Below are 54,135 nucleotides of genomic sequence, written 5' to 3'. Positions count from 1 at the left end.
GGGCGCCCGCGAGTGCCGGCAGAGCCTCGATGGCGGCGTTGCGCACCAGCGGGTCGGCTTCCTTCAGGCCCAGGGCCACCAACTCGAGCGAGCGCTGGCTGGGGTAGCTGGGTAGTTCGGCAAGCAGGGTCGCCCGGCGGATCGCCGGCAGGTCGGTCGTCGCCAGCAGTAGGTGCAGCGCGCGGGAGGCGCCGGGCTTGCCGTTGCGCGCCTTCCACAGGGTGTCGTCATAGCGCGGCGCGGGGTTGCTGGAGGCGTTAGGTTTGGCCGGCAGCTCGCTGGAGAACCACTCGCGGAATTTCGCGCCGAGCTGCTTGCCTGGCATGTCGCGGTGGCAGGCCTGGCAGGCGTCCGGTGCACCGATGCGACGGGCATGGGCGGGGTTCGGCAGGGTGAATCCATGGTCGTGGCGGTAGTCGTTGACCATGTAGTAACGCCCCGGCATGTGGCAGGCGGTGCATTGCGCGCCCGGTGTACCGGGTTGGTGATGTGTGTGCTCGGGCGAGTCGTAGTTCTTCGCCTGCAGGCCCTTGCCGTCGATCTGCGGGCGCACCGGCCTGGCTGCCGTGTTGTGGCATTGCAGGCAGACGCCATTGCCCGGCGCCTTCAGCTCGCCGCTGTGGGGGTTGTGGCAATCGGTGCACTGGACCCCTTTGGCGAACATCTTGCTCTGGGTGAAGGAACCCCATTCGAAGACTTCGTCCTTGATCTTGCCGTCGATCTCGTACAGCTCGCGGGTCAGCGTGCTGGGCAGGTAGTCGTCCATGAAACGATGCTTGTTCTGGAAGCCGTCGGCCAGCGGTGCGCGGCGCGCGTGGCAGCGTGCGCAGGTCTCGACGATGGTCGCCTGGCTGGCGTTCTGCAGCGGCACTTCGAACCCCTTGTCCGCGCTGCGGTCGGGCTTCTGCGCCCATTCCAGGTGCCGGGATGCAGGGCCATGGCAGGCCTGGCAGCCGACGCCGAGGCTGTTCCAGTGGCTGGCGAAGCTGTCGGTCGTGGCGTCGTAATTGCGCTTGAAGCCGGTGGTGTGGCATTCGATGCACATGAAGTTGGCGTTCTGCGCCGGGCGGGTCCAGTGCAGCTCGTCCTTGTGGTCGATACCCTGGCCGGGCATCAGCTGGAACCACTGGTGCTTGCGACTATCCCAGGCCACGCCGAGGGCTTGCAGGCGACCGCCGGGATAGTCGATCAGGTATTGCTGCAGCGGTTCGAAACCAAAGGTGTAGGCAACCTTGAAGTCCGCCGGCTTGCCGTCGGCGCCGGCGGTATTGACCCAGTACTCGCCGTCCTTGCGGAAGAAACGGGTGGTCTCGGTCTCGCCCTTGAAGGTGACGTTGTCGAAGTTGCCCAGCACATTGCCTTCGGCAGCCGGCTTCATCGCCTGCTGGTGGTGCGAGCCCTGCCAGCTCTTGAACTGGTCGGCGTGACAGCCCTGGCATTGCTGTTCGTCGACCATCGTCGTGGTGGGTGCCGCCGGTACTGCCGGCGGAACAGGAGTCGATGCCGGGGCTTTGGCTGGTGCGCTGGCAGACACCGGCAGCGCAGGGGTGCTGCTCTGCACCGACCACCACAGGCCGATGGTGGCCATCAGCAACAGGCCGGCGCAGGCGGCCAGCAGCCATCCGCGATAGGGCTTGCGCGGCGCGCTCGCGGGGCGTGGAGCAGGCTTCTTCGGCTTGGTCATTCGACTTCCATTGTTCTTCTGGACAACTCCACGAATCGGCGCAGCTTCGACGAGGGGGCGCCGGCCTGTCAACGCGAATCAGGCCGGCCCGTGATCCCTTCGGTGAGGGGCGCCAGCCCTGCTCAAGGCTGGCGGATTTCGGCGACCCGCGCGCTGTCGACCTTTACCTCCGGATTGCCGAACTGTGCCGTGAGATAGTTCACCAGCGTGGCGATCTGCTCGTCATTCAGCGTGCCGGCGAAGCCGGGCATGAACATCTCCTCGTCGCCGACCTTGCGGTGCACGCCGCCCAGTACCACCTGCACCAGGTTGTCCGGCTGCAGGGCGCCCACGGCGCTGTTCTTCAGCAGCATCGGGTAGTAGCCGTCCTTCACCCCTTCGCCGCTCCAGGAGTGGCAGCTGGCGCAATTGCCCAGGTACAGGCGCGCACCATCGTCATGCTTTTGTGCGGCGAAGTCCTGGCCGCGCAAGGTGACCACGTCGTCTGCCGGCTCGCCCCAGGCAAAGCGTGCCTTGCGTTCGCCATCGCTGACCACCGGCACGCTGCGCAGGTAGCTGGCGATGGCCAGCAGGTCGGCGTCGGTCATGTACTGGAAACTGTGCTGCACCGCCTCGGCCATGGGCCCGGCCGCCTGCGCCTTACCCGGCACGCGGCCGGTCTTCAGGTACTGAGCGATCTCCGCGTCACTCCAGCCGCCGATGCCGCTATGGGTGTCGGGGGTGATGTTGAAGGCGTACCAGCCGCCCAGCGCGGCGCCGGAGAGGAATCCGGTAGTGCGTTCGTCCACGGCCTTCTCCTGGAAGGCCATGCCGCGCGGCGTGTGGCAGGTGCCGCAATGCGCCAGACCCTGGACCAGGTAGGCGCCGCGGTTCCAGGCCGGGCTCTGCTTCGGGTTGGGCTGGTAGACCGAATCCTGGTGAAACAGCAGGTTCCAGATCGCCAGCGGCCAGCGCATGTTCAGCGGCCAGGCGATGTCGGAGTCCTGGTTGGGCTGCGCGACGGCCTGCACGCCGCCTTCGAGGAACCAGGCGTAGAGCGCCTTCATGTCCTCGTCGGTGATCTTCGCGTAGGCGGTGTAGGGCATTGCCGGGTAGAGGCGGGTGCCGCCCTTGGCCACGCCGTCGCGCAGGGCGCGGGCGAAGTCGTCGTAGCTGTAGCTGCCGATGCCGGTCTTCGGGTCGGGGGTGATGTTGCTGGAATACACCGCGCCCAGCGGCGTGGCCAGTGGCAGGCCGCCAGCGAAGGGCTTGCCGCCCGGCGCGGTGTGGCAGGCGGCGCAGTCGCCGGCGCGGGCCAGGTATTCGCCGCGCTGCAGCAGCTCCTGCGGGGCGGGATCGAGAGCCTTGGCGGCGTGCGAGGCCAGGGGAGCGGCCAGTAGGGCGAGCAGGACCAGACGCTTCATGCCTTGGCCTCCCGCTTCAGCTGTTCGGCCAGGCGCAGGGCCAGGGCGGCGATGGTCAGGGTGCAATTCACCGAGCCGACGGTGGGCATCACGCCACTGCTGGCGATGAACAGGTTGGGATGGTCGTGGCAGCGGCACTGCGCATCCACCACCGAATCCTTCGGGTCGGCGCCCATCAGCACAGTGCCGGTGATGTGGTTGTTGTTGGCGAAGCTGTCGTCGAACTTCACCTCCTCGCCACCCAGCAGTTTCGCCGCATGGGCGTAGACCTCGCGGGTATGTGCCGCGCTCTTGCGCACGTAGTCGTCCATCGCATAGGTGAACTCGGGCTTGGGAATGCCCGCCGCGTCGCGCTCGCTAGCGCTGGGCACGATGCGGTTCTCCGGATGCGGGAGGATTTCGTGGAAGCTGTCGAAGCGCACGAAGCGCGCGGCGCGGTCGCGGATCTTCGCTTCCAGGTCGTGGCCCAGCAGCAGTGGTCCGTGGCGGATCAGTTCGGCGGCCACCTGATCGGTGCGCGAGAGGTTGGACAGGTGAATCTTCTTCGACGCGTATTCGCTGCGGAAGGCGCCGTCGCGGAAGCCCACCATGGAGGTCATCTCCTGCGGGCCGCGGCCCGGCCAGAGCTTCTCGTCGGCATAGAACTGCACGGCGGTGCCGGGGTGGTCCATGAGGTTGCGGCCGACCATGTCGGAGCTGTTGCCGACGTCGGACATCAGCATCAGCTTGGGCGTCTCGATGCCATTGGCAGCGAGGATGAAGGTGTCGCCCTCGACGCGCACCTCGTTGCCCTGCGGGTCCTTGTACAGCGCCGCGACTATCTTGCCGCCGTCGCCCTTTTCCAGCTTGAACACCACGGCGTTCTCGATCAGCCGCGCGCCGGCGGCCTCGGCCTTCTCGACGTGGACGATGCCGTTATACATCGCGCCGATGGGACAGATGGGCATGCAGTTGTTGTTGCCGCAGCAGGTCGGCCGGCCATCGTAGGGGCGGCTGTTGCGCGCCACCGGTTCGGTGACCACGCGGTAGCCGTTGGCGTTGAGCAGGGTCTTGATGCGCTGCTCGTTCCACGACAACGGCAACGGCGGCATCGGGTAGGGCTGGCTGCGCGGCGAATCGAGCTCTTCGTCACCCGGTCCCCAGACGCCCAGTTCCTCTTCGGCGCGCTGGTACCAGGGCTCCAGTTCGGCGTACTCGATGGGCCAGTCGCGGCCCACGCCGTAGAGGCTGAGCAACTTGAAATCATTGGGCAGGAAGCGCCAGGCCGACGCCGCCCAGTGCCAGGTGGTGCCGCCCACGGCGCGGATGTACTGCACATCGTAAGGGTGTTCGCCTTTCTGGATCAGGTAATGGTTGTCCGGCTTGAACTGCGGATGCGGCGCGTACGGGCTGGACGGGTAGGGCGCCTGGTTGTCGGACTTGTCCGCCTGGTTGCGGAAGCGCTCGACGATCTCCCAGCGCCCCATGCGGGGGCCGGCTTCGAGGATCAGCACATCCTTGCCGGCCAGCGCCAACTGATGGGCGACCAGCGCGCCAGCGACGCCGGAGCCGACCACCACGAAATCGGCGCGTTGCGTATCGGCCATGCTCAGGCCCCCCGCTCGGTCGGTTGCGCCGCCCAGAAGCCGGGCTTGTTCGGGCAATAGCTGCGGATCACCAGCACGTCGTCCACGGCGCGGAACATCAGCGCCTGTTCGTAGGTGACCACCGTGGCGCTGGTGTCATCGCCGATCTGGCCCAGGTACCAGCCGCCGAGAATCTGCCGGGCCAGCCACTGTTGGCGCTCGTTCCAGGTAGCCGGCGCGTCGCCCAGGCGATCCAGCAGTTCCGCGAGACTCTGCCGAAGTGCCGTGTCGCGCTGGGCCAGGACGCCGAACAGGCGTTCGCCGATGCGCGGGTCGAGGTTGCTGCGGCCGGTCAGGCGCTGGGACAGGGTCATGAACTCGTCCAGCTCCGTCGCCGCCTGGGGCGTCATCGCGGCCCAGGTACGTGCGGCCGGGCTGAGCAGTACACCGCCCAGAGCGGCACTGGCGCACGCCACTGCCAGCAGGCGACGGCGCGAAAAAGGAAAGGCGGGCAGCTGTGCCTCGGACATGTCGACCTCTCTTGCAACAGACGAACGGTTGGGGAGCGCGGTCTGGCGCCGCTTGAATCGGGTGTTGGTCGGCCAGGGTGGCGAGACCGGGCCCAGGCCCTTAGTATTGCCGCTTGTTCAGATTCTGCCGGGCGAATCGTTCTGCCGGCGGCCCACCCCGGAGCCGCGCCGCAGAGCCTCACCGACCGGCTTTTGGGTGAAACCTTCGCGATGAAACAGTACCTCGACCTCATGCGCCACGTGCGCGAACACGGCACCTTCAAGAGCGACCGCACCGGCACCGGCACCTACAGTGTGTTCGGCCACCAGATGCGCTTCGACCTCGCCGAAGGCTTCCCGCTGGTGACCACCAAGAAGTGCCACCTCAAATCGATCGTCCATGAGCTGCTGTGGTTCCTCAAAGGTTCGACCAACATCGCCTACCTGAAGGAAAACGGCGTCTCGATCTGGGACGAATGGGCCGACGAGAACGGCGACCTGGGCCCGGTCTACGGGTACCAGTGGCGCTCCTGGCCGGCGCCGGACGGCCGCCATATCGACCAGATCGCCAACCTGATGGAGATGCTGAAGAAGAACCCGGACTCGCGCCGGCTGATCGTCTCCGCGTGGAACCCCGCGCTGATCGACCAAATGGCCCTGCCGCCGTGCCACGCGCTGTTCCAGTTCTATGTCGCCGACGGCAAGCTCAGCTGCCAGCTGTACCAGCGTTCGGCCGACATCTTCCTCGGCGTGCCCTTCAACATCGCCAGCTACGCGCTGCTGACCCTGATGGTTGCGCAGGTCGCGGGCTTCGAGCCGGGCGAGTTCATCTGGACTGGCGGCGACTGCCACCTGTACGCCAACCACCTGGAGCAGACCGACCTGCAGTTGACCCGCCAGCCGCTGCCGCTGCCCACCATGAAGATCAACCCCGAGGTGAAGGACCTGTTCGACTTCCGCTTCGAGGACTTCGAGCTGGTCGGCTACGAAGCCCACCCGCACATCAAGGCGCCGGTCGCTGTCTGACCTGCCCTCGATGAAGAAGCGGCCGGCGCAATGCCGGCCTTTTTCGTTTCTGCGTGGCTGATTCGCAGGGGCAGGCTCCGTCCGCGATGGGCAATCGGCCTGCTCGGCGCCGCCGGAAACCGATCGCGGATGAATCCGCTCCGGCGCGCCCTTGCGCGCCGCGCCGTGCCTTGCCATTCATTTGGTGAATAACTGTTTCGCCTGGCGGTACAGGGTTTCATGGGGATGCTCGCCGTTGCTATGCTCCTTCGGCTGGCCGCCAAGCAGTGGCCTACGGATTTTCCGCACTACAACGACAAGACCGGGGACCGTCATGCAGCCTTTCAGCTTCGCCACCACCGCGCAGATCCTCTGCGAGAGTGGCTCCGCCGCCCGCCTGGGTGAACTCTGCCGCGAGCGCGGCGCCCAGCGCGTGCTCATCGTCACCGACCCAGGTATCACCCGCCTGAACATGCTCGACGGCGTGCTGCCCGGCTTCGCCCAGGCCGGCGTGGCGGTGGAAGTCTTCGATCAGGTGGTGGCCGACCCGCCGGAAAGCGTCGTGCTGGAAGCTGCCGAGCAGGCTCGCAAGATGGCTGCGCAACTGGTGATCGGCTATGGCGGCGGCAGCTCGATGGACGTTGCCAAGCTGGTGGCGCTGCTGGCGCATCCGTCGGCATCCCAGGGACTGAAGGACCTCTTCGGCGTCGGCAACGCCTGCGGCCCGCGCCTGCCGCTGATCCAGGTGCCGACCACTGCGGGTACCGGTTCGGAAGTAACGCCCATCGCCATCGTCACCACCGGCGAGACCACCAAGATGGGCGTGGTCAGCCCGCACCTGCTGCCGGACCTAGCCGTACTCGACGCCGACCTCACCCTCGGCCTGCCGCCGGCGGTCACCGCCGCCACCGGCATCGACGCCATGGTCCACGCCATCGAGGCCTACACCAGCAAGCTGAAGAAGAACCCGCTGTCTGACCTGCTGGCTCGCGAAGGGCTGCGCCTGCTGGCGCTGAACCTCGACGAAGCCGTGCACAACGGCAGCAACCGCGAGGCGCGCCAGGCCATGCTGCTGGGCGCCTGCCTGGCCGGCCAGGCCTTCGCCAACGCTCCGGTGGCCGCCGTGCACGCGCTGGCCTATCCGCTGGGTGGGCACTTCCATATCCCCCACGGCCTGAGCAATGCGCTGGTGCTGCCGGAGGTGATCCGCTTCAATGCGCCCAACGCCGCGCCGCTCTACGCCGAACTCGCGCCGTTGCTGCTGGGCGAGCGCCTGCGCAGCGATGCCGACCGCACCGAGCAGTTCATCGCCGAGCTGGCCGACCTCAGCCCGCGCAGCGGCCTGCCGTCGCGCCTGCGCGATGCTGGTGTACCGGAAGCCAGCCTGCCGCGCCTGGCCGCTGATGCGATGTTGCAGCAGCGCCTGCTGGTGAATAATCCCCGCGAAGTCAGCGAGAGTGACGCGCTGGCCATCTACCGAGCCGCCTTCTGAGAACCCGATGAGCGAACAGCACCCCAGCCGCACCGACTACGCGCACTTCCAGCCGATCACCACCCGCTGGCACGACAACGATATCTACGGCCACGTGAACAACGTGACCTACTACGGCTTCTTCGACACGGCAGTGAACACCTACCTGATCGAGCGCGGTGGCCTGGATATCCACGGCGGCGAGGTGGTGGGCTTCGTGGTCAGCTCCAGCTGTGATTATTTCGCGCCGGTGGCCTTCCCCGAGCGCATCGAGGTCGGCCTGCGGGTCGGCAAGCTGGGCAACAGTTCGGTGCAGTACGAGCTGGCGATCTTCCGCGAGGGCGAGAACCTGGCCTGCGCGGCGGGCAAGTTCGTGCATGTATTCGTAGATCGGGCCAGCAACCGGCCGGTGTCGATTCCGGGGCCGTTGCGGGAGGCGATGGACGTACTGGTGCGAGTCTGACCTGCTCTTCGTAGGAGCGAGCAAGCTCGCTCCTACAGCGGTTGCGTCACCAGCCCATTGGATAATGCTCGATCCGGCACGGCCGGCTGTTGCCGTCGCCCTTGCAGATGCCATCGAGGTACTGGTAGCGCATCCACACCCGCTGCCCTGGCGCTGGCCAATGCTTACGCGGGATCATGCTCTGCCAGTCGGCGCTTTCCGGCTCGAAGGCGATCAGCGCGCCCCGATTCGGGCAATCCGCGCCGGCGGCCCGTGGCTTGACCGACTCCACGCGGCCTTCCAGGCCCCGCACGGGCAGTTTGAGCGCCCCGATGATCTCCACTTCCATCTGGCAGACCTGCCAGTCCCCGGCGTGCGCGGTCTGCACGGCGCCAAGCGACAGCAGCAGACCGGCGGCAGCAAGCGCTTTCACGAATGACTCCTTGTGGCCAGTGATCCCTTCCCGACAAGCCTATACGAGGCTGGCCGGATGACATGGGGCTTGTCCCGGGTGGTCCGCCAAGCCTATGCTGGCCGCCGGTCGGCAGTTCACCCAGGCGTCGCCGCCTCCGTATGGAGAGCGCTAAACCTGCCGCGCGGTTCCCCGCATCTTTGACGATCCGACACACTTTCCCAGTGCCGCATCGGAAGTCGGCGACCCCCGATTACCTCCTCCGCGAGGTCTTGGCACGCAACGAGGATTGCACTGTGTCCAGGCAACGCTTGCCCTATCACGCTCCCGACATCTCCGCCCTGGCGAAATCGCTGGCCCGCCAGCTGGACGAAACGTCCGAACGGCCCAGCCACGTCGAGATGCTCAACCTGCTGGCCCGCGCGGTTGGCTTCCGTAACTACCAGGCCTTGCGCGCGAGCCAGCAGGCCGAAGCGCGCCTGTCGCGCGTAGCCGAGCCCGAGGCGGTAGTGGATTTCCGCCGCGTCGAACAATGGCGACGCTATTTCGACGAGTCCGGCTGCCTGCAGCGCTGGCCGAAGAAACACAGCCACCGCGAGGCCTGCCTGTGGGTGCTGTGGTCAAGGCTGCCGCCACGCCAGCGTTGGAGCGAGAAGGAAATCAACGAACGGCTGCGGGCCCAGGAGTGCCTGGGCGACCACCTGTTGCTGCGACGGTCGCTGGTGGATGGCGGTTGGCTCGCACGTACCGATGACGGTAGCGAGTACCGGCGCATCGAGCGACGCCCGCCGGCGGAGCTGAGTGCGTTGTTGTCGTGTTTGCCGGCCTGCGCTTGATATCGAAGCCCTGAACGAAAAAGCCCGCCAATTGGCGGGCTTTTTCATACAGGCATCTGTCAGTCGTCGTGATGCTTGTGTTTGTGCTTGTAGTGGCCTTTGCCCTTGTGGTGGCTCTTGTTGCCGCTGTGGTGATCGTCGTCGTTGTCACCGGCCAGGTGGTTGCCCAGTGCACCGCCAGCCGCGCCGCCCAGGCCTGCGCCAATGGCGCCGCCGGTCGAGCCGCCAACCTTGTTGCCGATGACCGAGCCACCCGCTGCGCCCAGGCCGCCGCCGATGGCCGCCTCGGTCTTGTTGCCGTTCTTCGCGCCCATTGCGCCGCCAGCTGCACCGCCTACGCCGGCACCGATGGCTGCACCGGTGGAGCCGCCCAGGGCGCCGCCCACCACGTTGCCCAGTGCGCCACCGACACCGCCGCCAATGGCGGATTTGGTGTCGTCGGCCACGGCGTGGCTGGCCAGCAGGGCCAGTGCCAGAACAGAAAGAGTCTTACGCATGTTGCGAACCTGAAAGTAGGAAAGGAATGATGAAATTGTCCCGCACAGAAAACAGCCGGGCAATCTGGCCCGGCTGTCAGTCGTCGCTTACGTGGACTGATCGAGGTTTGCAATGCCCTGGATCAGTCCCAGTGGCGGCGGTGGTGCTTGTGCTTGTACCAGCCGCGGTGGCGACCGTTATCGTGCCAGTGGCGGTCGTAGCGACGATCGTCATAGCGCGCATGGCGGTAGCCGCGGCGACCATCGTAGTCGTCGTCATCGTCGCGGTTGCTGTCGGCGTAGTGGTTACCCAGTGCCCCACCGGCGCCGCCACCCAGGGCCGCGCCGATCAGGCCGCCCGTGGTGCCGCCCATCTTGTTGCCCAGCACCTGGCCGCCCGCGGCGCCCAGGCCACCGCCGATGGCGGCTTCTGTCTTGTTGCCGTGGCGTGCGCCCATGGCGCCGCCTGCTGCACCGCCAAGGCCACCACCAATGGCGGCGCCGGTGCTGCCGCCGACCGCCTGGCCGACCGCAGTGCCCAATACCCCGCCCAGGGCGCCACCGACGCCGGCACGGGTGTCGCCGTCCGCGAAGGCGGTGCCACCGACCAGCGCAAGAGACAACAGGAGCATCGAGGAGTACTTCATAGAGAGGATCTCTCTGTGGGGATGTTGGGGGCGATCCTCGGTTCGTGCGAAGGCTCTGACAAGGGGGTTCCGACGAGTAACACGACTTTCATCAAATAATGCAAGTATTTGATTTTAGGTCAGAACTTTTTCGATTTTGGGCGGTCTGAGTGTTATTCCAGGGTTCCGCTTTTGATGTGTTTTTCTCACAAGATGCCATTGAAATGATGGCTTTTCACGGAAAGCGCCCTTTTCCTTCCGAGTTTACCTTTCAGCCTCTTCCTACTCGATGCGCGTCTAGCGGATTTTTCGCAAGACGAGGCAAGGGTGCGTCCGAGAAAAGCTTCGCGAGCACGCTCGCTCCTACAAAAGAGCAGCGGCTTTTCTGTAGGAGCTGGCCCGTTCGCGAACGGGGGTTGGACGGCGGTCCGGTGGGAGCGCCGTGAAGGGCATCACGCGATGCGCTGGCTCGGTCGCGCTTTCTCGAAGCGGATGGCGACGAACTTGGAGGTTGGCGTGTGGCTGCCGACACCGTGGCTGTCCAGCGGCACCAGCGGGTTGGTCTCCGGGTAGTACGCCGCAGCCTGGCCGGCGGGAATGTCGTAGGCCAGCAGGGTGAAGCCGTTGACGCGGCGGTCCACGCCATCGGACCAGAGCGACACCATGTCTACTTTCTCGCCCGGCTCGAAGCCCAGGCGGCGGATGTCTGCCTCGTTGGCAAACACCACTTCGCGGTGGCCGCGTACGCCGCGGTAGCGGTCGTCCAGGCCGTAGATGGTGGTGTTGTACTGGTCGTGGGAGCGCAGCGTCTGCAGGATCAGGTGCGGCTCCTGGCCGGTCTCGCGGATCTTCGCGTGGACCAGGTCCGCTGGCAGCGGGTGGTGGTGGAAGTTGGCCTTGCCGCTGGCGGTGTTCCAGCGCCGCGAGCCCGCCGAGTTGCCCAGGTGGAAGCCGCCGGGGTTGGCCACACGGCGATTGAAGTCGCTGAAGCCGGGGATGGTGTCGGCGATCAGGTCGCGGATGCGGTCGTAGTTGGCGATCATCGCGTCCCAGTCCACCGGGTGGTTGCCCAGGGTGGCCTTGGCGATGCCGGCGATGATGGCCGGCTCCGAGCGCATCTGTTTTGACGACGGTTCCAACTGTCCGAAGGATGCGTGGATCATGCTGAAGGAGTCTTCCACGGTCACTGCCTGCGGGCCTTCAGCCTGACGGTCGATGTCGGTGCGCCCCAGGCACGGCAGGATCAGCGCGTCGCCGCCCACGGTGAGGTGGCTGCGGTTGAGCTTGGTGCTGATCTGCACGGTCAGCGCGCAATTGCGCAAGGATTGATGAGTGCGCGGGCTGTCCGGGGTCGCCTGGGCGAAGTTGCCGCCCAGACCGATGAAGACCCTGGCCTGGCCGTCGAGCATGGCGTTGATCGCCTCGACGGTGTTGTGGCCATTCGCGCGCGGCACCTTGAACTGGAAGCGCCGTTCGATGGCATCGAGCAGGGCGGCCGGCGGGCGGTCGTTGATGCCCATGGTGCGGTCGCCCTGCACATTACTGTGGCCGCGTACCGGGCACAGGCCGGCGCCGGGGCGGCCGACATTGCCGCGCAACAGTTGCAGGCTGACCAGTTCCTGGATGGTCGGTACCGAGTGATGGTGCTGGGTGATGCCCATGGCCCAGCAGACGATCACCCGCTCGGCGCGGCGGTACATGATCGCCGCCTGCTCGATTTCCGCGAGGCTCAGGCCCGACTGCTGGACGATGTGGTCCCAGCTGGTGTCGTCCAGCACCGCCAGGTAGGCGTCGACGCCCTGGGTATGCTCGGCGATGAAGGCGTGGTCGAACACGGCCGGCTCGCCCTTGGCCTGGGCTTCGCGCTCCCACTGCAGGAGGAACTTGGCCATGCCGCGCACGGCAGCCATGTCGCCACCCAGTGCCGGGCGGAAGAAGGCAGTGTTCAGCGGCTCGGAGCCATTGGTGAGCATTTCCAGAGCGTGCTGCGGGTGCTGGAAGCGCTCCAGGCCGCGCTCCTTGAGCGGGTTGAAGGCGACCACCTGGGCGCCGCGCTTCACCGCTTCGCGCAGCGGTTCGAGCATGCGCGGGTGGTTGGTGCCGGGGTTCTGGCCGAAGACGAAGATTGCATCGGCGTGCTCGAAGTCATCGAAGGTCACGGTGCCCTTGCCGATGCCGACGCTCTGGCCCAGAGCCACGCCGCTGGCCTCGTGGCACATGTTCGAGCAGTCGGGGAAGTTGTTGGTGCCGAAGGCGCGGACGAACAACTGGTAGAGGAAGGCCGCCTCGTTGCTGGCCCGGCCGGAGGTGTAGAACTCGGCCTGGTTGGGGTTTTCCAGCGCGTTCAGGTGCTCGGCAATCAGCGCGAAGGCGTCGTCCCAGGCGATCGGCCGGTAGCGGTCGGTGGCCGGGTCGTAGCGCATCGGATCGGTCAGGCGGCCCTGGTATTCGAGCCAGTAATCGCTCTGCTCGCGCAGCGAAGTGACGCTGTGACGGGCGAAGAATGCCGGGTCCACGCGGCGCTTGGTGGCCTCCCAGTTAACTGCCTTGGCGCCGTTCTCGCAGAACTTCACCCGCCCGTCTTCGGGGGAGTCGCCCCAGGCGCAGCCAGGGCAGTCGAAGCCACCGTTCTGGTTGGTCTTGAGCAGGGCGCGCAGGTTCTTGAACGGCTGTTTGCTGTCCAGCCAGAAGCGCGTGACGCTGATCAGCGCGCCCCAGCCAGCGGCGGCGCCCTTGTAGGGTTGGTAGCGGGGATTTTCTTGCTGCAGGCTCATGGAATCTCTTTCTTTGAAAAAGCGGGCGTTCAGGCCGCTGGTGGCGCCGGGCTGTAGACCCGGGGTGCGCTGCGATGGGGTAGGTGGATCAGGTTCAGGTTGTGCTCGCGGGCCCACTGCACGGTGAGCGCGGTGGGAGCGGACAGGCTGACCAGGGTGGGGAGCCCGGCGCGAACGGCCTTGTGGATAAGTTCCAGGCTGCAGCGGCTGGTCACCACAGCAAAGCCGCCGGCCAGCTCCAGGCGCTGGCGCTTGAGCGCGCCGACCAGTTTGTCGAGGGCGTTGTGGCGGCCGATGTCCTCGCGGCACAGGCGAATCTCGCCGGCGGCATCGACGAACAGTGCAGCATGCAGCGCGCCGCTGCGGCGGCCGATCTCCTGCACGGCGTTGACCCGCTCGCGCAAGTGGTCGAAATGGGCGGCGGGTGGAAGGGGCGCGCGCGGCAATACCGGCAGGCCGGGCAGCGCCTGGTCCAGGGCCTCGACGCCACACAGGCCGCAGCCTGTGTTGCCGGCCAGTTGCCGGCGCTGGTCCTTGAGGGCCCAGAAGGCGCGATTGCTGACCTGCACCTCGGCGGTAATGGCCTCGCCATGTGCCGTCAGGCTCACGTCATAGATATCGTCGATGGACTCGATGAGGCCGGCACCGAGGCTGAAACCGTGGACGAAGTCTTCCAGGTCGTTCGGCGAGACCATCATCACGGCCTGGCTGAGCCCGTTGTAGGCGATGGCCAGGGCGGTTTCCCCGGCCAATGCGGCGCGGCCGCCGGCACCTTGCGGGGTGAGTTCGACGTAGCTGTAGCCGTCGGCAGGCACGACGGCATCCCGGACCGCGGCGCTGGCCGGGCGGGTGATCAGGCAAGGCATGGGCTGAGCCCTGTGGTTCTAGTAATGCAACCAGCCTATGCCGATGCCGGGGTAGCGTCTAATGGCTGCTGTCGATGTTGTGATAGATGCGGTTTATCGGTCGGGCGAGTCGCTGCCCAGCAGGACCGCCGCTTCGTTGAAGCAGGCTTCGGCCAGCGCCGAGCGTGGCTCGCTGCGGCGCAGGATCAGCCCGAGTGGCGACAGGGTGCGCGCGTCGTCGATCGGGGTCAGCACGAAGTGTTCACCCTGGGCATCCAGCCCGCTGCCCAGCGGCATGATCGCGCAGCACAGCCCGCGCTCGACGGCTTGCACCAACTGGTGCACGGCGTCGGTTTCCAGGCGTGCCCGGGGCGCCAGGCCGCGGCTGCGGAAGCCGTGGTCGATGGATTGGCGGAAGTGCATGCCGGCCGAGAGCAGGCCCAGCGGCAGCTCCGCCAGTGCGTCCCAGCTCAGGCTCGGGCTATCGATCTGGAAATGCCGACGGTCGTGCAGCAGGCCCATGCGGGTAGCGGCGAGTTCGAGGCTTTCGAAATGTTCGCGGTCGAGGCGGTCGAGGTACGACAGGCCGAGGTCCAGCTGATTGCGGCCGAGGCCTTCGAGGATGTTCTCCGAGCTCAGGGCGAACAGTTGGAAGCGCAGTTCCGGGTGGCGCTGGGCGAACAGCTCGATCAGCTGCATGGGGTCGAAACCTGCCAGCGGCACCACGCCCAGGCGCAGGGTGCCGACCAGTTGGCCGCGACAGGCCGCCGCTTCTGCGTAGAGCCCGTCATGCGCTGCCAGCAGGCTCCGGGCCCAGGCGAGTACGCGCTCGCCGGCTTCGGTGAAACCTTCGAAGCGCTGCCCACGGCGCACCAGTTCAAGGCCCAGTTCCTCCTCCAGGCTGCGTACGCGCATCGACAGCGTTGGCTGAGTGACGTGGCAGCGTGCCGCTGCTTGGCCGAAGTGCCGTGTCTCGTCCAGCGCGCAGAGGAATTTCAGCTGCTTGATGTCCATCGGCGGGAGAGCTCCGGGGGCGTTCTGTCGGGTTAAGGCGGGATTAGGAGTATTCCGTCGGGCGCTGCGGAAGTCGGCGACTAGACTCCAGGGGCGCGCGGTCTGCCCAATGCCGGCCGCCTGTCACTGTAACCGTAGGGAGGTTGGAAATGGGCATTTTTGCGTTCGTGAAGGAAGCCGGCGAAAAGCTGTGGGAAAGCATTGTGGGTCAGGAGGCGCAGGCCGCCGACTCGCTCAAGGACCATATCGCCAAGGTGGGCCTGGGCAACCCGAACATCCAGGTCAGCGTCGAGGGCGACAAGGTGATCGCCACCGGTGAAGTGGCCAGCCAGGAAGAGAAGGAGAAGATCCTGCTGGCGCTGGGCAACGTCGCGGGCGTGTCGGGTGTGGAAGACCACATCAGCGTCGCCACGCCGGCTGCCGAGGCGCGTTTCGTCACCGTGAAGAAGGGCGATACGCTCAGCGCCATCGCCAAGGCGGAGTACGGCAACGCCAACCTCTACAACAAGATTTTCGAGGCGAACAAGCCGATGCTCAGCCATCCGGACAAGATCTATCCCGGCCAGGTGCTGCGGATTCCGGAGTGATGTCCCCGAGCCCGGCCCAGTGCCGGGCTCGTTGTTTCTGCGCCCCTCACAAGCCTTCGAGCAGCGCCCGGTAGTCTTCCTGGGCAGCGAATTCCTCGGTGTCCTTTGGCCCCTGGCGGCTGTCGGGCTGGCGTACTGCAAGCAGATGGCCGATGCCGAAGGTCCGCGCCGCGCGCAGGATCGGCAGGCTGTCGTCGATGAACAGGCTGCGCGCCGGGTCGAAGCCGACGTCCGCACGCAGTGCCTGCCAGAACTGCTGGTCTTCCTTGGGGAAGCCGTAGTCGTGGGAGCTGATCAACCGATCGAACCAGGGTGACAGCTCCACTCGCTGCATCTTCAGCGTCAGCGAATCGCGGTGCGCATTGGTAATCAGCACCGCGCGCCTGCCGTGTTCGCGCAGTTGCGCAAGGAAGAAATCGGCGTCCGGACGCAGGGCGATCAGGTGGGCGACCTCGCGCTTGAGGTCCATGATCGACAGCTTGAGCTCGCGGCTCCAGAAGTCCAGGCAATACCAGTTGAGCAGCCCGGCGTTGTCACGGAACAGTGGCAGCAGTTCGGCATCGGCCTGGGCGCGGCTGATGCCGTGGTGCTCGGCGTACCGTTGCGGCAGGTGTTCGAGCCAGAAGTGGTTGTCGAAATGCAGATCGAGCAGGGTGCCGTCCATGTCGAGCAGGACGGTGTCGATCTGGTTCCAGGGCAGGCGTGGCATGCTGGGCTTTCGCAAAAGGGTGTCGCAATTGCGCCGCCGATGGACGGAATCGGCGCGATATCTGACACGGAGAATCGGAAAAGGCGGGTTATCATAGCCGACCCGGCCACCCCCAGGAGTCGCCCCATGCGTCAGAAACCCACGGTCCTCGCCCGAGAGATCGTTGCCAGAAGCCGGCTATTTGCCGTCGAGGAGCTGCAGTTGCGCTTCTCCAATGGCGTCGAACGGACCTACGAGCGCCTGGTGGGCAAAGGGCAGGGCTACGGTGCGGTGATGGTGATCGCCATGCTCGACGCCGAGCACGCCGTGCTGGTGGAGGAGTACTGCGCCGGGGTCGATGAATACCAGTTGTCGTTGCCCAAGGGCCTGGTGGAGCCGGGTGAGGACATCCTCGACGCCGCCAACCGCGAGCTGAAGGAAGAAGCCGGTTACGGCGCCCGTCAGCTGGAATACATCACCGAGCTGTCCCTGTCGCCCGGCTACATGAGCCAGCGCATCCAGGTGGTGCTCGCCCGTGACCTCTACGAGGAATCGCTGCCCGGCGACGAGCCCGAGCCCATGGGCGTGGACAGGATCAGCCTGCGCGAGCTCTCGAGCCTCGCGCAGAATGCCCAGTTCAGTGAAGGGCGTGCCCTGGCCGCGCTCTACCTGGTGCGCGACCTGTTGACCCAACGAGGGGAGTTCCAACCGTGATGAATGCCTTCCTGCCTGCCGTGATCGACCTGGTGCACAAGGCGGGCGATGTGATCCTGCCGTTCTGGCAGGGCGACCTGGATGTCCAGAGCAAGTCCGACGAATCGCCGGTGACTGCCGCCGACCTGGCCGCGCACCGCCTGCTGGCCGACGGCCTGCGCGCGTTGGCGCCGGATGTGCCGGTGTTGTCCGAGGAGGATTGCGACATTCCCCTGGAACAACGGGCCCAGTGGAGCCGCTGGTGGCTGGTGGACCCGCTGGACGGTACCAAGGAGTTCATTTCCGGCAGTGACGAATTCACCGTCAACGTCGCGCTCATCGAGCACGGGCGCGTGATCTTCGGCGTGGTCGGTATCCCCGCCAGCGGTCGCTGCTACTACGGCGGTACCGGCCTGGGCGCCTGGCGCGAAGAGCGTGGCGGCGCGCCCGAAGCCATCGAGGTGCGCAGCAGCCCGGAAGACGTCTTTACCGTGGTGGCCAGCAAGCGCCATTCCAGCCCGCAGCAGGAAAGCCTGTTGTCCGGCCTCGCGCAGCGCTTCGGCGACCTGAACCTGGCCAACATCGGCAGTTCGTTGAAGTTCTGCCTGCTGGCCGAAGGCTCGGCGGACTGCTACCCGCGCCTGGCGCCAACCAGCCAGTGGGACACGGCAGCCGCCCAGGGTGTGCTGGAAGGCGCCGGCGGCGAGGTGCTGGATACCAAGGGCGAGCCTTTTACCTATGAGGCGCGGGAAGGTTTCCTCAATTCGTCCTTCCTGGCGCTGCCCAAGGCGGCCGAATGGCGCGACGATCTGATCCAGCTGGCTCGCGCGCTGGACTGACCCCATACCGTTGTAGGAGCGAGCTTGCTCGCGAACCCGCCTGACGCGGGTGTTGCCGGTGAACTCGTTCGCGAGCAAGCTCGCTCCTACAGAAAGCTTTCAGCAGTAGTGATCCATGCCCGAATTACCTGAAGTCGAAACCACCCGCCGGGGCATAGCGCCCCATCTCGAAGGCCAGCGCGTCAGCCGTGTGGTCGTCCGCGAGCGCCGCCTGCGCTGGCCGATTCCAGAGGACCTCGATGTGCGCCTGTCCGGGCAGCGCATCGTGCAGGTGGAGCGGCGTGCCAAGTACCTCTTGCTCAATGCCGAAGTGGGCACGCTGATCAGCCATCTGGGCATGTCCGGCAGCCTGCGCCTGGTGGAGTGCGGCACGCCGGCAGCACGCCACGAGCATGTGGATATCGAGCTGGAATCAGGCATGGCGCTGCGCTACACCGACCCGCGCCGCTTCGGTGCGCTGCTCTGGAGCCTGACGCCGCTGGAACATGAACTGTTGCGCCACCTGGGCCCGGAGCCGCTCACCGACGCCTTCGAAGGCGAGCGGCTGTTCCAGCTGTCGCGCAACCGCAGCATGGCGGTGAAGCCCTTCATCATGGACAACGCGGTGGTGGTCGGGGTGGGCAACATCTACGCCACCGAGGCGCTGTTCGCCGCCGGCATCGACCCGCGCCGCGAGGCGGGGACCATCTCGCGGGCGCGCTACGTGAAGCTTGCCCAGGAGATCAAGCGAATCCTCGCCATTGCCATTGAGCGCGGCGGTACAACGCTGCGCGATTTCGTCGGCGGCGACGGCCAGCCCGGCTACTTCCAGCAGGAGCTCTTCGCCTACGGGCGCGGTGGCGAACCCTGCAAGGTCTGCGGCTCGACCCTGCGCGAAGTGCGCCTCGGCCAGCGCGCCAGCGTCTACTGTCCGCGCTGCCAACGCTGAGGCCGCGGGGCCGCCGTTAAGCTGCCGCCCGATCTGCCACTCCACCTTCTGCCATAACAACAATGGCCCCCGACGAGGGGCCTACAGGTGATTCATGTCCGGCAACTACCTGCCCCGCAACCCGTTCGCCGAGGCGCTCGGCCACAGCATGCTGCGTGCGGCCGGCTGGCGCATCGAAGGCGCGCTGCCGCCACTCGACAAGTTCGTGGTGATCGGCGCGCACCACACCTCCAACTGGGATTTCGTGTTGTTTCTTGCGGTCAAGTTCGTGCTGCGGCTGAACGCCCGCTGGTTCGGCAAGCACACCATCTTCCGCGCGCCCTTCGGCGCTCTGATGCGCCGCTGGGGCGGCATCCCGATCCAGCGCCACCTCAAGCTGAACACGGTGGACCAGGCGATCCAGGCGTTCCGCGACAACCGCGAGATGATGCTGATCCTCTCCCCGGAGGGGACGCGGCGGAAGGTCGAGCGCTGGAAAATGGGCTTCTACCACATTGCCCGCGGGGCGGGCGTGCCCATTGTGCTGGCGGCGCTGGACTATCCCGGACGACGCATCGTCATCGGCGAGCCGTTCTGGCCCACGGGCGACGAGTCCGCCGACCTGCGCCGGATGCTGGCGTTCTACCGGCCGTTCGTGCCGAAAAAGCCTGAATACGCATTCTTCGGTGATTGAAGGCTGTCACGCGACAAGTCATGGAGCGCTGTTATAGTTATGGCAGTCTGCCTGCCCAACTACACAAAAAAGGACTTCCTTCCATGAACCTGTTCCGCACCACCGCCACTGCAATGGCACTGGTCTGTGCGTTCTCGGTGCTGCCGGCTGTTGCTCAGGATGCGGTGAGCAACGTCAGTGGCGACCCGACCTACACCGTCGAGGCCCCGCCGGCCTACGCGATGATGGGTGACCTGATCTTCGCCCGCCCGCTGCTGATCGCCGCCACCGTGGTTGGCGCCGCGGCGTTCGTTGTGACCCTGCCTTTCAGCGCCGCAGGCGGCAACATTGGCGATGCGGGCAAGGCGCTGGTCGTCGAGCCGGGTAAAGCCGCTTTCGTGCGGTGCCTGGGCTGCACCACCAGCGGCTACAAGAAAGACTGATCCGTCGTCCCGTTCCGGGGCGGCGAGGCCGCCTCGTCGGCCCGGCTTGCCGGGTGAGTCCTGTGGGTAGCCCATGAACCTGAGCGGCCTGAAGAAGCACCTGCGTCCGCTGCTTCTGCTGCTGGTCGCCATCGTCCTGGGCTACACCTTCTGGTCCAGCGCCGGCCTGCTGCAGTTGGGAGCGGGCCTGGCGCTGTTCCTGTTCGGCATGCAGTGCCTGGAAGAAGGGCTGCGCGACCTGGCCGGCAGCCAGCTCGAACGCTGGCTGGAAAAAAGCACCGCGACGCGCGGCAAGAGCCTGCTGTTCGGCCTCTTCGGCACCTTCCTGCTGCAATCCTCCACGCTGGTTTCCCTGCTCACCATTGCTTTCATCAGCACCGGGCTGATCCAGCTGGCGGGTGGAATCGCGATCCTGTTCGGCGCCAACCTGGGTGCCACCAGCGGCATCTGGCTGCTGGCGCTGGCCGGGCAGAACCTCAGCCTGAGCCCGCTGGCGCTGCCATTGCTGGTGTTCGGCATCCTGCTGGGGTTCAACGGCGCCAAGAGCAAGGCTGCCGGACGCATCCTGCTGGGCATCGCCTTTATCTTCCTGGGCATCGACCAGATCAAGGAAGGCTTCCAGAGCTTCGGCGATGCCATGGACATGAGCGAGCTGCGTGCCGAAGGCATGCTCGGCGCGCTGCTGTTCGTGACCTTCGGCCTGCTCATCACCGTGGTCCTGCAATCCAGCCACGCCACGCTGATGCTGACCCTGGCGGCCCTGGCCGGTGGGCAGCTGGAGCTGGGCCAGAGCCTGGCCATCGCCATCGGCTCGAACGTGGGCAGCAGCGTCACCACGGCCTTCGTCGGCTCCCTGGGTGGCAACCGCAGTGGGCAGCGGCTGGCGCTGGCTCATGTGCTGTTCAATGTCGTGACCGGTGTGCTGGCCTTCCTGCTGTTATCGCCGTTGACCTGGCTGGTGCACTGGCTGGTGACGCCGTTGGGCCTGGCGGACAACCCGATGATCCAGCTGGCGCTGTTCCATACACTGTTCAACGGCATGGGCGTGGCGTTGTTCTGGCCCCTGCAGGGCGCACTGGCCAATGCCCTGGTGCGTTGGTTGCCGGAAGTGGAGGAGCCGGCCGTGCTGATTACCGACATGGCGCCGGCCATGCCGAGCATCGAGCGCACCCATGCGCGCTACCTCAACGAACGCGCGCTGGACTCCGCCGATGCCGCCGCCAGCGCGGTACTCCAGGAACTCCGACATCTCGGCCGGTTGAGTATCGAGGTGATCTGCCACGCGCTCTACCTGCCGGTGGACATGCTCAGCCAGCCGCGCATCGACGAGAACGAGCTGCGCGCGGCGCCCGACCGCCATGCGCTGGGCGCGGAAGTGCTCTATCAGCGCCATATCAAGGGAGTTTATGGCGATCTGCTGAGCTTCATGGGGCGCCTCGAAGTCCCTCTGGACGAGGAACACCAGCGCTTCTGGCTGTCCTGCCAGGTGGTGGCGCTGCAGCTGGTGGATGCCGTGAAGGACGCCAAGCATCTGCAGAAGAACCTGGGGCAGGCCCTGCAGGGCGAGCCTTCAGTGCTGCGCGATACCTATGTCGAGCTGCGTCGCCACCTGATCGCGATGCTGCGGGAAGTACGTGCGCTGGGGTCGCTGATTGGCGGCGATCTGCCGCAAGAGGCGCTGACGGCGCGCCTGCAGCTGCTCGACGAAGGCGCCGCCGAATTCGACGGCGCCTTCCGCCAGCGTCTGTTCGCTGCGGTGCGCCGGCACGAGCTGGATGGCCTGCAGATGAGCTCGCTGATGAACGACCTGGGCTACGTCAGCCGCATCATCCAGAGCCTGCGCAATGTGCTGCAACTGGGCACCGAGCATGGCCTGTTCGAGCCGGGCGAGGACGAAGCGCCCGGCCTCATCCTGCCCTGAGGAATCCCTGGTCAGCGCAGCGGTGCCGCCAGTTCGGTGGCCAGGCCGATGCCGCGCGGATCGCTGGCGGACTGCACCTCGCCGGACTTCTTGTTCCACAGCAGCACCTGCTGGTTGCCATAGGCGCGACCCACATCCTTGAGCGTGTAGCCACGGCGCTGCAGGTCGGCCGCTTCGGCAGCGCTGAAGGCGCGCGGTTCGTGCTCGATCACGTCCGGCAGGAACTGGTGGTGGTAGCGCGGCGAAGACACCCAGCGCTGCACCGGCTTGCCGTCCAGGTAATCGAGCATCGCCAGCAATACCATGCTGGGAATCCGGCTGCCGCCCGGCGTGCCGAAGGCGGCCAGCTCAGTGGGGCTTTCGATGAAGCTCGGGCTCATGCTCGACAGCGGGCGCTTGCCGCCCGCTACGGCGTTGGCCTGGCTGCCGGCCAGCTGGTAGGCGTTGGCGCCGCTGACGTCGGTGGCGAAATCGTCCATCTCGTCATTAAGCAGCACGCCGGTGCCGGGCACGGTGAAGGCCGCACCAAAGGGCAGGTTGACCGACAACGTGGCAGCAACGGCATTGCCGTTGGCGTCCATCACCACGAAGTGAGTGGTGTGATCGCCCTCGCGCCAGGCGGCCGCGGGTGGCAGTGAAGAGCTGGGAGTGGCGCGCTGCGGATCGATGCCGGCGGCCAGGCGCTTCAGGTAATCCGGTGCGAGCAGTTGATTGACCGGGTTGGCGACGCGGTCCGGGTCGCCCAGCAGGCCACGGTCGCGGTAGGCGCGGCGCAGGGCTTCGACGACGTAGTGGACGCGCTGTACGGGTTCGGCCTTCTGCCAGGGCAGCTGCTGCAGCATGCCCAGGCTCTGCGCGAGGGCGACGCCACCGGCGGAGGGCGGCGGGGCGCTGATCAGTTCCTTGCCGTCGGCCAGCGGGTAGCGCAGCGCCTGGCGCTCGACGGTGCGGTAGCTGGCGAGGTCTTCCAGGCTCCACACTCCGCCGGCGGCGCGCACGCCTTCCACCAGTTTCTGCGCGGTCTCGCCTTCGTAGAAGCCGATGCGGCCGTAGCGCGCCAGTTTCTCCAGGGTGTTGGCCAGCTGTGGCTGGCGCATCAGGCTGTATTCCTCGGGCAGGTTGCCCTGGTCGAGGAAGATGCGTGCGGTCTCGCGGTCCTGGCGCATGGCATCCTGCCGCCAGGAGGCGCGGTCGATGTAGACGCGGTCGATGGACACGCCATCGGTGGCCAGGCGGATCGCCGGTACGAGGTTGTTCGCCAGGGTCTTGCGGCCGTAGCGGCTGGTGATGTCCGCCAGGGCGGCGGGCAGGCCGGGGATACCGGCGGCCAGCGGGCCGTTGAGCGACAGCTGCGGATCGACCTTGCCGTTGCGCTCGTACATCCGCGCGTGGGCGGCCAGCGGGGCGCGCTCGCGGGCGTCGATGAAATGGTAGGTCGGCGGGCTGCCGGCCTTGCGCAGCAGGAAGAAACCGCCGCCGCCCAGGCCGGAGCCGTAGGGTTCGGCCACCGCCAGCGCGGCGGCGATGGCCACGGCGGCGTCGAAGGCGTTGCCGCCGTCGGCGAGTGTTTCAAGACCCGCGACAGTGGCGGACGGATGCGCCGTGGCGACGCTGGCCTGGGCCGGGTGTTCCGCGGCGTGCAGCGCGAAGCTGAGCAGCAGCAGGCTGCAGAAGCCGAGCAGGGAGGCGCGGGAGCGGGAGTTCAACGAGGACATGGCATCTCACGAACCGCCGGCATTGCCGGCTGGAAAACCAAATGGGGCGAAGGTGGAGGATAGACAATCCACGGCGCCGCAGGTTTGTGAGAACTCAATGAAAAAGTGTCGAATCGCGCGAAGTCAGGCCTTGCCGGTGAGCTTCTTGTACTTCTCCATCAGCTCTTCCTTGCTCTCGACGTGGGTTTCGTCGAGGGGAATGCAGTCGACCGGGCAGACCTGCTGGCACTGCGGCTCGTCATAGTGGCCGACGCATTCGGTGCACAGGTTCGGGTCGATGACGTAGATCTCCTCGCCCTGGGAGATCGCGGCATTGGGGCACTCGGGTTCGCAGACGTCGCAGTTGATGCAATCGTCAGTGATTTTCAGGGACATCGATACAACTCCAACCAGGGCGGCTGCCATGGCGATCGGTAGCAACAAGGGTGAAATTGTGCCGTATCGGCGCGCGCAGTGCACGCAGTCAGGGAGTCAACTGACGGAAACCGCCATCCTTGGCGGCGTGCGGATCAGCGCTTGAAGCGCTCGGCCAGGGCGCTGGCCACCGCGGGATGGACGAATTTGGTGATGTCGCCGCCCAGGGCCGCGATCTCGCGCACCAGGGTGGAGGAGATGAAGGAGTACTTCTCCGACGGCGTGAGGAACATGCTTTCCAGGTCAGGTGCGAGCTGGCGGTTCATGTTGGCCAGCTGGAACTCGTACTCGAAATCCGACACCGCACGCAGGCCGCGCAGCAGGATGTTCGCATTCTGCTCCTTGGCGAAATGCGCGAGCAGCGTGGAGAAGCCGACGACTTCTACATTGGGCAGGTGCGAGGTGACCTGGCGGGCCAGCTCGACGCGCTGTTCCAGCGGGAACAGGGGATTCTTCTTGGGGCTGGCGGCGACGGCAATGATCACCTGGTCGAACAGTCGCGAGGCGCGTTCGACCAGATCGGCATGGCCTTTGGTGATGGGGTCGAAGGTACCCGGGTACAACACTCGATTCATCGCGGCGTCCTGGTCGGCTCTTGTTGGCAGGCTGGTGCAATAGCGGGCGGATGGTAACGCAGCATGTCCGTGGGGCCAAGCGACCTTGGTAGTGCTTCTGTGAACGGACTACCTGAGATAACCGGCGAGAGACCGATGAGTCACGCGCAGGCCGCGTGCCAGAGCCTGCGCGCGCGGTTTCGCCCGATTCTGCTCGGTTTTGCAGGGCGGGTAACCCGGAACGGGTTATCCGCCGGCCAACCTGCGGCGGATAACGCTGGCGCGTTATGCGCCCTACGGGAGCGGTCTCAGGCCTTGCCCAGCCGCTTGGCCAGGGCATCGGCCAGTTGCGCGGTGAGGCCGTAGACCGAGAGCTGCGGGTTGGCGCCGATGCTGGTGGGGAACAGCGAGCCATCGTGGATCGACAGGTTCTCCAGCTGGTGGTGGCGGCCGAGGCTGTCGCACACCGACTGCTTCGGGTCCTCGCCCATGGCGCAGCCGCCCATCACGTGGGCACTGCCCAGGCGGGTGCGGTACAGCTCCAGGCTCAGGCTGTCGATCAGTTCGTGTGCTTCCTTGGCAGTCTTCACGTAGCCGGCGTCGGCGTGCAGCGGCAGCACGGCCTTGGCGCCAGCGGCAAACTGGATGTCGGCCATGGTGTGGAAGGCGCGGCGGATACCATCCCAGGTGTAATCGGTCATCTGGTAGTCGAGCACCGGGGTATCGTCACCGCGCAGGCTGACGGAGCCCACTGCGCTGTCCGGATGGAAGCCGTCGCGCATCAGCGCGAGGATCACGTTGGTGTGCGGCAACTGCTCCATGCGCAGCGCATTGTCTTCGCCGAAGCGGCCGAGCAGGGTGGCGCTGAGCGCCGGTTGCAGCGGCGGTACTTCGAGCTTGTAGGACATGCGTCCGGTGGCGCCGTCGTCCCATTGGAAGTGGTCGGAATAGATCGACTGCGGTGCGCCGTAGAACGGGTTGATCACTTCGTCGAACAGGGCGGCGCTGAAGTTCACCGTGTGCAGGAAGGTGCGTTGGCCGACGCGGCCATGCGGGTCCGGCGCCTTGGAACGCAGGAGGATCGCCGGGGTATTGATGCCGCCGCCGGAGAGCACGTAGTGACGCGCCTTGATGGTGATCTTGCGGCCGGTGGGGGCGACGCAGCGCTCGTCCATGGCCGAGCATTCCAGGCCGCTGACCTTGTTGCCGTCGAGCAGCAGGCGGTCGGCGCGAGCGAGGAACAGCAGTTCGCCGCCTTTCTCCAGGGTGGCCGGAATGGTGGTGACCAGCATCGATTGCTTGGCGTTGGTCGGGCAGCCCATGCCGCAGTAGCCGATGTTCCAGCAGCCGCGGACGTTGCGCGGGATGACCTTCCAGTGCAGGCCGAGCTTCTCGCAGCCGTTGCGAATCACGTCGTTGTTGGCGTTGGGCGGCATGATCCAGGGCGCGACGCCCAGGCGCTGTTCCATCTTCTCGAACCAGGGCGCCATCTCGGCGACGCTGTGGCCCTTCACGCCGTGTTCCTTGGCCCAGTGTTCCAGGGTCGGCTCGGGGGTGCGGAAGCTGGACGTCCAGTTGACCAGGGTGGTGCCGCCCACGGCGCGGCCCTGGAGAATGGTGATGGCGCCGTCCTTGCTCATCCGGCCGATGCCTTCCTGGTACAGGTTCGGGTAGGCGTCAGCTTCCTGCATCTTGAAGTCGCTGCTGGTCTTGAGCGGGCCTTCTTCCACCAGCAGCACCTTGTAGCCGGCGGCGCTGAGGGTTTCGGCAGTGGTGCCGCCGCCGGCGCCGGTGCCGACGATCACGACGTCGGCCTCCAGGGTCAGGTCCTTGTCCAGGCGCGAGCCGTTGTGGACTTTCCAGCCGCGGGCCAGGCCCTCGGCGAACAGATCGGGTACGGGCATCGGAAATCTCTCAGGCGAATTCTTGTTGTTCTGGCGAAATCAGATTTTCGGCGGGCCGGGGTAGCCGCAGTGGCCCCAGGATTCCGGGCGGCTGTACCAGGCCATCATCACCAGTTGCAGCAGCGAGCTGTGGCCCATCTTCAGCAGGGAGATGAAGCTGTTCTGCCAGCGGTTCAGGAAGTTCTGCACATCCTGCGCGCTGGCGTTGTCCCAGCTGCCCCAGATGCCGGTGAGCGGCCCGCGGGTGATCGGCAGGGCGAGCACGTCGAACAGCTGCACGGTGAGCTTGAGCATTTCCGGGGAGAGGTGGTTCAGGCTGTTGTCCAGGCTCTGGATGGTGCCTTTGACCGCCTCGGCCATGCGCTCGGCGGGCACGGCGCCGGCCAGCATCACCGGGACCAGCGCGCGCAGGAACGGCAGGTCGGAATCGCGCAGCACGGCAAAGCCATTGGCCGGAGTACTGGCGGAGCAGCCGCTGAGGCTGGCGGTAACGCCCGCCGTGGCGAGGAAGGCCCCGCCCAGCAGGCCGATCTTGAGCACGCCGCGCCGGGAAAGTCCCGGCGCGCTCAGGGAGGTGTCTGTCATTCTTATTTTTTCACCTGTGTCTTGGAGGGTGCCGGTCAGCGAATGAACAGCTTGTAGACCAGCTTCTGCAGCGATTTACCGTAGGGTGGGTAGATCACCCGCGCAGCGTTGAAGCGCGGCTTGCTGAATACGCCCTTGGCCTTGGAGAAGGTCAGGAAGCCTTCGTGGCCGTGGTAGTGGCCCATGCCGGACGGGCCGACGCCGCCGAAGGGCATGTCGTCCTGGGCGACGTGCAGCAGGGTGTCGTTGAGGCACACGCCGCCGGAGTGGGTTTGCGCCAGTACGTGATCCTGCTCGCGCTTGTCGTAGCCGAAGAAGTAGAGCGCCAGCGGGCGATCGCGCTCGTTGACGTAGCTGAGCGCCTGGTCGAGGGTCTGGTAGGGGATCACCGGCAGCAGCGGGCCGAAGATCTCTTCCTGCATGATCTTCATCTCGTCGGTCACGTTCAGCACCAGCGCCTGCGGCAGGCGGCGGCCCTGGGCCTGCGGGAACAACGGAATGACGGTGGCGCCGCGGGCCTGGGCGTCGGCGAGGTAGCCGTTCAGGCGCGACAGCTGGCGCTCGTTGATGATCGCGGTGTAGTCCGGGTTGTTCTCCAGTTTCGGGAAGAAGCCCTGGACCACCTGGCGGTAGCTCTCGACGAACTCGTCGATGCGGTTCTGCGGCACCAGCACGTAGTCCGGCGCCACGCAGGTCTGCCCGGCGTTGAGCGACTTGCCGAAGGCGATGCGCTCGGCGGCGTCCTTCATCGGCACGCTGGCCGAGACGATGGCCGGCGACTTGCCGCCCAGCTCCAGGGTGACCGGGGTGAGGTTCTCGGCGGCGGCGCGCATCACGTGCTTGCCGACGCTGGTGGCACCGGTGAACAGCAGGTGGTCGAAAGGCAGCTTGGAGAAGGCGACGCCGACGTCCACTTCGCCCTGCACCACGGCGACCAGGTCCTCGGGGAAGACCTTGGCCAGCAGGTCCTTCAGCACGCGGGCGGATTCCGGGGTGGATTCGCTCATCTTGATCATCACCCGGTTGCCGGCAGCCAGCGCCCCGGTCAGCGGGCCAATGGCGAGGAACAGCGGGTAGTTCCATGGCACGATCACGCCCACCACGCCCAGCGGCTGGTAGATGACCTTGGCCGAGGCCGGCATGAACTGCATGCCCACGCTGCGGCGCGAGGGCTTCATCCACTTCTTCACGCGCTTGGTGGCGTAGTGCACGCCGTGCAGGCTGGGCAGCACTTCGGCAAGCAGGGTTTCGTCGGCGGAACGGTTGCTGAAGTCGGCGTTGATGGCGTCGATGATCGCCTTCTGCTCGGTCACCAGCAGGTTGGCGAGGCTTTTCAGCCACTGGATGCGCTGGCCGGCGTCCGGCATCGGGTTCGCGCGATAGGCCTGGCGCTGGCGTTCGAGAAGGGTTTCCAGCTGGCTGATCTGCTGCTGGGTCTGCTGCAGGTAGGCGATATCGGCAACCATGACGGGCTCCTGGGCGGAAGCGGGTGGGGAAGCTCTCCGTGGATTCACACGAGGATCTCGGATGCTTCGCGTTTTTATGCTGTCGCTGGTTTTTTAGAGCAATTGCTCTAGAGTGTCAATCAGCATGCCGTTTCCGCGCCGCCAGGCCCAGCCAACGAAAAGTTGGGCGCACCCCACAGTTGTGTCAGGTGGTAGCAATCGGTGTACCTTTGCGCCCGCGCAATCCGCTTCGATGAGTTTCGCGAATGGCACCACGCATCAATACCCGTGACCGCATTGCCCAGGCCAGCCTGGAGCTGTTCAACGCCCAGGGCGAGCGCAGCGTCACCACCAACCACATCGCCGCGCACCTGGGCATCTCGCCGGGCAACCTGTACTACCACTACCGCAACAAGCAGGTGATCATCGCCCAGCTGTTCGCCGAGTACGAAAACCACGTCGACCAGTTCCTGCACCTGCCGGAGGGGCGCACGCTGACGGTGGAGGACAAGACCTTCTACCTCGAGGCGCTGCTCGCCGCGATGTGGCACTACCGCTTCCTGCACCGCGACCTGGAACACCTGCTGGACTCCGACCCGGAGCTGGCCGCCGCCTACCGCGCCTTCGCCCGCCGCGCCATGGACAACGCCAAGGCGATCTATCGGGGCTTCGTCGACGCCGGCATCCTGCAGATGGACGAACCGCAACTCGAAGCGCTGACCCTGAACGCCTGGATCATCCTCACCTCCTGGGTGCGCTACCTGTGCACCACCCGCGAGGTGGCCAACGACCTCAGCGAAGCGCTGATGCGGCGCGGCATCTACCAGGTGCTGGCGCTGGAAAGCGGCCACATCGCCCCGGCATTCCGCGAGGCGGTAGCGGCGGTGTTCGATCGGTTGTATGTGCCGTTGGAAGGCTGATATTCCATCGGCGGATAACCGAGAACTGTTATTCGCCCTACGCCGAGCCCCCATGTAGGGCGCATAACGCGCCAGCGTTATCCGCCGAATGTTCGGGCTGGAAGGTCATGCATCCACCTTGCGCGGACCCGGTACTCGTGGCCGGCGCAGGGCAATGCCGTGGCGCAGGAAGAACTCCTCCACACCCTCGGTGGCATCGGTATAAAGCGTGCGGTCAGGATGATCGGCGAGGAAGCGCGCCATCAGCGCCAGGCCCGTTCCACGCAATTGGAGCCTCGGCAGCACGGCGATCTCTGCCAGCCAGGTGGTCTGCGCCGTCTCGCTTTCCGCGCGCAACAGGCCGACTACCTGTTCACCGTCCAGGGCCAGCAGGAAGTAGCTGGAGTATTCGTAGAGATCGCGCAGTTCCGCAGTAGTGCCAGGAGAGCCCCAGCCCACGGCGCGGTAAAGCGCGGCGATAGCGGCGCACTGGGCGTTGCTCAGCGGCGGGTTCTGCAGGATCGTCAGCGGCGTGTCGTGCATGGCGGCGCTCCTTTCTGGCGTTTCCTTCCTGGTGCAGTTTCAGTCTGCCTCATTCCCGTTCCGCTGGGCTGATCCAGCGCAGTCAGGCTTCGCGTCGTTCGCGCAGCCACTGCGGGATGCGGCGCTCCAGATAATAATCCGGGCGTCCGGGCGAGCCGCCAATGAAGCCTACGTGACCGCCATGGGGCAGCAGCTCCAGTTGCGTCGACGCGGAAAGCTCGTCCAGTTGCGGCACGCTGTTGGCATGGATGAACGGGTCGTCGCTGGACTGGATGACCAGCGTCGGCACCCGGATGCCGCCCAGGTAATAACGGCTGGAGGCGCGCCGGTAGTAATCGTGCACGTCGGCGAAACCGTGCAGCGGTGCGGTCACCCGGTCGTCGAAGTCCCAGAAGGTGCGCATGCCGTCCAGCGGGCCGAGGCGCTCCAGCGCAGCGAGGTTTTCCGCATGGCCGCCGGCGGCGAAGGCCTGGCGCTTGGTCTGCACATAGGCCACCAGCTCGCGCATGAAGTGTGCCTGGTAGACCTTGGAGAAGCCGATGCCGATGCGGTCCGCACACTGGTCGAGGCGGAACGGCACCGACACCGCGACCGCGCCTTTCAGCGGGCAGCTATCCGAGGATTCGCCCAGGTACTTGAGCAGCACATTGCCGCCCAGCGAGTAACCCACTGCATAGAGCGGCGCCATCGGCCGCTTGGCACGAACATGGGCGACAACCGAGGCGAGATCCTCGCTGACGCCGGAGTGATAACCGCGCGGCAACAGGTTCGATTCCCCCGAGCAGCCGCGCCAGTTCAGCGCCACGCTGGCCCAGCCCTGCGCGGCGAGTTGCTGCTGCAGGCCGAGGATGTAATGCGAGGACGACGAGCCGGTTAGCCCATGCAGCGCCAGCACCAGCGGCGCATCCGCCTCGTGCGGGCCGTGCCAGTCGAGGTCGATGAAGTCGCCGTCGTCCAGCCACAGGCGTTCGCGAGTGCGCTGGAGACTGGGCGCCTTGCGCAGGAGCGAGCCATACAGGGTCTGCAGGTGCGGGCCGGGTAGCCACCAGGCGGGTTTGAACGGGGAGGGTATGGTCATCATTGAACAATGGGGGCGGACAAGCTGCGATAGTAACGCCAAGTCAGCCCCGCGATGGATGTCTTGCACTCCCTCGGCGCGGCGAACCCATGAAAAGGAGGGGAGGCATGTGGAAGAAAATCGCGGCGCTGAGCCTGGCGTTCTGGCTGGTGGCTTGTGGCGAGCCGGTGCCTCAGGATCACAAGTCGTATGTCGGGGATTGGCGCTCGGCCCAAATGAGCCTGCTCATCACGGCGGATGGGCGTGTTGCCTACAAGCGCCTTTCGGGTGGCGGCTCGCGCTCCATCGAGGCGCCGATCAAGAGCTATGACGCCGATGGGTTCACCGTGGGTGTCGGGTTCCTCGATACCCATTTCAAAGTGTCGAAGCCGCCTTATCGGGATGGCAGCCAGTGGAAAATGGTGGTGGATGGCGTGGAGCTGACCCGCGTCAGCTCCGTCGACATCGGCAAATCCATCTGACTGGTTCAGTCTTCCCGCTGCCACAGCGCGTAATGCACCGAGCCCGCAGTCTTTTCCCGATGCAGCCGCCAGTTGCCCGGCAGGCCGAGGCTGGAGGGCACGGCTTCGCTTTCGGTGTAGATCCACGCGTCCTTGGCCAGCCAGCCGCGCTCTTCCAGCAGGCGGCAAGCGTTCTGCAGCAGGTCCTGGTGGAAGGGCGGGTCGAGGAAGACCAGGTCGAAGGCTTGCGAAGCCGGGGCATCGAGGTAGCGCAGCGAGTCGGTCATCAACAGTTGGCCGTTGCCGCACTTGAGCGTGTCGAGCGTGCTGCGCAGCGCGGCCACGGCTTCGCCGTTGGTATCCAGCGCAAGGCCTGCGCTGGCGCCACGCGATAGCGCTTCGAGGAACAGCGCACCGCTGCCGGCGAAGGGGTCGAGCACACGGGCGCCGGGGACGTAGGCGGCGAGCCAGTTGAACAGCGTCTCGCGCACCCGGTCCGGCGTCGGGCGCAGGCCCGGGCCGTCGGGGAAGGCGAAGCGCCGGCTGCGCCATTCGCCGCCGATGATGCGCAGCTGGCCCTGGCCGCCGTGGGGCTTCTGTGCGGCGCGCGGGGCGCCGCCGGGTCGTTTGCTCATCAGTGCTCCGGTACGCCGGCGGGTTGCGCGGCGGGTTTGTCGGTGGGCGGCGGCAGCGGTTGCTGCGGCACGGTGGGGCCGGCGGTGACGATGACGAAGGCGTCCGGGTCGAGGTGGCGGCGCATCGCTTCCTTCACCTGTTCCACGCTCAGGCCCTGGACCTGGCTGAGGAAGGTCTCCAGGTAATCCAGCGGCAGGTTGTAGAAGCCGATGGCGCCCAGTTGGCCGACGATGTCGGCGTTGCTCGCGGTGGACAGCGGGAAGCTGCCGGCCAGCTCGCGCTTGGCGTCGTCCAGTTCCTTCTGCGTCGGGCCCTTGTCGAGGTAGTCGCGGACGATGTCCTGCACCAGCTTGAGGGTGCCTTCGCTCATTTCGGCGCGGGTCTGCAGGCCGATGGTGAACGGCCCGCGCGACTGCATGCCGGTGAAGCCGGAGTACACGCCGTAGGTCAGGCCGCGCTTTTCGCGCACCTGGTCCATCAGTCGCGTGCCGAAGCCGCCGCCACCGAGGATCTGGTTGCCCAGGTAGAGCGCGGCGTAGTCCGGATCGTTACGGGTGATGCCCAGCTGCGCCAGCATCAGCTGGGTTTGCTTGGACGGGAACTCTATGTGGGTGACGCCGGCCTTGGGCGTCTGCGGCTCGCCCGGCGCGGGCAGGGCGGGTCCCTTGGGCAGTGACTTGGAGACGCTGCCGGCGATGGCTTCGGCCTGCTCGCGGGTCAGGTCGCCGACCAGCGCAATGACCACGTTGCCGGCGGCGTAGGCCTTCTGATGGAAGGCGCGCAGCTGGGCGACGCTGATCCTGGGCACCGACTTTTCGTTGCCGTCGCTGGAATGGGCGTACGGATGTTCGCCGTAGAGTCGCTTGAACAGTTCCAGGCCTGCCAGCTTGCCGGGGTTCTGCTTCTGGTATTCGAAGCCGGCCATGACCTGGTTCTTGATGCGCGCCAGGGCGTCCTCGGGGAAGGTCGGCTGGCCGATCACCTGGTCGAACAGTGCCAGCGCCGCGTCGCGCTTGGCCGGCTCGCTCAGGCTGCGCAGGCTGGCCACCGCCATGTCGCGGTAGGAGCCGTTGCCGAAGTTGGCACCCAGGTCGTCGAACCCGGCGGCGATCGCGCTGGTGTCCTTGCCGGGCACGCCTTCGTTGAGCATGGCGTTGGTCAGCATGGCCAGGCCGTAGGTGTCGCCGTCCTGGCTGCTGCCGGCGGCGAAAGTCAGGCGCAGGTCGAACATCGGCAGTTCATGGGCTTCGACGAAGAGCACGCGGGCGCCTTCGGCGGTCTGCCATTGCTGGATGTTCAGCTTGCGGTGGCTGGGCGCCTTGCCGGCGGCTTCGGCCAGCGATTGCAGGCCGGTGGGCGCGGCGTTTTCGGCGGCAGCTGGTTGTGCAGGGGCGGGCGCCGGCGCGGCCGCTTCGGGCTCGGCGGCGGGACGGGAAACGAACAGCACCAGTCCGGCGATCAGCGCGATGACGATCAGCCCGACCAGGCCGTAGCGCAGGCCATTGCGTTCACTCATGGCTCGGCTCCTTGTCGGTGGCGACTTCCGGCAGGACCTGGGCGAGGGTCAGGCGGGAGCGGGTGAAGTAGGTGCGGGCGGCTTTCTGGATGTCGTCGGCGGTGACGGCCTGGATGGCTTCCAGGTCCTTGTCCGCCAGTTGCCAGCCGAGGCCGACGCTTTCCAGCTCGCCGATGGTGCTGGCCTGCCCGGCGATGGAGTCACGCTCGTAGACCAGCCCGGCGATGACCTGGGCGCGGACGCGCTCCAGTTCTTCCTTGCTCGGTGGGTTCTGCTTGAGGTCTTCCAGCTGCTTCCACAGCGCGGCTTCGACCTGTTCGAGGGTCTTGCCGGTCTGCACGTTGGGCGTTGCGGAAAGGAAGAACAGACCGTCGCCGCGGGAGAAGGCGTCGTAGGAGGCCGAGGCGCCGGCGACGATTTCCTCGCCGCGCTCCAGGCGCGAAGCCAGGCGGGCGCTGTAGCCGCCGTCGAGGATCGCCGAGATCAGGCGCAGGGCGTTGATCTGCCGGGAGTCGTCACTGCTGCCCAGGGTCGGCACGTTGAAGCCCATGATCAGGCTGGGCAGCTGGGTGCGCACGTGCAGCTTCAGGCGGCGCTCGCCCGGCTCGGCCAGCTCCAGCGGCTTGCGCGCGGCGGGCAGGTCGCGTTTCGGAATCTCGCCGAAGTACTTCTGCGCGAGCGCTTTGACTTCATCGCCGGTCACGTCGCCGACCACCACCAGGGTGGCGTTGTTCGGTGCGTACCAGGCCTGGTACCAGTGGCGCAGGTCGTCGATGGTCATGCGCTGCAGGTCGGCCATCCAGCCGATGGTCGGCGTGCGGTAGCCGCTGGCGGGGTAGGCGGCGGCCTTGAAGCGCTCGAAGGCCAGCGCGCTGGGCTTGTCCTCGGTGCGCAGGCGGCGCTCTTCCTTGATCACCTCGATCTCGCTCTTGAACTGGTCGGCCGGCAGGGCGAGGTGCGCCATGCGGTCGGCTTCCAGCTCCAGCGCTACCGGCAGGCGGTCGCGGGCCAGCACCTGGTAATAAGCGGTGTAGTCGTCGGTGGTGAAGGCGTTCTCTTCCGCGCCGAGGTCGCGCAGCACCAGCGATGCCTGGCCGGGGCCGAGCTTGCGGCTGCCCTTGAACATCATGTGCTCCAGGGCGTGGGAGAGGCCGGTGAGGCCGGGCGTCTCGTAGCTGGAACCGACCTTGTACCAGAGTTGGGAGACCACCACGGGCGCGCGGTGGTCTTCGCGGACGACGACCTTCAGGCCGTTGTCCAGGGTGTATTCGTGGGTGGGCTGTGGTTCGGCAGCAACGGCCATCAGCGGCAGCAACAGGGAACCGAGCAGCAGGCCGGCGTGGCGGCGTGCAAGGGTTTTCATCGTGGACTGAACCTTTCGGGCTGTCCGCGGGGTCTATGCAGGCTGGCGGCCAGCCTCTTAACCCCGGCGGGCGAGGAGATGCTAGGATACCCATCCGTTTTCCGGGCGGCCACGTTCAGGGCTTCGCAAAGCTGTTTCGAGGCTTTTTGCTGCCTGTCTTTCGTGGCGTCCCCTAGAGATTCGATCCCTACATGTTTGGTTCCAACGACGACAAGAAGGCCCCGCCAGCCGGGGAGAAGAAGGGTCTGTTCGGCTGGCTGCGCAAGAAGCCGCAGGCCGCGGAGCAACCTGCCGCCGAAACCGAGCAGCCGGTAGAACAACCGGTTGTCGCCGAGCCTGTTCCTGCCGCCGAACAAGCGCCCGCCGCCCAGGCCGAGCCGCTTGCGCCGAGCGTCGAGCCGACCCCCGAGCCGGTGCTCGACGTGGTGCCGGCCAGCGTTCCGGTGGAGCCACTGGTCCAGCCTGTGCCGCCAGCCGAGTCGCCGGTGGTTGCCGAGGCGCCGCAGCCGGCCGTGCAGCCGGTCGAGCCAGAACCGGCTCCGCAGCTGGTCGAGCCTGCGCCCGCCGCCGCTCCCGCCGAACCGCAGCCGATCGCCGAAGTGCCCCTCGTGGTTGCCCAGCCGGAGCCCGAACCTGCCCCGCAGCCCGAACCCGAGCCGCAAGCGAGGCCTGCCGCTGCCGAAACTTCCAGGCTTGGCTTCTTTGCCCGCCTCAAACAGGGCCTGTCGAAGACCAGCGCCAGCCTCGGCGAAGGCATGGCCAGCCTGTTCCTGGGCAAGAAGGCCATCGACGACGACCTGCTGGACGAAATCGAAACCCGCCTGCTGACCGCCGACGTCGGCGTCGAGGCCACCACTGCCATCGTGCAGAACTTGACCAAGCGCGTCGCGCGCAAGGAGCTGGCCGACAGCGAGGCGCTGTACAAGGCCCTGCAGGAAGAACTGGCCACCCTGCTGCGCCCGGTCGAGAAGCCGCTGACCATCACGGCGGACAAGCAGCCCTACGTGATCCTGGTCGTCGGCGTGAACGGCGTCGGCAAGACCACCACCATCGGCAAGCTGGCGAAGAAGCTGCAACTGGATGGCAAGAAAGTCATGCTGGCCGCCGGCGACACCTTCCGTGCCGCCGCCGTCGAGCAACTGCAGGTCTGGGGCGAACGCAACAACATCGCGGTGATCGCCCAGCACACCGGCGCGGATTCCGCCTCGGTGATCTTCGACGCCGTGCAGGCCGCCAAGGCCCGTGGCGTGGACGTGCTGATCGCCGACACCGCCGGCCGCCTGCACACCAAGGACAACCTGATGGAAGAGCTGAAGAAGGTGCGCCGCGTGATTGGCAAGCTGGACCAGACGGCTCCCCACGAAGTCCTGCTGGTGCTCGATGCCGGCACCGGGCAGAACGCCATCAACCAGGCTAAGCAGTTCAACAACGCCGTTGAGCTGACCGGCCTGGCCCTGACCAAACTGGACGGCACCGCCAAGGGCGGGGTGATCTTCGCCCTGGCCAAGCAGTTCGAGCTGCCGATCCGCTATATCGGCGTCGGCGAAGGGATCGACGATCTTCGAACCTTCGAAGCTGATGCTTTCGTCCGTGCACTCTTCGAGACCCGGGAAATCGCATGATCCGTTTCGAGCAGGTTGGCAAGCGCTACCCCAACGGCCATGTCGGCCTGCACGAGATTTCGTTCCGCGTGCCGCGCGGCGAGATCATGTTCGTCACCGGCCACTCCGGCGCGGGCAAGAGCACCCTGCTGCGCCTGATCCTGGCGATGGAGCGGCCCACCTCGGGCAAGCTGCTGCTCGGCGGGCAGGACGTCTCGCGCATCTCCACCGCGCAGATTCCCTTCCTGCGCCGGCAGATCGGCGTGGTGTTCCAGAACCATCAGCTGCTGGACGACCGCAGCGTATTCGAGAACGTCGCCCTGCCGATGCAGATCCTTGGCCTGCCCAAGGCGGAGATCGCCTACCGCGTCGAATCGGCGCTGGACCGGGTGAATCTGAAGGAGAAGGCCGAGGACCGTCCGTCCGACCTCTCCACCGGCCAGCAGCAGCGCGTCGGCATCGCCCGCGCGGTGGTGCACCGCCCGGCGCTGCTGCTCGCGGATGAGCCGACCGGTAACCTCGACCCGCGCCTGGCCTCGGAAATCATGTCCGTGTTCGAAGACATCAACCGCCTGGGCACCACCGTGCTGATCGCCAGCCACGACCTGGCGCTGATCGCACGCATGCGCCACCGGATGATCACCCTGCAGCGCGGCCGCATCATCGCCGACCGTGAGGAGAACGCCTGATGAGCGCCAATGACCTGCCCCGCGGCGACGAAGAAGGCACCCCGACGCGCAATACGCGCGAGCGCCCAGACGACAACGAGCACCAGGACAACAGCGCCTCGCTTTCGGCCTACGCGGAAAACCACCGCGCCAGCCTGATGGACAGCCTGCATCGCCTGGTCAGCCACCCCTTCGGCAGCTTCTTCACCTGCCTGGTGATGGGCATCACCCTGAGCCTGCCCATGGGCTTGTCGCTGCTGCTGAACAACGTCGAGCGCCTCGGCGGCTCCTGGCAGCGCGCCGCACAGATTTCCCTGTTCCTCGACCTGAAGGCCAGCGAGGCCCAGGGTCAGGACCTGCGCGAGCAGATCGAGAAGATGCCCGACGTGATCGAGGCGCAACTGATCAGCCGTGACGATGCGCTGAAGGAGCTGCAGGAACAGTCCGGCCTTGGCGAGGCGCTCAAGGAGCTGCCGGACAACCCGCTGCCGGCGGTCATCTCGGTGACGCCCAAGCAGATCGACAAGGCCCAGCTGGATGCCTTGCGTCAACGGTTGTCGGAGCTGCCCGGTGTACAACAGGCGCAGCTGGACCTGGTCTGGGTCGAGCGGCTGTCGGCAATCCTCAAGCTGGGTGACCGCTTCGTCTTCGGCCTGACCATCCTGCTGGTGCTGACGCTGTTGCTGGTGATCGGCAACACCATCCGCCTGCACATCGAAAATCGCCGTAACGAAATCGAAGTCATCAAGCTGGTCGGCGGGACGGACGGCTATGTGCGCCGCCCCTTCCTTTATATGGGTGCGCTGTATGGCCTGGGCGCGGGCATCCTGTCCTGGGCCCTGCTGGCCTTCGGGCTGGACTGGCTGAACAGCTCGGTGGTCAACCTGGCCGGGCTGTACGGCAGCGATTTCGGCCTGGCCGGCGTTCCGGTCGACGATGGCCTGTCGCTGACCGTGGGCGCGGTGCTGCTGGGCTGGATCGGCGCCTGGCTGGCCGTGGCGCGCCACCTGCGTGAGCTGGCGCCGCGCTGAAACCCCCTGATTTTGCTGGGGTTAAGCAGGTGTAAAGGAACTTTTACACCCGCTTGCAGTCAGATTTCGCAGTGCTACACTGCGCGAGTTTCGTGAATCGGAGGATTCGCATGACCACTTCTCTGCAACCTGTTTATGCCCTGGCTCCCGGTGCGAACCTGGAAGCCTACGTGCACTCGGTGAACAGCATTCCGCTGCTGACGCCGGAGCAGGAGCGCGAACTGGCCGAACGCCTCTTCTACCAGCAAGATCTGGAAGCGGCACGGCAAATGGTTCTGGCGCACCTGCGCTTTGTTGTGCACATCGCCCGGAGTTATTCCGGGTACGGCCTGGCCCAGGCCGATCTGATCCAGGAAGGCAACGTCGGCCTGATGAAGGCCGTGAAGCGCTTCAACCCGGAAATGGGTGTGCGCCTGGTGTCGTTCGCCGTGCACTGGATCAAGGCGGAAATCCACGAGTTCATCCTGCGCAACTGGCGGATCGTGAAAGTCGCGACCACCAAGGCGCAGCGCAAGCTGTTCTTCAACCTGCGCAGCCAGAAGAAGAAACTGGCCTGGCTGAGCAATGACGAAGTGCACCGCGTCGCGGAAACCCTCGGTGTCGAGGCCCGCGAAGTCCGCGAGATGGAAAGCCGTCTCACCGGACAGGACATGGCCTTCGACCCGGCGGCGGACGCCGACGACGAGAGTGCCTACCAGTCCCCGGCGCATTATCTGGAAGACCATCGCTACGATCCGGCGCGCCAGCTGGAAGAAGCGGACTGGAGCGACAGCTCCACCGCCAGCTTGCACGAGGCGCTGGAAGGCCTGGACGAGCGCAGCCGCGACATTCTCTACCAGCGCTGGCTGGCCGAGGAGAAGGCGACGTTGCACGACCTGGCGGCCAAGTACAACGTGTCCGCCGAGCGTATTCGTCAGTTGGAAAAGAACGCAATGAACAAACTCAAGGGCCGCATCGAAGCCTGACCGGCTTCGATGCGCTCCCGTTGAGATCGAGAACCGCACCCTGGTGCGGTTTTTTTCTGTCCGGTCATTCTCTGTCCAGAGTCTGGAGAGTCCCATGCCGCGCCTGCGTCCCGTCCACGGGATGTTTTTCCTGGTCATCGCCCTGCTGGCTTTCGGCCTGGGCACCTGGGTCGCCCGCACGTCGGCGCCGCCCAAGCCGCCGCAGTGGTTCAATGACTGGAAGGAAAAGGTCTTCGAGCCGCTGGCTGACGATCGCCTGAGCCTGAGCGATCTGCAGGGTCAGCAGCCCGGCGAGCTGTGGCTGACTGCCAGTCAGGACGGCCCGCAACTGCATTACCGTGGCCGCCTGGTGACGGACGAAGGGCCCTGGCATGTCGAGGCGGAGCTGGCGTTGAGCGAGGCCGAGCATGCCAGCCTGGCCAAGGCCACCGGCATGCAGCCGACCAGCAAGGACCAGCCGCTGAGCGCCGAGCTGATGAGCCAGCTGGGCAATAAGCCGGTCTCCGAACTGGCGCTGGCGCCCCAGGAGGACCTGGCAGTCGGGCGCCTGGCGGTGAGCCTGGGCGACCCGCGCCTGCGCCTGCAGGTGGATGGCGGCGAGGCCTGGGTCTACCCGGAGAAGGGCATGACGCTGCTGCATCGCGATGGCACGCTGCAATGGATCCGCGTGGTCCCACGCAACACCCTCAAGGTGTCGGAGGCGCCTTGAACCGTTGAGGCGAGGTTTGTACTGCTGAGAAGCCCTCTCCCTAACCCTGGCTGCGCGCCCCGCTCCGAAGGGAGAGGGGACCGTTCGGCGTTGGTTTCGAGTATTGAGCCTTGATGCTGCAGGAGAAGTACGGGGGCAGGAAATTGCAGAGGGTAGCTCCCTCTCCCTTCAGGGAGAGGGCTGGGGAGAGGGTGCCAGGCGGTGATGTCTCCAACACCGGAATGAGGCCTCTACAGCCGCTGCAAATACTCGCTGCCCAACTGCCACATCTGCTGGCGAATCCACGAGGCGCGCTGGCGCACGTAGGGGCCGGGCTTGCCGGCGCTCCACTTGCGCGGGTTGGGCAGCACGGCGGCCAGCAGGCTGGCCTGCTGTTGCGACAGGCGCTTGGCGTCCACGCCGAAGTGGTGCTGGGCGGCGGCCTGGGCGCCGAACACGCCGGCATCCCATTCCACGCTGTTGAGGTAGACCTCGAGAATCCGCTGCTTGGACCAGAAGGTCTCGATCAGCAGGGTGAACCAGGCCTCGAAGCCCTTGCGCACCCAGCTGCGGCCGGTCCAGAGGAAGACGTTCTTCGCCACCTGCTGGCTGATGGTGCTGCCGCCGCGGACCTTGCCGCCCTGCTCGTTATGCGCCAGCGCCTTCTGGATCGCCGGCAGGTCAAAGCCGTGGTGCTCGGCGAACTTCTGGTCCTCGCCGGCGATCACCGCGAGCTTGAGGCTGTCGGGCAGTTCGTCCCAGGAGCGCCAGCTGCGCTGCAGGTCGATGGGCTTGCCGTTGAACCAGGACTCGACCTTGCGCTCGACCATCACCATGGTCCCTGGCGGCGGCACCCAGCGCAGGACGATGACCAGCGCCACGCTGATGGCGACGAACCAGAGCGCGATCTTTGACAGGCGGCGGAGGGCGTTGCGCATGCGGAGGCTTTGCCTGGGCGGATGAGCGGGCCATTATAGCGATACTCACCTGTCTGGAGCTGTCCCATGCTGCGCACTTTCCTGATGCTCGCCGCGTTCTTCGGTTTCACCGGGGTCGCCCTTGGCGCCTTCGCCGCCCATGGCCTGAAGAACAAGCTCACGCCCGAGTACCTGGCGGTGTTCCAGACCGGCGTGCACTACCAGATGCTGCACGCCCTGGCGCTGTTCGGTGTGGCGTTGCTCACCGCGCACATCGGCGGCACCCTCATCAGCCTCGCCGGCTGGGCGTTCACCGTCGGTATCCTGCTGTTCTCCGGGAGCCTCTACCTGTTGACCCTGGCGGGCCTGAGCGTGGGCATCATTACGCCGATCGGCGGGCTGTTCTTCCTCATCGGCTGGGCGCTGCTGCTGGTGGCGGCTTTCCAGCTGGGTTGACCCGGATGTCAGAAAAGCCCGAGTGCGACGCCCGGATACCTTGGTCATCCGCCGCGATCGGGCTAGAATGCGACCCCCTCCAGCAACGACCGTCCCGCCCATGCGTATTCAGTTGAATGGCGAACCCTTCGAGCTGCCCGCCGGCCAGACCGTCGCCAACCTGCTCGAGCGTCTCGACCTCACCGGCAAGCGTGTCGCGGTCGAGCTCAACCAGGACATCGTGCCGCGCAGCCAGCACGCCGCCACCGCCCTGAGCGAAGGCGACCAGGTGGAAGTGGTGCATGCCATCGGCGGCGGCTAGCGCCCGTCGCTACATCTTTCAGGCCCCGCAAAGCTTTCACATTTCCTGAGGAGTGATCCGATGAGCCAAGCTTCCTCCAACCTGCCGGTCGACAAGCCCTTCACCCTGGCTGGCCGCACCTACAATTCGCGCCTGCTGGTTGGCACCGGCAAGTACAAGGACCTCGAAGAGACCCGCGTGGCCATCGAGGCCTCGGGCGCCGAGATCGTCACCGTAGCGGTGCGCCGTACCAACATCGGGCAGAACCCGGGCGAGCCCAACCTGCTGGACGTGATCCCGCCGGATCGCTACACCATCCTGCCGAACACCGCCGGCTGCTATGACGCCGTCGAGGCCGTGCGCACCTGCCGCCTGGCCCGTGAGCTGCTGGACGGCCACAACCTGGTCAAGCTGGAAGTCCTGGCTGACCAGAAGACCCTTTTCCCCAACGTCGTTGAAACCCTCAAGGCCGCCGAAGTGCTGGTCAAGGACGGCTTCGACGTCATGGTGTACACCAGCGACGACCCGATCATCGCCCGTCAGCTGGCCGAGATCGGCTGCATCGCGGTGATGCCGCTGGCCGGCCTGATCGGCTCGGGCCTGGGCATCTGCAACCCGTACAACCTGCGCATCATCCTCGAAGAAGCCACCGTTCCGGTGCTGGTCGACGCCGGCGTGGGCACTGCGTCGGATGCCACCATCGCCATGGAGCTGGGCTGCGAGGCCGTGCTGATGAACACCGCCATCGCCCACGCGCAGAACCCGGTAATGATGGCCGAGGCCATGAAGCACGCCATCGTCGCCGGCCGCCTGGCCTACCTGGCCGGCCGCATGCCGCGCAAGCTCTACGCGAGCGCGTCGTCGCCGATGACGGGCCTGATCAACTAACGTTTCCACTTCGACACGCGGGCCGGTTTGCCAGAAGCAACCGGCCCGCGTGTGCATTTACCCGCAAGGTCCGAGTCATGAGTGACATTCCCGAAAATCAGCCCGAGAACCAGCCCGACGCCGACAACCGTCCGATGCGCGCCATCAAGAGCTTCGTGATGCGTGCCGGCCGCATGACCGAGGGCCAGCAGCGTGGCCTCGATCAGGGCTGGCCGAAGTTCGGCCTGGAGCTGGCCGACGGTGCGCGGGACTTCGATGAAGTGTTCGGGCGCCAGGCGCCGCGTACCTTCGAGATCGGCTTCGGCATGGGCCACGCCACCCTCGAGATGGCTGCGGCCGCGCCGGAGCAGGATTTCATCGGCGTGGAAGTGCATCGGCCGGGTGTTGGCGCGCTGCTCAACGGCATGCTCACCCAGGACCTGACCAACATCCGCGTCTACAGCTGCGACGCCATCGAAGTGCTGCGCGACTGCGTCGCCGATGCCAGCCTCGATCGCCTGCTGCTGTTCTTCCCGGACCCGTGGCACAAGTCGCGCCACCACAAGCGTCGCATCGTGCAGCCGGCCTGGGCTGAGCTGGTGCGGCAGAAGCTGAAGGTTGGCGGCGTGCTGCACATGGCCACCGACTGGGAACAATACGCCGAGCACATGCTGGAAGTGATGAATGCCGCACCCGGCTATCGCAACCTTTCGGCCGATAATACCTACGTGCCGCGCCCGGAAGAGCGCCCGGTCACCAAGTTCGAACGTCGCGGAGAGCGACTCGGCCATGGCGTCTGGGACCTGAAGTTCGAGCGCGTCGACTGATCTACCGAAAAGGCCTGCTCACCGGGCCTTTTTCACGCAAAGAACACCCTACAGACCGGGACCACCCGGCAGGCCCCAGGGCCATCCTCACCTCCTGAATAAAAAGCGGCATCCGCCGCGGACGAAAATAAGAGTGACGGACAGGAGTCCGTCGCAAAGGAGTCTGCTGTGTTGAAGAAACTTGCTGTACTGCTGATGGCAGGGGCGTGGGCCCTGCCGGCGCAGGCGAAAGTCGATGCCACCGAGGCCGCTCGACTGGGCCGCGACCTGACGCCGATGGGGGCGGAGATGGCTGGCAATGCCAGTGGCACCATCCCCGCCTGGACCGGCGGCATCACCACCGCGCCGGCGGGCTACCAGCCCGGCAGCCATCACCTCGATCCGTACGCTGGCGACGCCGTGCAGTACAAGATCGACAGCAAGAACCTGGCGCAGTACCAGGCGCTGCTCACGCCCGGCACCCAGGCGCTGCTGCAGGAGAACCCGGACTACTACCTGCGCGTCTTCCCCAGCCGCCGCAGCGCTTCCTTGCCCCAGCGCATCTATGACGCCACCCGCTTCAACGCCGAGAACGCCGAGCTGATCGCCGACGGCAACGGCGTCCAGGGCGCTGCCGCCGGCGTGCCGTTCCCGATGCCGAAGACCGGCCTGGAAGCGATCTGGAACCACATCATGCGCTACCGTGGCGAGCAGATTCACATGGTGACCAACCAGGCCGCCGTGCTCGCCAGCGGCAGCTACAACCTGCTCAAGCTCGACCGCTACGTGTACTTCAACTACGGCCGCGAGGGCATGACCCCGCAGGACCTGAACAACACGCTGTTCTATTACAAGTACAACATCGTCGCCCCGGCCAAGCTGGCGGGTTCCGCGCTGGTGGTGCAGGAGACCATCGACCAGGTGCTGTCGATCCGCAAGGCCTGGCGCTTCAACAGCGGCGAGCGCCGCGTGCGCCGCCTGCCGAGCCTGGCCTACGACACCCTGCAGCCGGACACCAACGGCCTGGCCACCGCCGATACCGTGGACGTCTACAACGGCGCGCCTGACCACTACGAGTGGCAGCTGCTGGGCAAGCGCGAGATGCTGGTGCCGTACAACAGCTATGCCGTTCACCAGAAAGGCATTCCCTACGCCGATATCCTGCGTACTAAGACCCTCAACCCCGAGCTGCTGCGCTACGAGCCGCACCGCGTCTGGGTGGTCGAGGCGACCCTGCGCAAGGGTATGGGCCATCCGTTCGCCAAGCGCCGTTTTTACCTGGATGAGGACAGCTGGCAGATCCTCGCCTCGGACATCTACAGCGCCGACGGCAAGCTGATCCGCGCCCAGGAAGTGCACCCGATCAACTACTACGACGTGCCCATGGTGCTCAGCACCCTGGAGGCGCTGTACGACTTCGAAGGCAAGCGCTACTTTGTCGACGGCCTGGACAACAACGAGCCGATGTACGACTTCAAGGTCCCGCTCGGGCCGCGTGACTTCACCCCGCAGGCGTTGCGCCGCGAGGGTAACTGAGTCCAGCAGAGGCCGCCGCGAGGCGGCCTTTGTCTATCTGCGCAAACGGACCTGTAGGAGCGAGCTTGCTCGCGAAGGTGCTCTCCCACAACGCCGACGTTGGGGTGGTTCGCGAGCAAGCTCGCTCCTACAAAAAGCTGCTGCGTTACTCGATCAGCTCGGCACCCAGCACTGTGGTCTCCGGCATGCGCATGGGCGCCGGGCTGATCTGCAGGTACTTGATGCTGGTGCGCGGGATGATCAGCAGGTCGCCGTCCACCTCGATGCTGATGACCGGCGATTCCATCTGCTTGCGGATGCCGCGGGCTACTTCGGCGGGGTCGTCGCTCTGTTGCGGGAAGCGCAGCGCCAGGCGCTGGCCATCGGAGAAGTGCAGGTAGAGATGCTTGATCGGCTTCATGTGTCCTCCGGCAGTGGTGGCCAACCGCCGGAGGCCCGCAGGTCAGCTGCGGTCGGCGATCATGCCAATCACGAAGAACACTAGCAGCAGCACGGGCGCCAGGGTGTAGTTGTTGAAATAACCCAGGCCCTTGGCCAGCCACGGAGTGACGAAGACCATCGCCAAGCCGTAGCCCACAGCGCAGATCAATACGAACAGCAACGTGCGGAAGACGAAGTTCAGGCTACCGATGCGCTGCTGCACCCAGGCATTGATCGCCGGGCCGAACAGCACCAGCACGGTGGCCATGATCGCCAGGGCGATGTCGGACAGGTGGCTGCGGCACCAGCGGGAGACGTTGGCAATCAGGTCGAGCGCGAAGTCCATTGGGGCTCCTTGGGATCGAGTGTCGCGGGGGAGTGTACTTGAGTGCGCCGCCTTGGGTCAGTCGGGCTTGCGCAGCATGAGCCTCAGGGTTGTCAGGGCTATCGCCTTGTCGCGGAACAGCAGCAACTGCTTGATCAGGCGAAGCGGCAAGTGCCGCCGGTAGCTGGCGAAGAGGTCGGTACGATAACGGCTGTAGAAGCGGTACTCCGACTCGTAGATGCTCTCGTAGCGCGACCTGGACACACGGTTGCGCTCGCTGATCGAGAGGTTCTGGCGGATTTCGCTGGCCATCACGAAGAGCTGCCGGCCCTGGTTTCTCGCATGGTGGAATGCCCAGTGGTCCAGATAATCCAGGGGGAACTCTGGATTGAACCCGCCAGACGCCGCCAGCCAGGAAACTCGCCAGCAGGCGCCGGAATTGATCGCCGTGATCGGATCGCTGGTGCTGCCGGAGTGGTTGTAGGCCTGGGCCCTGACCTTGCTGCAGTCCATGGGGGAGACCTGCCGCTGCCCATCGCTGACCCGTGGCACCAGGCAGACGCAGCGGGGATCCAGGTCTTCTGTCGCTCGCGTCAGCTCGGCAAAGTAGTTCGCATCCAGGCGGGTGTCCTGATCCAGCAGCAGAAGCCAGTTGTTGCCGCGTTCGCAGGCCGAGCGCAGCGCGAGGTTATAGGCGGCGGCGAGCCCCGGGTTGCTGGCATCGTGGTGGTAGCGAACTGCAAGGCCCTCACCCAACGACGGTCCTGGCTGGGGGGCCGGGCTGTTGTCGTGGAGGACCAGCTCGACGTCCTGGTTGGCCAGCCACGCCAGGTTGTCCTGCAGGCTGCGAAAACTCTCGGAGTCGGCCAGGGATTGCTTGTAGATCACCAGAACGATGGTTGCCCGCATCTTCGTCATCGGCATCATTCGGGCAGGAAGCGCTGCAGCAGGTCGTTGAGGAACAGTTGACCGCGTTCGGTGGGGGCCAGCCGGTTCGGATCGTCCAGCAATAGGCCGTCCTTGCGCGCCTGCCGGCAGGCTTCCTCGATGGCGGCCAGCGGCAGGCCGGTGCGTTCGGCGAAGGTTGCCGCCGGTACACCTTCGGTCAGGCGCAGGGCGTTCATCATGAACTCGAAGGGCAGGTCGCCCGCTTCCAGGTCGCGTTCGCCGGCCTGGAAGGGCTTCTCCGGATTCAGGTAGTCCTTCGGCAGGCGGGTCTTCCAGGTGCGCAGGATGCGCCCTGCCGGGGTGCTCAGCTTGGCGTGGGCGCCGGCGCCGATGCCGAGGAAATCGCCGAAGGTCCAGTAGTTCAGGTTGTGCCGCGCGCGCTTGCCGTCGCGGGCATAGGCGGAGGTTTCGTACTGCAGGTAGCCCGCCTGGGCGAGCAGCGCCTGGCCGGCTTCCTGGATTTCCCACAACTGGTCGTCTTCGGGCAGCTCCGGCGGCTTGCTCCAGAACACCGTGTTCGGTTCCATGGTCAGCTGGTACCAGGACAGGTGCGTCGGCGCCAGGGCAATGGCCTGCTGCAGGTCGCTCAGTGCGTCGGCGACGCTCTGGTCGGGCAGGCCGTGCATCAAGTCCAGGTTGAAGTTGTCGAAGCCGGCGCGGCGGGCCATCTCGGCCGCCCGTATGGCTTCGTCGCCATCATGGATACGACCCAGCGCCTTGAGCTTTTCGGCCTGGAAGCTCTGGATGCCGATGGACAGCCGATTGATCCCCAGTTGGCGGTAATCGGCGAACTTGGCCTGCTCGAAGGTGCCGGGGTTGGCTTCCAGGGTGATTTCGATATCGCTTTCGAAACCGACCTGCCTTTCCAGCCCTTCAAGGATGCGGCCCAGCGCCTTGGCGGAAAACAGGCTGGGCGTGCCACCGCCGAAGAAGATCGACGTCAGCTTGCGGCCGTGGACGTATCCGCGGTCGGCGGCCAGGTCAGCCAGCAGCGCCTCGACGTAGGCGTCTTCCGGCAGCTCCGGCCCGGCAGCGTGGGAATTGAAGTCGCAATAGGGGCATTTGCGCACGCACCAGGGGATGTGCACGTACGCGGACAGCGGTGGCAGGTGGAAGCCGGAAACCACCGGCCCGGCGTCGAGCCCGTGGCGTCCTGCCTGGCTCATAGACCCAGCCGTTGCTTCAGCAGGGCCATGGCGCGGGCGCGGTGGCTGAGCTGGTTCTTCTGCTCGGGCGGCAGCTCGGCGCTGGAGCAGTTGGCTTCCGGCACCCAGAACAGCGGGTCGTAGCCGAAGCCGTGCTCGCCGCGAGCTGCGCGCAGGATGCTGCCGTGCCAGAGGCCTTCGCAGAGGATCGGCAGCGGGTCGTCGGCATGGCGGACCAGGGCCAGGACGCTGACGAACTGGGCGCCGCGGGCCTCCTCCGGCACGTCCTTCATGGCATCGAGCAGCTTGGCGTTGTTCGCCGCGTCACCCTTGCCGTCGGCGTAGCGGGCGGAATAGATGCCCGGCGCACCGCCGAGGAAGTCCACCGCCAGGCCGGAGTCGTCGGCCAGCGCCGGCAGGCCGGAGATGCGCGCGGCATTGCGGGCCTTGAGGATGGCGTTCTCGACGAAGGACAGGCCGGTCTCTTCCGGCTCCACGTCGCTGAACTCGCCGATGGAGCGCACCTTCACGTGGGCTCCGAGCATGGCCTGGAGTTCCTTGAGCTTGCCGGCGTTGTGACTGGCCAGCACCAGTTGTTCGAGCTTGATCATTCGTCGGGGAAGATTTCCTGCATGAAGTCGAAGCTTTGCGGGGCTTCGCTTCCGGACTGGACCTGGATGGAGAAGGTCAGGGTTTCGCGGCCTTCGATGGGGAACTGCGCCAGGTTGTACACGGCGCCTTCCTCGACCACGCGCTTGAAGGTCAGGGGAATGGTCTGGCCCATCAGGTTCTTGGCGGAGCCGGCGACGGTGGCGTTGGCCGGTTTTCCGCTGGCGTCCAGCGGCACGATGTTGATCACGCCCTGGGCCTTGCTGCGCACTACGCCCACGGCTTGCGCGACGTTGGGCTGGAGGAAGCTGGAATTGAATACGCTGTAGTGCACCTGCAGGTCACCCAGGCGCTTCACCTGTTCGGCGAAGGCGGGGACGGCGAGGACCAGGCAGGCGAAGAAGGTAAGCAGGCGGCGCATGATGTTTCTCCCGGGCTCTATCAGATAGCCGCGATCAGACGGCGATGCGGTGGTCTTGCACGCCAGCGCCGCTGATCCGGTAGATGCCGATCTCACCCAACAGATTAGGCCAGATTCGCGAGGCCCAGCCATGCTGGTGCTCGTGGTCCACCGCCAGACGGTCCAGCACCCTTGCGTGTTGCTCGTGGCAGAGCGCCTCGAAGTCGCGGAAGGTGCAGAAGTGGATGTTCGGCGTGTTGTACCAAGTGTACGGAAGGAAGTCCGACACCGGCATGCGGCCATTGCGCGCGAGGTACCAGCGGCAGCGCCAGTGGCCGAAGTTGGGGAAGGTGATGATGCAGGTCCTGCCCACGCGCAGCATTTCCGCCAGCACCTTGTCCGGGTAGCGCAGGGCCTGCAGCGACTGGGTCATCACGACCACGTCGAAGCTGTTGCTGGCGAAGTTGCCCAGGCCCTTGTCGAGGTCCTGTTCGATGACGTTGACCCCACGTTCGATGCACTTGGCGATCTTGTCGGGGTCGATCTCCAGGCCGTAGCCGCCCACCTGCTTGTGGTCGCGCAGCCAGGCGAGCAGCTCGCCGTCGCCGCAGCCCAGGTCGAGCACGCGGCTGCCGGCGGGGATCCAGTCTTGGATGATTTCCAGGTCGGCGCGCATGGGTGTCCTTTTATACGCTGATGCGGTGCATGTAACCGCTGAAGGCTTGCAGGTAGCGCGGAATCGGCATCAGGAAGGCGTCATGGCCTTGCGGGGCGTCGATTTCCAGGTAGCTGACGTTCTTCTTCGCCGCCAGCAGGGCGTCGACGATCTCCCGCGAACGGGCGGGGGAGAAGCGCCAGTCGGTGGTGAAGGACATCAGGCAGAAGTCCGCTTTCACCCCGGCGAGGGTGCGCGCCAGGTCGTCACCGTGGGCGGCGGCCGGATCGAAGTAGTCCAGCGCCTTGGTCATCAGCAGGTAGGTATTGGCGTCGAAGCGGGTGGAGAACTCCTCGCCCTGGTAGCGCAGGTAGCTTTCCACCTGGAACTCGACGCTGTGCAGGTCGTAGTTGAGCTTCTCCGACTTCATGTCGCGGCCGAACTTGGCGCCCATGGCGTCATCGGAGAGGTAGGTGATATGGCCGACCATCCGCGCCAGGCGCAGGCCGCGCTTGGGAATCACGTCGTGTTCCTGGAAGTGGCCGCCGAAGAACTCAGGGTCGGAGAGGATCGCCTGGCGCGCGACTTCGTTGAAGGCGATGTTCTGCGCCGACAGCTTCGGCGCACTGGCGATGCACAGGCAGTGGCGCACGCGCTCGGGGTAGCTGATGGTCCACTGCAGCGCCTGCATGCCGCCCAGGCTGCCGCCGACAATGGCGGCCCAGCTCTGGATGCCGAGGCGATCGGCCAGGCGTGCCTGGCTGTTGACCCAGTCTTCCACGGTGACGACCGGGAAGTCCGCGCCGTAGGCCTTGCCGGTGGCGGGGTTCGGGCTGGTCGGGCCGGTGGAGCCGTTGCAGCCGCCGAGGTTGTTCAGCGCGACGACGAAGAACTTGCGGGTATCGATGGGCTTGCCCGGACCGATGCAGCTGTCCCACCAGCCCGGCTTGCGCTCATCCTCGCTGTGGTAGCCGGCGGCGTGGTGGTGGCCGGAGAGGGCGTGGCAGATCAGCACGGCGTTGCTGGCCGTGGCGTTCAGCTCGCCGTAGGTTTCGATCACCAGCTGGTATTCGGGCAGGGTCTTGCCGCAGGCCAGGGGCAGCGGTTCGTTGAACTGCAGCGTCTGGGGGGAAACCAGACCGACGGAATCTTCGGGGAAGACTGTTGGCATCGACCCAGCTCATGAATAAAAAAGGACGGCCAGTCTAAAGAGCGCCGCCCCCCGCGGCAAGCGCACTCGGAAGGGGCGGCGCGGGCGTGGCGCGGGTTTCAGGCGCGCTGGGAAGTGGGCAGGTTGACGACCTTGGCCTGGCGTTGCAGCGGTGCCGGGCGGCGCAACTGGCGAAGAATGTCGGTGGCCTCGACCAGTTGCTGCTCCAGCTCCTCGGTATAGCGCCCCAGCAGCAGCGAGCGCTGCCGTGCCTGCTGGGTTTCCTGGGCCAGGGCTTTGAGGCGCAGCATGTGGGTTTCCAGCATCTGCTTGTGCTCGAGGCTGTACTGCATCAGCGGCATCAGGGCGTCGGCGGCCCATTGCTCGGCCTCTTCGCGCAGGCGCTGGTGCAGGCCGATGACTTCCTGGGCGACGGTGGCGAAGAAGCGTCGGGTCAGCAGGCGCTGCTCGGTGAGCAGGGTCTTGAGGTGCAGGCGGAAGCGGTCGGCTTTCTCCTGCAGCTTGGCGAGATCACGCAGGTAGCGCTGGACGCGGAACTGCGGGGCATCCAGGGCGTTGAGCGGGTTTTCTTCGTTGTGCCGCTGGTAGATGGCCGCGACCATGCGGTTGGCCGTCTCCGACTCGTGCATCAGGCCGACCAGGTCGGTTTCCACGGTGCGGAAGAACTGCAGGATGGCCTGGTGGATGCCGACCGTGGTCCAACTGCCGCGCAGCTTCTCGTGGACCTTCTTCAGGTGTTGCTCGAGCCGTTCCGGGCGCACCGCGTCGCGCAGCTGTTCGCCCTGGTGGCGCAGCAGCCGCTGGTTGGTCTTCAGGCTGAGCAGGCGCTTGTGGTGCAGGTTGTGGTCGTCCTTGGTCCGCGCGGTCAACTCGAACAGCAACTGGCCGCTGTCCTGTTGCTGGTCGTTGAGCAGCGCCTGCTGCTCCTTCACCTTGTCCAGGCGCACGCGCAGGCTGTGCTGGCTGTTGTTGACCAGCGCCAGCACCTGGCCGACCACGGCGTCCTCCAGCAGGCGCTCCTTCTGCGCGACGATGCGCTCGCAGAGCAGCTCCTCCAGGGATTCCATCTGGCTGCGCACGAGCAGGTCGCGGTCGCCGCGCACCTTGGCCAGCAGCGCCTGCTTGGCCGACAGCGGCAGCACGTCTTCGCGGGCGATGCCCAGCTGGCGTGCGGTGGTGTCCTGGATGTGGTGGATGGCGTTCTGCACGAAGACTTCGCCGGCCAGGTCGTCCCAGAGCACGTCGATCTTGTTCAGCACCGCGTAGAGGCTGGTGTGGCCGTCCTCGCCGAGCTGGCGCACGTGGTCCCGCCAGATGGCCATGTCGGAGGCGGTCACGCCGGTATCGGCCGCCAGCAGGAAGAGGATCGATTGCGCGCTGGGCAGCATCGACAGGGTCAGTTCCGGCTCGCTGCCCAGGGCGTTCAGGCCGGGCGTGTCGAGGATGCGCAGGCCCTGGCGCAGCAGTGGGTGGTCGAAGTTGACCAGCGCGTGGCGCCACGCCGGCACCAGTACGATGCCGGGCTTGTCCGTGGCTTCGAGCATGTCCGGGTGGAAGCCCAGCTGGATCGCCTGCTCCACCGGCAGCGGCTTGGTCTTGGCGACCTGGGCGAAGGCCTCGGCCATGTTCGCCGGGTCCGAGGTATCCAGCGGGATGTTCACCCAGTGCCGCGGGATGCGCTTGAACTGCGCCACGCTGGCATCGGCGACGCGGGTCTCGATGGGCAGCAGGCGGATGTAGGGGCGTTCCGAGCGCGGGTCGAAGAACAGCTCGGTCGGGCACATGGTGGTGCGGCCGGCCTGGGATGGCAGCATGCGGCGGCCGAATCCGGCGAAGAACAGGCTGTTGATCAGCTCGGTCTTGCCGCGCGAGTACTCGCCGACGAAGGCCAGGGTGATGTGGTCGACGCGCAGCAGGCGCAGGGTGCGTTCGAGACGGTTCTCGATTTCCGGGGTATTCAGCCGGGCGCGCTCCAGCCAGCTGCGATAGCGGGTGATCTCACGGACCAGCTCGCGCTTCCAGGTGACATAGGCATCGATCTGCTGACTGAGACGTTCCATGCTCATCCGGGCGTTCCTTGGGCTGGCGCGTCCTGCGCGGGGAATGGATGGCGTGGATTATGCGACGGAGTGTAGGAATAGCAATTGGCCTACAGCACATTCCTACACGTAAGGTCGGCCAAGGTTACCGAGCGGCTATCCCGAGTTCTGCCGGAAATTTCGTCGGGCGGGGAATACGCACGCGCTTCTTGCGATTCAGTTCGCCGCTTTCCAACTTCACCGTGCTTTTCGGCACGCCGAAGGCCTTGCCGAGGAATGCCAGCAGATGGGCATTGGCCTTGCCTTCCACCGGCGGTGCGGTCAGGCGGATCTTCAGGCGTTCGCCGTGCAGCCCGGCGAACTCGTCGCGGCTCGCCTTGGGTTGCAGGTGGCAGTCGAGGATCAGGTCCTCGCCGTCCCAGAAATAGAAGCTCATTCGTCTTGCGGACTGTCGGAGCTCGCCGCGCGGGCGAGCTCCCTGGTCATTTACATGAAGGGGCTGAGGATCTGCGGCATCCCGGTCATCGCGGCCAGGTTGCCGATCACCAGCATGTCGATCAGCTTCAGCGCGATGAAGGCGAAGATCGGCGAGATATCCAGGCCGCCGAGGTTCGGCAGGAGCTTGCGGAAGGGCGCCAGGAACGGCTCGCAGATCTGGTTTACCAGCTGGGCGCCGGGGTTGTAGCTGCCCGGGGCGACCCAGGAGAGGATCACGCTGATGATCAGGGCAAAGAAGAAGATCTTCAGGAACAACGAGGTCACCGCGATGATCGACCACACCAGCAGCTGCAGGATGTAGCCGCCGACGCCATAACCCATCAGGGTCAGGGTGATGACCATCAGCAGCAGCTGGACCAGGATGGCCAGCACCAGCGAGGCGAAGTCGATACCGCCGAAGCCGGGGATGACGCGGCGCAGCGGGTTCAGCAATGGCTTGGTGGCGCGCACGATGAACTGGCTGAGCGGGTTGTAGAAGTCGGCGCGGACCAGTTGCAGGATGAAGCGCAGCAGGACGATCAGCAGGTACAGGCTGCCCAGCGTCTGGATGACGTAAATGGCAGCGGTGGAAATTCCGGTCATTGAGGGCTCCTCGTCATTGACCCAGTTGTTCGGCCAGCTCGGCGGAGCGGTGGTCGGCGGCGCCTACCGCCTTCTCCACCAGCGCCTCGAAACCGTTGGCCTGGAAAGTGGTGATGGCCGCTTCGGTGGTGCCCTTGGGCGAGGTCACGCGGCGGCGCAGTTCGGCGGGATCGACATCGCTGGTGGTGGCCATCTGCGCGGCGCCCAGGGCGGTCTGGCGGGCCAGCTGGCCGGCGACTTCGCGGGACAGGCCGAGCTTCTCGCCGGCGGCGGTCATGGCTTCCATCAGCAGGAAGAAGTAGGCCGGGCCGCTGCCGGAGACGGCGGTGACCGCGTCAATCTGGCGCTCCTCGTCCAGCCACAGGGCGATGCCCACGGCGCTCAGCAGTTGCTGCGCCTGCTCGCGCTGGGCGGCACTCACGCTCGAATTGGGGTACAGGCCGCTGGCGCCCAGGCCGACCAGGGCCGGGGTGTTGGGCATGCAGCGGACGATGGCGCGCGGCTGGCCGTTCACGGCGCCCAGCCAGCGTTCGAGGCTGGCGCAGGGGATGCCGGCGGCGATGGAGACGATCAGTGCGCTATCGGACAGCGACGGCGCCAGCGCCAGGCAGACGTCCTTCATG

The 54,135-nt window shown here is 66.1% G+C and carries 57 protein-coding genes and 1 pseudogene (2 of these 58 only partly in view); 23 read left to right on the top strand and 35 right to left on the bottom strand.

All coding sequences use genetic code 11. The features are described 5' to 3' along the window. From A6723_RS28325 to A6723_RS28310, 4 genes are all read right to left on the bottom strand, one after another. Positions 1–1,684: the 5' portion of a tetratricopeptide repeat protein gene (locus A6723_RS28325; protein WP_054907779.1), read on the bottom strand. It extends 704 nt beyond the left edge of the window; only the first 1,684 of its 2,388 coding nucleotides appear in the window; the start codon lies at positions 1,682–1,684; the stop codon falls past the left edge of the window. A gap of 122 nt (positions 1,685–1,806) precedes the next feature. Continuing rightward, on the bottom strand, positions 1,807–3,087 hold the full coding sequence (locus A6723_RS28320) for a cytochrome c (RefSeq protein ID WP_054907780.1): 1,281 nt from the start codon (positions 3,085–3,087) through the stop codon (positions 1,807–1,809). After that, the gene (locus tag A6723_RS28315) at positions 3,084–4,673 is read right to left on the bottom strand and encodes a GMC family oxidoreductase (RefSeq protein WP_054907781.1); all 1,590 of its coding nucleotides are present in this window, start codon (positions 4,671–4,673) and stop codon (positions 3,084–3,086) included. Before A6723_RS28315 ends, A6723_RS28320 begins: the two co-directional genes overlap by 4 nt. A gap of 2 nt (positions 4,674–4,675) precedes the next feature. Beyond that, the gene (locus tag A6723_RS28310) at positions 4,676–5,182 is read right to left on the bottom strand and encodes a sugar dehydrogenase complex small subunit (protein ID WP_054907782.1); all 507 of its coding nucleotides are present in this window, start codon (positions 5,180–5,182) and stop codon (positions 4,676–4,678) included. 210 nt (positions 5,183–5,392) lie between these two features. Between A6723_RS28310 and A6723_RS28305 the strand changes: the two genes are divergently transcribed. The 3 genes from A6723_RS28305 (at position 5,393) to A6723_RS28295 (ending at position 8,100) form a co-directional block, all read left to right on the top strand. Further along, entirely contained in the window at positions 5,393–6,187 is a 795-nt protein-coding gene (locus A6723_RS28305; RefSeq protein ID WP_054907831.1) for a thymidylate synthase, read from the top strand. Between the two features lie 313 nt (positions 6,188–6,500). Next, positions 6,501–7,658 carry an iron-containing alcohol dehydrogenase gene (locus A6723_RS28300; RefSeq protein ID WP_054907783.1) on the top strand — a complete coding sequence of 386 codons (1,158 nt, stop codon included), beginning with the start codon at positions 6,501–6,503 and terminating at the stop codon, positions 7,656–7,658. A gap of 7 nt (positions 7,659–7,665) precedes the next feature. Then, a complete protein-coding gene (locus tag A6723_RS28295) occupies positions 7,666–8,100 on the top strand; it encodes a thioesterase family protein (RefSeq protein WP_054907784.1) in 435 nt (144 codons plus the stop codon). 46 nt (positions 8,101–8,146) lie between these two features. Here the strand turns inward: A6723_RS28295 and A6723_RS28290 are convergent, their stop codons facing one another. Beyond that, positions 8,147–8,512 carry a hypothetical protein gene (locus A6723_RS28290; protein WP_024767394.1) on the bottom strand — a complete coding sequence of 122 codons (366 nt, stop codon included), beginning with the start codon at positions 8,510–8,512 and terminating at the stop codon, positions 8,147–8,149. A 275-nt stretch (positions 8,513–8,787) separates the two neighbouring features. Between A6723_RS28290 and A6723_RS28285 the strand changes: the two genes are divergently transcribed. Further along, positions 8,788–9,327, top strand: coding sequence for a DUF2087 domain-containing protein (locus A6723_RS28285; protein WP_054907785.1), 540 nt, complete (start codon positions 8,788–8,790; stop codon positions 9,325–9,327). 59 nt (positions 9,328–9,386) lie between these two features. Here A6723_RS28285 and A6723_RS28280 read toward each other — a convergent pair whose 3' ends face one another. The 5 genes from A6723_RS28280 to A6723_RS28260 all read right to left on the bottom strand — a co-directional run bounded on the left by A6723_RS28280 (position 9,387) and on the right by A6723_RS28260 (position 15,062). After that, a complete protein-coding gene (locus A6723_RS28280; protein WP_054907786.1) occupies positions 9,387–9,824 on the bottom strand; it encodes a glycine zipper domain-containing protein in 438 nt (145 codons plus the stop codon). 122 nt (positions 9,825–9,946) lie between these two features. Next, on the bottom strand, positions 9,947–10,450 hold the full coding sequence (locus A6723_RS28275; protein ID WP_054907787.1) for a hypothetical protein: 504 nt from the start codon (positions 10,448–10,450) through the stop codon (positions 9,947–9,949). 431 nt (positions 10,451–10,881) lie between these two features. Beyond that, positions 10,882–13,203, bottom strand: coding sequence for an FdhF/YdeP family oxidoreductase (locus tag A6723_RS28270; protein ID WP_054907788.1), 2,322 nt, complete (start codon positions 13,201–13,203; stop codon positions 10,882–10,884). A 29-nt stretch (positions 13,204–13,232) separates the two neighbouring features. Further along, positions 13,233–14,069: a formate dehydrogenase accessory sulfurtransferase FdhD gene (gene fdhD / locus A6723_RS28265; RefSeq protein WP_139093090.1), complete on the bottom strand. Its 837-nt coding sequence runs from the start codon at positions 14,067–14,069 to the stop codon at positions 13,233–13,235. A 93-nt stretch (positions 14,070–14,162) separates the two neighbouring features. Then, positions 14,163–15,062, bottom strand: a complete 900-nt coding sequence (locus A6723_RS28260; protein WP_054907789.1) for a LysR family transcriptional regulator — start codon at positions 15,060–15,062, stop codon at positions 14,163–14,165. Positions 15,063–15,211: 149 nt separating this feature from the next. On the opposite strand from A6723_RS28260, the gene lysM reads away from it, so the two are divergent. Continuing rightward, positions 15,212–15,649: a peptidoglycan-binding protein LysM gene (gene lysM, locus A6723_RS28255; RefSeq protein ID WP_054907790.1), complete on the top strand. Its 438-nt coding sequence runs from the start codon at positions 15,212–15,214 to the stop codon at positions 15,647–15,649. A gap of 46 nt (positions 15,650–15,695) precedes the next feature. Here lysM and yrfG read toward each other — a convergent pair whose 3' ends face one another. Further along, a complete protein-coding gene (gene yrfG, locus A6723_RS28250) occupies positions 15,696–16,358 on the bottom strand; it encodes a GMP/IMP nucleotidase (protein WP_054907791.1) in 663 nt (220 codons plus the stop codon). A 126-nt stretch (positions 16,359–16,484) separates the two neighbouring features. Between yrfG and nudE the strand changes: the two genes are divergently transcribed. The 6 genes from nudE (at position 16,485) to A6723_RS28220 (ending at position 21,813) form a co-directional block, all read left to right on the top strand. After that, positions 16,485–17,051 (top strand): ADP compounds hydrolase NudE, encoded by a 567-nt coding sequence (gene nudE / locus A6723_RS28245; protein WP_017521420.1) that lies wholly within the window; start codon positions 16,485–16,487, stop codon positions 17,049–17,051. Then, positions 17,051–17,869, top strand: a complete 819-nt coding sequence (cysQ, locus tag A6723_RS28240; RefSeq protein WP_139093089.1) for a 3'(2'),5'-bisphosphate nucleotidase CysQ — start codon at positions 17,051–17,053, stop codon at positions 17,867–17,869. The genes nudE and cysQ overlap by 1 nt, the downstream gene beginning before the upstream one ends. Before the next feature lie 115 nt (positions 17,870–17,984). Next, complete coding sequence (gene mutM / locus A6723_RS28235) at positions 17,985–18,797, top strand: bifunctional DNA-formamidopyrimidine glycosylase/DNA-(apurinic or apyrimidinic site) lyase (RefSeq protein ID WP_054907793.1); 813 nt, start codon at positions 17,985–17,987, stop codon at positions 18,795–18,797. Positions 18,798–18,891: 94 nt separating this feature from the next. Continuing rightward, positions 18,892–19,470 (top strand): lysophospholipid acyltransferase family protein, encoded by a 579-nt coding sequence (locus tag A6723_RS28230; RefSeq protein WP_054907794.1) that lies wholly within the window; start codon positions 18,892–18,894, stop codon positions 19,468–19,470. Between the two features lie 83 nt (positions 19,471–19,553). After that, entirely contained in the window at positions 19,554–19,892 is a 339-nt protein-coding gene (locus tag A6723_RS28225) for a hypothetical protein (RefSeq protein ID WP_054907795.1), read from the top strand. Positions 19,893–19,965: 73 nt separating this feature from the next. Beyond that, a complete protein-coding gene (locus A6723_RS28220) occupies positions 19,966–21,813 on the top strand; it encodes a Na/Pi cotransporter family protein (protein ID WP_054907796.1) in 1,848 nt (615 codons plus the stop codon). An 11-nt stretch (positions 21,814–21,824) separates the two neighbouring features. On the opposite strand, the gene A6723_RS28215 is transcribed toward A6723_RS28220, so the two are convergent. The 6 genes from A6723_RS28215 to A6723_RS28190 all read right to left on the bottom strand — a co-directional run bounded on the left by A6723_RS28215 (position 21,825) and on the right by A6723_RS28190 (position 28,451). Next, positions 21,825–23,528: a gamma-glutamyltransferase family protein gene (locus A6723_RS28215; RefSeq protein WP_054907797.1), complete on the bottom strand. Its 1,704-nt coding sequence runs from the start codon at positions 23,526–23,528 to the stop codon at positions 21,825–21,827. Between the two features lie 123 nt (positions 23,529–23,651). Beyond that, complete coding sequence (locus A6723_RS28210; RefSeq protein WP_024767002.1) at positions 23,652–23,903, bottom strand: YfhL family 4Fe-4S dicluster ferredoxin; 252 nt, start codon at positions 23,901–23,903, stop codon at positions 23,652–23,654. A 134-nt stretch (positions 23,904–24,037) separates the two neighbouring features. Further along, positions 24,038–24,517, bottom strand: coding sequence for a pantetheine-phosphate adenylyltransferase (gene coaD / locus A6723_RS28205; protein WP_024767001.1), 480 nt, complete (start codon positions 24,515–24,517; stop codon positions 24,038–24,040). A gap of 287 nt (positions 24,518–24,804) precedes the next feature. Further along, entirely contained in the window at positions 24,805–26,400 is a 1,596-nt protein-coding gene (locus A6723_RS28200) for a GMC family oxidoreductase (RefSeq protein ID WP_054907798.1), read from the bottom strand. Positions 26,401–26,439: 39 nt separating this feature from the next. Next, on the bottom strand, positions 26,440–26,985 hold the full coding sequence (locus A6723_RS28195) for a hypothetical protein (RefSeq protein ID WP_054907799.1): 546 nt from the start codon (positions 26,983–26,985) through the stop codon (positions 26,440–26,442). A 35-nt stretch (positions 26,986–27,020) separates the two neighbouring features. Continuing rightward, positions 27,021–28,451 (bottom strand): coniferyl aldehyde dehydrogenase, encoded by a 1,431-nt coding sequence (locus A6723_RS28190; protein WP_054907800.1) that lies wholly within the window; start codon positions 28,449–28,451, stop codon positions 27,021–27,023. A gap of 245 nt (positions 28,452–28,696) precedes the next feature. Between A6723_RS28190 and A6723_RS28185 the strand changes: the two genes are divergently transcribed. After that, on the top strand, positions 28,697–29,350 hold the full coding sequence (locus A6723_RS28185) for a TetR/AcrR family transcriptional regulator (RefSeq protein WP_054907801.1): 654 nt from the start codon (positions 28,697–28,699) through the stop codon (positions 29,348–29,350). A 105-nt stretch (positions 29,351–29,455) separates the two neighbouring features. Here A6723_RS28185 and A6723_RS28180 read toward each other — a convergent pair whose 3' ends face one another. Then, on the bottom strand, positions 29,456–29,872 hold the full coding sequence (locus tag A6723_RS28180) for a GNAT family N-acetyltransferase (RefSeq protein ID WP_054907802.1): 417 nt from the start codon (positions 29,870–29,872) through the stop codon (positions 29,456–29,458). 82 nt (positions 29,873–29,954) lie between these two features. Continuing rightward, a complete protein-coding gene (locus A6723_RS28175; protein WP_175405595.1) occupies positions 29,955–30,950 on the bottom strand; it encodes a hydrolase in 996 nt (331 codons plus the stop codon). A 107-nt stretch (positions 30,951–31,057) separates the two neighbouring features. Between A6723_RS28175 and A6723_RS28170 the strand changes: the two genes are divergently transcribed. Beyond that, on the top strand, positions 31,058–31,411 hold the full coding sequence (locus A6723_RS28170; protein WP_024767428.1) for a hypothetical protein: 354 nt from the start codon (positions 31,058–31,060) through the stop codon (positions 31,409–31,411). Between the two features lie 5 nt (positions 31,412–31,416). On the opposite strand, the gene rsmD is transcribed toward A6723_RS28170, so the two are convergent. From rsmD to A6723_RS28155, 3 genes are read right to left on the bottom strand one after another with little or no spacing between them, the layout of a single operon-like run. Beyond that, a complete protein-coding gene (gene rsmD / locus A6723_RS28165) occupies positions 31,417–32,025 on the bottom strand; it encodes a 16S rRNA (guanine(966)-N(2))-methyltransferase RsmD (RefSeq protein WP_054907803.1) in 609 nt (202 codons plus the stop codon). Beyond that, entirely contained in the window at positions 32,025–33,542 is a 1,518-nt protein-coding gene (locus tag A6723_RS28160; RefSeq protein ID WP_054907804.1) for a pitrilysin family protein, read from the bottom strand. Before A6723_RS28160 ends, rsmD begins: the two co-directional genes overlap by 1 nt. Further along, positions 33,535–34,905 carry a pitrilysin family protein gene (locus tag A6723_RS28155; protein WP_054907805.1) on the bottom strand — a complete coding sequence of 457 codons (1,371 nt, stop codon included), beginning with the start codon at positions 34,903–34,905 and terminating at the stop codon, positions 33,535–33,537. The genes A6723_RS28160 and A6723_RS28155 overlap by 8 nt, the downstream gene beginning before the upstream one ends. A gap of 191 nt (positions 34,906–35,096) precedes the next feature. Between A6723_RS28155 and ftsY the strand changes: the two genes are divergently transcribed. From ftsY to A6723_RS28130, 5 genes are all read left to right on the top strand, one after another. Next, entirely contained in the window at positions 35,097–36,527 is a 1,431-nt protein-coding gene (ftsY, locus tag A6723_RS28150) for a signal recognition particle-docking protein FtsY (RefSeq protein ID WP_054907806.1), read from the top strand. Then, the gene (gene ftsE / locus A6723_RS28145) at positions 36,524–37,195 is read left to right on the top strand and encodes a cell division ATP-binding protein FtsE (protein ID WP_054907807.1); all 672 of its coding nucleotides are present in this window, start codon (positions 36,524–36,526) and stop codon (positions 37,193–37,195) included. The genes ftsY and ftsE overlap by 4 nt, the downstream gene beginning before the upstream one ends. After that, entirely contained in the window at positions 37,195–38,205 is a 1,011-nt protein-coding gene (ftsX, locus tag A6723_RS28140) for a permease-like cell division protein FtsX (protein ID WP_054907808.1), read from the top strand. The genes ftsE and ftsX overlap by 1 nt, the downstream gene beginning before the upstream one ends. Positions 38,206–38,315: 110 nt before the next feature. Then, complete coding sequence (rpoH, locus tag A6723_RS28135) at positions 38,316–39,170, top strand: RNA polymerase sigma factor RpoH (protein WP_024766773.1); 855 nt, start codon at positions 38,316–38,318, stop codon at positions 39,168–39,170. Between the two features lie 94 nt (positions 39,171–39,264). Beyond that, positions 39,265–39,879, top strand: a complete 615-nt coding sequence (locus tag A6723_RS28130) for a hypothetical protein (protein WP_054907809.1) — start codon at positions 39,265–39,267, stop codon at positions 39,877–39,879. 230 nt (positions 39,880–40,109) lie between these two features. Here the strand turns inward: A6723_RS28130 and mtgA are convergent. After that, positions 40,110–40,830: pseudogene (mtgA, locus tag A6723_RS28125) on the bottom strand (monofunctional biosynthetic peptidoglycan transglycosylase). Between the two features lie 32 nt (positions 40,831–40,862). Here mtgA and A6723_RS28120 point away from each other — a divergent pair. From A6723_RS28120 to A6723_RS28100, 5 genes are all read left to right on the top strand, one after another. Beyond that, positions 40,863–41,231 carry a DUF423 domain-containing protein gene (locus A6723_RS28120; RefSeq protein ID WP_024766771.1) on the top strand — a complete coding sequence of 123 codons (369 nt, stop codon included), beginning with the start codon at positions 40,863–40,865 and terminating at the stop codon, positions 41,229–41,231. A gap of 100 nt (positions 41,232–41,331) precedes the next feature. Then, complete coding sequence (thiS, locus tag A6723_RS28115; protein WP_024766770.1) at positions 41,332–41,532, top strand: sulfur carrier protein ThiS; 201 nt, start codon at positions 41,332–41,334, stop codon at positions 41,530–41,532. A 60-nt stretch (positions 41,533–41,592) separates the two neighbouring features. Further along, the gene (locus A6723_RS28110) at positions 41,593–42,399 is read left to right on the top strand and encodes a thiazole synthase (RefSeq protein WP_037013526.1); all 807 of its coding nucleotides are present in this window, start codon (positions 41,593–41,595) and stop codon (positions 42,397–42,399) included. 134 nt (positions 42,400–42,533) lie between these two features. Then, positions 42,534–43,205: a tRNA (guanosine(46)-N7)-methyltransferase TrmB gene (trmB, locus tag A6723_RS28105; RefSeq protein WP_217284487.1), complete on the top strand. Its 672-nt coding sequence runs from the start codon at positions 42,534–42,536 to the stop codon at positions 43,203–43,205. A gap of 168 nt (positions 43,206–43,373) precedes the next feature. Continuing rightward, entirely contained in the window at positions 43,374–44,720 is a 1,347-nt protein-coding gene (locus tag A6723_RS28100) for a DUF1329 domain-containing protein (RefSeq protein ID WP_054907811.1), read from the top strand. A 145-nt stretch (positions 44,721–44,865) separates the two neighbouring features. Here A6723_RS28100 and A6723_RS28095 read toward each other — a convergent pair whose 3' ends face one another. The 12 genes from A6723_RS28095 to proC form a co-directional block, all read right to left on the bottom strand. Continuing rightward, a complete protein-coding gene (locus A6723_RS28095; protein WP_017520105.1) occupies positions 44,866–45,120 on the bottom strand; it encodes a hypothetical protein in 255 nt (84 codons plus the stop codon). Between the two features lie 42 nt (positions 45,121–45,162). After that, positions 45,163–45,486, bottom strand: coding sequence for a DUF3392 domain-containing protein (locus A6723_RS28090; RefSeq protein WP_054907812.1), 324 nt, complete (start codon positions 45,484–45,486; stop codon positions 45,163–45,165). A 57-nt stretch (positions 45,487–45,543) separates the two neighbouring features. Then, positions 45,544–46,383 carry a glycosyltransferase gene (locus tag A6723_RS28085; RefSeq protein WP_054907813.1) on the bottom strand — a complete coding sequence of 280 codons (840 nt, stop codon included), beginning with the start codon at positions 46,381–46,383 and terminating at the stop codon, positions 45,544–45,546. Positions 46,384–46,388: 5 nt separating this feature from the next. Further along, the gene (gene hemW / locus A6723_RS28080) at positions 46,389–47,579 is read right to left on the bottom strand and encodes a radical SAM family heme chaperone HemW (RefSeq protein WP_054907814.1); all 1,191 of its coding nucleotides are present in this window, start codon (positions 47,577–47,579) and stop codon (positions 46,389–46,391) included. Beyond that, positions 47,576–48,169: an RdgB/HAM1 family non-canonical purine NTP pyrophosphatase gene (gene rdgB / locus A6723_RS28075; RefSeq protein WP_054907815.1), complete on the bottom strand. Its 594-nt coding sequence runs from the start codon at positions 48,167–48,169 to the stop codon at positions 47,576–47,578. Before rdgB ends, hemW begins: the two co-directional genes overlap by 4 nt. Then, the gene (locus A6723_RS28070) at positions 48,166–48,588 is read right to left on the bottom strand and encodes a DUF4426 domain-containing protein (RefSeq protein ID WP_054907816.1); all 423 of its coding nucleotides are present in this window, start codon (positions 48,586–48,588) and stop codon (positions 48,166–48,168) included. Before A6723_RS28070 ends, rdgB begins: the two co-directional genes overlap by 4 nt. Before the next feature lie 34 nt (positions 48,589–48,622). After that, complete coding sequence (gene metW, locus A6723_RS28065) at positions 48,623–49,243, bottom strand: methionine biosynthesis protein MetW (protein ID WP_024766763.1); 621 nt, start codon at positions 49,241–49,243, stop codon at positions 48,623–48,625. Positions 49,244–49,253: 10 nt separating this feature from the next. Next, the gene (locus A6723_RS28060) at positions 49,254–50,393 is read right to left on the bottom strand and encodes a homoserine O-acetyltransferase (protein WP_054907817.1); all 1,140 of its coding nucleotides are present in this window, start codon (positions 50,391–50,393) and stop codon (positions 49,254–49,256) included. 98 nt (positions 50,394–50,491) lie between these two features. Further along, positions 50,492–52,459 (bottom strand): dynamin-like GTPase family protein, encoded by a 1,968-nt coding sequence (locus A6723_RS28055; RefSeq protein WP_054907818.1) that lies wholly within the window; start codon positions 52,457–52,459, stop codon positions 50,492–50,494. Positions 52,460–52,577: 118 nt separating this feature from the next. Continuing rightward, complete coding sequence (locus tag A6723_RS28050; RefSeq protein ID WP_054907819.1) at positions 52,578–52,868, bottom strand: DUF167 domain-containing protein; 291 nt, start codon at positions 52,866–52,868, stop codon at positions 52,578–52,580. Positions 52,869–52,918: 50 nt separating this feature from the next. Next, positions 52,919–53,512: a YggT family protein gene (locus tag A6723_RS28045; RefSeq protein WP_024766761.1), complete on the bottom strand. Its 594-nt coding sequence runs from the start codon at positions 53,510–53,512 to the stop codon at positions 52,919–52,921. 13 nt (positions 53,513–53,525) lie between these two features. Beyond that, positions 53,526–54,135, bottom strand: partial view of a pyrroline-5-carboxylate reductase gene (gene proC / locus A6723_RS28040; RefSeq protein WP_054907820.1) — the 3' portion only. The gene runs 221 nt beyond the window's last position; the window shows 610 of its 831 coding nt (coding positions 222–831); the start codon falls outside the window, past its right edge — the gene reads right to left on this strand; the stop codon is at positions 53,526–53,528.

It is taken from the genome of Pseudomonas sp. AU11447 (assembly GCF_001672555.2).
Taxonomy (GTDB): Bacteria; Pseudomonadota; Gammaproteobacteria; order Pseudomonadales; family Pseudomonadaceae; genus Pseudomonas; species Pseudomonas nitroreducens.
This window is presented reverse-complemented; position numbering and strand designations above follow the sequence as displayed.

Bases quoted from the DNA above. Each gene is read 5' to 3' on its own strand.
- A6723_RS28280 (WP_054907786.1), bottom strand. From the start codon at position 9,824: ATGCGTAAGACTCTTTCTGTTCTGGCACTGGCCCTGCTGGCCAGCCAC.
- ftsE (WP_054907807.1), top strand. From the start codon at position 36,524: ATGATCCGTTTCGAGCAGGTTGGCAAGCGCTACCCCAACGGCCATGTC.
- metW (WP_024766763.1), bottom strand. From the start codon at position 49,243: ATGCGCGCCGACCTGGAAATCATCCAAGACTGGATCCCCGCCGGCAGC.
- A6723_RS28195 (WP_054907799.1), bottom strand. From the start codon at position 26,985: ATGACAGACACCTCCCTGAGCGCGCCGGGACTTTCCCGGCGCGGCGTG.
- A6723_RS28175 (WP_175405595.1), bottom strand. From the start codon at position 30,950: ATGACCATACCCTCCCCGTTCAAACCCGCCTGGTGGCTACCCGGCCCG.
- A6723_RS28220 (WP_054907796.1), top strand. From the start codon at position 19,966: ATGAACCTGAGCGGCCTGAAGAAGCACCTGCGTCCGCTGCTTCTGCTG.
- nudE (WP_017521420.1), top strand. From the start codon at position 16,485: ATGCGTCAGAAACCCACGGTCCTCGCCCGAGAGATCGTTGCCAGAAGC.
- A6723_RS28230 (WP_054907794.1), top strand. From the start codon at position 18,892: ATGTCCGGCAACTACCTGCCCCGCAACCCGTTCGCCGAGGCGCTCGGC.
- A6723_RS28160 (WP_054907804.1), bottom strand. From the start codon at position 33,542: ATGAGTGAACGCAATGGCCTGCGCTACGGCCTGGTCGGGCTGATCGTC.
- A6723_RS28320 (WP_054907780.1), bottom strand. From the start codon at position 3,087: ATGAAGCGTCTGGTCCTGCTCGCCCTACTGGCCGCTCCCCTGGCCTCG.
- A6723_RS28305 (WP_054907831.1), top strand. From the start codon at position 5,393: ATGAAACAGTACCTCGACCTCATGCGCCACGTGCGCGAACACGGCACC.
- ftsY (WP_054907806.1), top strand. From the start codon at position 35,097: ATGTTTGGTTCCAACGACGACAAGAAGGCCCCGCCAGCCGGGGAGAAG.
- fdhD (WP_139093090.1), bottom strand. From the start codon at position 14,069: ATGCCTTGCCTGATCACCCGCCCGGCCAGCGCCGCGGTCCGGGATGCC.
- thiS (WP_024766770.1), top strand. From the start codon at position 41,332: ATGCGTATTCAGTTGAATGGCGAACCCTTCGAGCTGCCCGCCGGCCAG.
- A6723_RS28190 (WP_054907800.1), bottom strand. From the start codon at position 28,451: ATGGTTGCCGATATCGCCTACCTGCAGCAGACCCAGCAGCAGATCAGC.
- A6723_RS28050 (WP_054907819.1), bottom strand. From the start codon at position 52,868: ATGAGCTTCTATTTCTGGGACGGCGAGGACCTGATCCTCGACTGCCAC.
- A6723_RS28045 (WP_024766761.1), bottom strand. From the start codon at position 53,512: ATGACCGGAATTTCCACCGCTGCCATTTACGTCATCCAGACGCTGGGC.
- A6723_RS28260 (WP_054907789.1), bottom strand. From the start codon at position 15,062: ATGGACATCAAGCAGCTGAAATTCCTCTGCGCGCTGGACGAGACACGG.
- A6723_RS28070 (WP_054907816.1), bottom strand. From the start codon at position 48,588: ATGCGCCGCCTGCTTACCTTCTTCGCCTGCCTGGTCCTCGCCGTCCCC.
- rdgB (WP_054907815.1), bottom strand. From the start codon at position 48,169: ATGATCAAGCTCGAACAACTGGTGCTGGCCAGTCACAACGCCGGCAAG.
- A6723_RS28275 (WP_054907787.1), bottom strand. From the start codon at position 10,450: ATGAAGTACTCCTCGATGCTCCTGTTGTCTCTTGCGCTGGTCGGTGGC.
- lysM (WP_054907790.1), top strand. From the start codon at position 15,212: ATGGGCATTTTTGCGTTCGTGAAGGAAGCCGGCGAAAAGCTGTGGGAA.
- A6723_RS28090 (WP_054907812.1), bottom strand. From the start codon at position 45,486: ATGGACTTCGCGCTCGACCTGATTGCCAACGTCTCCCGCTGGTGCCGC.
- ftsX (WP_054907808.1), top strand. From the start codon at position 37,195: ATGAGCGCCAATGACCTGCCCCGCGGCGACGAAGAAGGCACCCCGACG.
- A6723_RS28085 (WP_054907813.1), bottom strand. From the start codon at position 46,383: ATGACGAAGATGCGGGCAACCATCGTTCTGGTGATCTACAAGCAATCC.
- A6723_RS28120 (WP_024766771.1), top strand. From the start codon at position 40,863: ATGCTGCGCACTTTCCTGATGCTCGCCGCGTTCTTCGGTTTCACCGGG.
- rsmD (WP_054907803.1), bottom strand. From the start codon at position 32,025: ATGAGCAAACGACCCGGCGGCGCCCCGCGCGCCGCACAGAAGCCCCAC.
- A6723_RS28210 (WP_024767002.1), bottom strand. From the start codon at position 23,903: ATGTCCCTGAAAATCACTGACGATTGCATCAACTGCGACGTCTGCGAA.
- A6723_RS28310 (WP_054907782.1), bottom strand. From the start codon at position 5,182: ATGTCCGAGGCACAGCTGCCCGCCTTTCCTTTTTCGCGCCGTCGCCTG.
- A6723_RS28055 (WP_054907818.1), bottom strand. From the start codon at position 52,459: ATGAGCATGGAACGTCTCAGTCAGCAGATCGATGCCTATGTCACCTGG.
- A6723_RS28225 (WP_054907795.1), top strand. From the start codon at position 19,554: ATGAACCTGTTCCGCACCACCGCCACTGCAATGGCACTGGTCTGTGCG.
- yrfG (WP_054907791.1), bottom strand. From the start codon at position 16,358: ATGCCACGCCTGCCCTGGAACCAGATCGACACCGTCCTGCTCGACATG.
- A6723_RS28315 (WP_054907781.1), bottom strand. From the start codon at position 4,673: ATGGCCGATACGCAACGCGCCGATTTCGTGGTGGTCGGCTCCGGCGTC.
- A6723_RS28295 (WP_054907784.1), top strand. From the start codon at position 7,666: ATGAGCGAACAGCACCCCAGCCGCACCGACTACGCGCACTTCCAGCCG.
- A6723_RS28270 (WP_054907788.1), bottom strand. From the start codon at position 13,203: ATGAGCCTGCAGCAAGAAAATCCCCGCTACCAACCCTACAAGGGCGCC.
- coaD (WP_024767001.1), bottom strand. From the start codon at position 24,517: ATGAATCGAGTGTTGTACCCGGGTACCTTCGACCCCATCACCAAAGGC.
- A6723_RS28060 (WP_054907817.1), bottom strand. From the start codon at position 50,393: ATGCCAACAGTCTTCCCCGAAGATTCCGTCGGTCTGGTTTCCCCCCAG.
- A6723_RS28095 (WP_017520105.1), bottom strand. From the start codon at position 45,120: ATGAAGCCGATCAAGCATCTCTACCTGCACTTCTCCGATGGCCAGCGC.
- trmB (WP_217284487.1), top strand. From the start codon at position 42,534: ATGCGCGCCATCAAGAGCTTCGTGATGCGTGCCGGCCGCATGACCGAG.
- rpoH (WP_024766773.1), top strand. From the start codon at position 38,316: ATGACCACTTCTCTGCAACCTGTTTATGCCCTGGCTCCCGGTGCGAAC.
- mutM (WP_054907793.1), top strand. From the start codon at position 17,985: ATGCCCGAATTACCTGAAGTCGAAACCACCCGCCGGGGCATAGCGCCC.
- A6723_RS28130 (WP_054907809.1), top strand. From the start codon at position 39,265: ATGCCGCGCCTGCGTCCCGTCCACGGGATGTTTTTCCTGGTCATCGCC.
- A6723_RS28110 (WP_037013526.1), top strand. From the start codon at position 41,593: ATGAGCCAAGCTTCCTCCAACCTGCCGGTCGACAAGCCCTTCACCCTG.
- A6723_RS28155 (WP_054907805.1), bottom strand. From the start codon at position 34,905: ATGAAAACCCTTGCACGCCGCCACGCCGGCCTGCTGCTCGGTTCCCTG.
- A6723_RS28185 (WP_054907801.1), top strand. From the start codon at position 28,697: ATGGCACCACGCATCAATACCCGTGACCGCATTGCCCAGGCCAGCCTG.
- A6723_RS28170 (WP_024767428.1), top strand. From the start codon at position 31,058: ATGTGGAAGAAAATCGCGGCGCTGAGCCTGGCGTTCTGGCTGGTGGCT.
- hemW (WP_054907814.1), bottom strand. From the start codon at position 47,579: ATGAGCCAGGCAGGACGCCACGGGCTCGACGCCGGGCCGGTGGTTTCC.
- A6723_RS28215 (WP_054907797.1), bottom strand. From the start codon at position 23,528: ATGTCCTCGTTGAACTCCCGCTCCCGCGCCTCCCTGCTCGGCTTCTGC.
- cysQ (WP_139093089.1), top strand. From the start codon at position 17,051: ATGAATGCCTTCCTGCCTGCCGTGATCGACCTGGTGCACAAGGCGGGC.
- A6723_RS28200 (WP_054907798.1), bottom strand. From the start codon at position 26,400: ATGCCCGTACCCGATCTGTTCGCCGAGGGCCTGGCCCGCGGCTGGAAA.
- A6723_RS28300 (WP_054907783.1), top strand. From the start codon at position 6,501: ATGCAGCCTTTCAGCTTCGCCACCACCGCGCAGATCCTCTGCGAGAGT.
- A6723_RS28180 (WP_054907802.1), bottom strand. From the start codon at position 29,872: ATGCACGACACGCCGCTGACGATCCTGCAGAACCCGCCGCTGAGCAAC.